Origin of the sequence: Aquimarina macrocephali JAMB N27, assembly GCF_000520995.1 — a bacterium.
Classification (GTDB): domain Bacteria; phylum Bacteroidota; class Bacteroidia; order Flavobacteriales; family Flavobacteriaceae; genus Aquimarina; species Aquimarina macrocephali.
Genome location: NZ_JACA01000047.1, coordinates 1 through 57,671, shown reverse-complemented (window position 1 = coordinate 57,671; position 57,671 = coordinate 1). Strand labels below are relative to the sequence as shown.

At 33.1% G+C, this 57,671-nt stretch carries 51 protein-coding genes (1 of these 51 running past the window's edge); 40 read left to right on the top strand and 11 right to left on the bottom strand.

Features of this window, described 5'->3' with window-relative positions; translation table 11 throughout:
- From Z054_RS0122265 to Z054_RS0122235, 8 genes are all read left to right on the top strand, one after another.
- Positions 1 to 1,421, top strand: partial view of a TonB-dependent receptor gene (locus Z054_RS0122265; protein WP_024772241.1) — the 3' portion only. The gene continues 1,006 nt to the left of window position 1, outside the view; the window shows 1,421 of its 2,427 coding nt (coding positions 1,007-2,427); the start codon falls outside the window, past its left edge; the stop codon is at positions 1,419 to 1,421.
- A gap of 62 nt (positions 1,422 to 1,483) precedes the next feature.
- Positions 1,484 to 1,813: a hypothetical protein gene (locus Z054_RS0122260; RefSeq protein ID WP_024772240.1), complete on the top strand. Its 330-nt coding sequence runs from the start codon at positions 1,484 to 1,486 to the stop codon at positions 1,811 to 1,813.
- A gap of 3 nt (positions 1,814 to 1,816) precedes the next feature.
- The gene (locus Z054_RS0122255; protein WP_024772239.1) at positions 1,817 to 2,119 is read left to right on the top strand and encodes a hypothetical protein; all 303 of its coding nucleotides are present in this window, start codon (positions 1,817 to 1,819) and stop codon (positions 2,117 to 2,119) included.
- Positions 2,119 to 4,212 carry a PepSY-associated TM helix domain-containing protein gene (locus tag Z054_RS0122250; protein WP_024772238.1) on the top strand — a complete coding sequence of 698 codons (2,094 nt, stop codon included), beginning with the start codon at positions 2,119 to 2,121 and terminating at the stop codon, positions 4,210 to 4,212. The genes Z054_RS0122255 and Z054_RS0122250 overlap by 1 nt, the downstream gene beginning before the upstream one ends.
- Before the next feature lie 118 nt (positions 4,213 to 4,330).
- Positions 4,331 to 4,624 carry a LytR/AlgR family response regulator transcription factor gene (locus Z054_RS32755; RefSeq protein WP_084050536.1) on the top strand — a complete coding sequence of 98 codons (294 nt, stop codon included), beginning with the start codon at positions 4,331 to 4,333 and terminating at the stop codon, positions 4,622 to 4,624.
- A gap of 109 nt (positions 4,625 to 4,733) precedes the next feature.
- On the top strand, positions 4,734 to 5,183 hold the full coding sequence (gene nrdG, locus Z054_RS0122245; protein ID WP_035093091.1) for an anaerobic ribonucleoside-triphosphate reductase activating protein: 450 nt from the start codon (positions 4,734 to 4,736) through the stop codon (positions 5,181 to 5,183).
- A gap of 6 nt (positions 5,184 to 5,189) precedes the next feature.
- Positions 5,190 to 7,046, top strand: a complete 1,857-nt coding sequence (gene nrdD / locus Z054_RS0122240; RefSeq protein ID WP_024772236.1) for an anaerobic ribonucleoside-triphosphate reductase — start codon at positions 5,190 to 5,192, stop codon at positions 7,044 to 7,046.
- A 163-nt stretch (positions 7,047 to 7,209) separates the two neighbouring features.
- On the top strand, positions 7,210 to 9,003 hold the full coding sequence (locus tag Z054_RS0122235; protein WP_024772235.1) for a hypothetical protein: 1,794 nt from the start codon (positions 7,210 to 7,212) through the stop codon (positions 9,001 to 9,003).
- 20 nt (positions 9,004 to 9,023) lie between these two features.
- Here Z054_RS0122235 and Z054_RS0122230 read toward each other — a convergent pair whose 3' ends face one another.
- Positions 9,024 to 9,473, bottom strand: a complete 450-nt coding sequence (locus Z054_RS0122230; protein WP_024772234.1) for an RrF2 family transcriptional regulator — start codon at positions 9,471 to 9,473, stop codon at positions 9,024 to 9,026.
- 101 nt (positions 9,474 to 9,574) lie between these two features.
- Between Z054_RS0122230 and Z054_RS30490 the strand changes: the two genes are divergently transcribed.
- The 6 genes from Z054_RS30490 to Z054_RS0122195 all read left to right on the top strand — a co-directional run bounded on the left by Z054_RS30490 (position 9,575) and on the right by Z054_RS0122195 (position 16,647).
- On the top strand, positions 9,575 to 9,949 hold the full coding sequence (locus Z054_RS30490; RefSeq protein WP_051473848.1) for a hypothetical protein: 375 nt from the start codon (positions 9,575 to 9,577) through the stop codon (positions 9,947 to 9,949).
- A gap of 256 nt (positions 9,950 to 10,205) precedes the next feature.
- Positions 10,206 to 12,272: a TonB-copper family protein gene (locus Z054_RS0122220; protein WP_152538644.1), complete on the top strand. Its 2,067-nt coding sequence runs from the start codon at positions 10,206 to 10,208 to the stop codon at positions 12,270 to 12,272.
- Positions 12,273 to 12,296: 24 nt separating this feature from the next.
- Positions 12,297 to 13,145, top strand: a complete 849-nt coding sequence (locus tag Z054_RS0122215) for a hypothetical protein (RefSeq protein WP_024772231.1) — start codon at positions 12,297 to 12,299, stop codon at positions 13,143 to 13,145.
- Positions 13,146 to 13,307: 162 nt separating this feature from the next.
- A complete protein-coding gene (nadA, locus tag Z054_RS0122210) occupies positions 13,308 to 14,252 on the top strand; it encodes a quinolinate synthase NadA (RefSeq protein WP_035093090.1) in 945 nt (314 codons plus the stop codon).
- A 7-nt stretch (positions 14,253 to 14,259) separates the two neighbouring features.
- Positions 14,260 to 15,849 carry an L-aspartate oxidase gene (gene nadB, locus Z054_RS0122205; RefSeq protein WP_024772229.1) on the top strand — a complete coding sequence of 530 codons (1,590 nt, stop codon included), beginning with the start codon at positions 14,260 to 14,262 and terminating at the stop codon, positions 15,847 to 15,849.
- A gap of 174 nt (positions 15,850 to 16,023) precedes the next feature.
- Positions 16,024 to 16,647: a thioredoxin family protein gene (locus Z054_RS0122195; RefSeq protein WP_035093089.1), complete on the top strand. Its 624-nt coding sequence runs from the start codon at positions 16,024 to 16,026 to the stop codon at positions 16,645 to 16,647.
- Between the two features lie 65 nt (positions 16,648 to 16,712).
- Here the strand turns inward: Z054_RS0122195 and ric are convergent, their stop codons facing one another.
- The 3 genes from ric to Z054_RS0122180 are packed head-to-tail and all read right to left on the bottom strand — an operon-like array spanning position 16,713 to position 20,210.
- Positions 16,713 to 17,462: an iron-sulfur cluster repair di-iron protein gene (gene ric, locus Z054_RS0122190; RefSeq protein ID WP_024772227.1), complete on the bottom strand. Its 750-nt coding sequence runs from the start codon at positions 17,460 to 17,462 to the stop codon at positions 16,713 to 16,715.
- 11 nt (positions 17,463 to 17,473) lie between these two features.
- Complete coding sequence (locus Z054_RS0122185) at positions 17,474 to 19,717, bottom strand: nitric-oxide reductase large subunit (protein WP_024772226.1); 2,244 nt, start codon at positions 19,715 to 19,717, stop codon at positions 17,474 to 17,476.
- Positions 19,718 to 19,775: 58 nt separating this feature from the next.
- Positions 19,776 to 20,210, bottom strand: a complete 435-nt coding sequence (locus Z054_RS0122180; protein ID WP_024772225.1) for an RrF2 family transcriptional regulator — start codon at positions 20,208 to 20,210, stop codon at positions 19,776 to 19,778.
- A gap of 218 nt (positions 20,211 to 20,428) precedes the next feature.
- Between Z054_RS0122180 and nirK the strand changes: the two genes are divergently transcribed.
- The 18 genes from nirK to Z054_RS0122090 all read left to right on the top strand — a co-directional run bounded on the left by nirK (position 20,429) and on the right by Z054_RS0122090 (position 37,195).
- On the top strand, positions 20,429 to 21,904 hold the full coding sequence (nirK, locus tag Z054_RS0122175; protein ID WP_024772224.1) for a copper-containing nitrite reductase: 1,476 nt from the start codon (positions 20,429 to 20,431) through the stop codon (positions 21,902 to 21,904).
- A gap of 13 nt (positions 21,905 to 21,917) precedes the next feature.
- Entirely contained in the window at positions 21,918 to 22,709 is a 792-nt protein-coding gene (locus Z054_RS0122170; protein WP_024772223.1) for a formylglycine-generating enzyme family protein, read from the top strand.
- A gap of 57 nt (positions 22,710 to 22,766) precedes the next feature.
- A complete protein-coding gene (locus tag Z054_RS0122165) occupies positions 22,767 to 23,387 on the top strand; it encodes an SCO family protein (protein ID WP_024772222.1) in 621 nt (206 codons plus the stop codon).
- Between the two features lie 221 nt (positions 23,388 to 23,608).
- Entirely contained in the window at positions 23,609 to 24,121 is a 513-nt protein-coding gene (locus tag Z054_RS0122160) for a c-type cytochrome (protein WP_024772221.1), read from the top strand.
- A 47-nt stretch (positions 24,122 to 24,168) separates the two neighbouring features.
- A complete protein-coding gene (locus tag Z054_RS0122155) occupies positions 24,169 to 24,672 on the top strand; it encodes a hypothetical protein (protein WP_024772220.1) in 504 nt (167 codons plus the stop codon).
- Positions 24,673 to 24,741: 69 nt separating this feature from the next.
- Positions 24,742 to 25,317 (top strand): fasciclin domain-containing protein, encoded by a 576-nt coding sequence (locus tag Z054_RS0122150; RefSeq protein ID WP_024772219.1) that lies wholly within the window; start codon positions 24,742 to 24,744, stop codon positions 25,315 to 25,317.
- 23 nt (positions 25,318 to 25,340) lie between these two features.
- Complete coding sequence (nosZ, locus tag Z054_RS0122145; protein WP_024772218.1) at positions 25,341 to 27,308, top strand: Sec-dependent nitrous-oxide reductase; 1,968 nt, start codon at positions 25,341 to 25,343, stop codon at positions 27,306 to 27,308.
- Between the two features lie 102 nt (positions 27,309 to 27,410).
- A complete protein-coding gene (locus Z054_RS0122140; RefSeq protein WP_024772217.1) occupies positions 27,411 to 28,010 on the top strand; it encodes a hypothetical protein in 600 nt (199 codons plus the stop codon).
- A gap of 2 nt (positions 28,011 to 28,012) precedes the next feature.
- Positions 28,013 to 28,459, top strand: coding sequence for a nitrous oxide reductase accessory protein NosL (locus Z054_RS0122135; RefSeq protein WP_024772216.1), 447 nt, complete (start codon positions 28,013 to 28,015; stop codon positions 28,457 to 28,459).
- A 137-nt stretch (positions 28,460 to 28,596) separates the two neighbouring features.
- The gene (locus Z054_RS0122130; protein WP_024772215.1) at positions 28,597 to 29,835 is read left to right on the top strand and encodes a nitrous oxide reductase family maturation protein NosD; all 1,239 of its coding nucleotides are present in this window, start codon (positions 28,597 to 28,599) and stop codon (positions 29,833 to 29,835) included.
- Positions 29,832 to 30,539, top strand: a complete 708-nt coding sequence (locus tag Z054_RS0122125; protein WP_024772214.1) for an ABC transporter ATP-binding protein — start codon at positions 29,832 to 29,834, stop codon at positions 30,537 to 30,539. Before Z054_RS0122130 ends, Z054_RS0122125 begins: the two co-directional genes overlap by 4 nt.
- Positions 30,532 to 31,314, top strand: coding sequence for an ABC transporter permease (locus Z054_RS0122120; RefSeq protein ID WP_024772213.1), 783 nt, complete (start codon positions 30,532 to 30,534; stop codon positions 31,312 to 31,314). Before Z054_RS0122125 ends, Z054_RS0122120 begins: the two co-directional genes overlap by 8 nt.
- Positions 31,315 to 31,346: 32 nt before the next feature.
- Entirely contained in the window at positions 31,347 to 32,555 is a 1,209-nt protein-coding gene (locus Z054_RS0122115) for a hypothetical protein (protein WP_024772212.1), read from the top strand.
- Positions 32,556 to 32,745: 190 nt separating this feature from the next.
- Positions 32,746 to 34,005: an outer membrane beta-barrel protein gene (locus Z054_RS0122110; RefSeq protein ID WP_035093092.1), complete on the top strand. Its 1,260-nt coding sequence runs from the start codon at positions 32,746 to 32,748 to the stop codon at positions 34,003 to 34,005.
- Positions 34,006 to 34,190: 185 nt separating this feature from the next.
- The gene (locus Z054_RS0122105; RefSeq protein ID WP_024772210.1) at positions 34,191 to 34,775 is read left to right on the top strand and encodes a HupE/UreJ family protein; all 585 of its coding nucleotides are present in this window, start codon (positions 34,191 to 34,193) and stop codon (positions 34,773 to 34,775) included.
- 85 nt (positions 34,776 to 34,860) lie between these two features.
- A complete protein-coding gene (locus Z054_RS0122100) occupies positions 34,861 to 35,292 on the top strand; it encodes a deoxycytidylate deaminase (RefSeq protein WP_024772209.1) in 432 nt (143 codons plus the stop codon).
- Entirely contained in the window at positions 35,292 to 36,875 is a 1,584-nt protein-coding gene (locus Z054_RS0122095) for a S41 family peptidase (RefSeq protein WP_024772208.1), read from the top strand. Before Z054_RS0122100 ends, Z054_RS0122095 begins: the two co-directional genes overlap by 1 nt.
- Positions 36,876 to 36,889: 14 nt before the next feature.
- Positions 36,890 to 37,195 (top strand): hypothetical protein, encoded by a 306-nt coding sequence (locus tag Z054_RS0122090; RefSeq protein WP_024772207.1) that lies wholly within the window; start codon positions 36,890 to 36,892, stop codon positions 37,193 to 37,195.
- A gap of 43 nt (positions 37,196 to 37,238) precedes the next feature.
- Here the strand turns inward: Z054_RS0122090 and Z054_RS31115 are convergent, their stop codons facing one another.
- Both Z054_RS31115 and Z054_RS0122080 read right to left on the bottom strand, forming a co-directional pair.
- Positions 37,239 to 37,439, bottom strand: a complete 201-nt coding sequence (locus tag Z054_RS31115; protein ID WP_084050534.1) for a hypothetical protein — start codon at positions 37,437 to 37,439, stop codon at positions 37,239 to 37,241.
- Positions 37,440 to 37,453: 14 nt separating this feature from the next.
- Positions 37,454 to 38,026, bottom strand: coding sequence for a MarC family protein (locus tag Z054_RS0122080; protein WP_024772206.1), 573 nt, complete (start codon positions 38,024 to 38,026; stop codon positions 37,454 to 37,456).
- Between the two features lie 115 nt (positions 38,027 to 38,141).
- Here Z054_RS0122080 and Z054_RS0122075 point away from each other — a divergent pair, with 115 nt between their 5' ends.
- From Z054_RS0122075 to dgt, 4 genes are all read left to right on the top strand, one after another.
- On the top strand, positions 38,142 to 38,711 hold the full coding sequence (locus Z054_RS0122075) for a DUF3109 family protein (protein ID WP_024772205.1): 570 nt from the start codon (positions 38,142 to 38,144) through the stop codon (positions 38,709 to 38,711).
- 387 nt (positions 38,712 to 39,098) lie between these two features.
- Positions 39,099 to 40,076, top strand: a complete 978-nt coding sequence (locus Z054_RS0122070; RefSeq protein WP_024772204.1) for a ribonucleotide-diphosphate reductase subunit beta — start codon at positions 39,099 to 39,101, stop codon at positions 40,074 to 40,076.
- 370 nt (positions 40,077 to 40,446) lie between these two features.
- On the top strand, positions 40,447 to 42,909 hold the full coding sequence (locus Z054_RS0122065; protein WP_024772203.1) for a ribonucleoside-diphosphate reductase subunit alpha: 2,463 nt from the start codon (positions 40,447 to 40,449) through the stop codon (positions 42,907 to 42,909).
- A gap of 81 nt (positions 42,910 to 42,990) precedes the next feature.
- Positions 42,991 to 44,334 carry a dGTP triphosphohydrolase gene (gene dgt, locus Z054_RS0122060; RefSeq protein ID WP_024772202.1) on the top strand — a complete coding sequence of 448 codons (1,344 nt, stop codon included), beginning with the start codon at positions 42,991 to 42,993 and terminating at the stop codon, positions 44,332 to 44,334.
- Positions 44,335 to 44,342: 8 nt separating this feature from the next.
- Here dgt and Z054_RS0122055 read toward each other — a convergent pair whose 3' ends face one another.
- Positions 44,343 to 46,109 carry a 1-deoxy-D-xylulose-5-phosphate synthase gene (locus tag Z054_RS0122055; RefSeq protein WP_024772201.1) on the bottom strand — a complete coding sequence of 589 codons (1,767 nt, stop codon included), beginning with the start codon at positions 46,107 to 46,109 and terminating at the stop codon, positions 44,343 to 44,345.
- 425 nt (positions 46,110 to 46,534) lie between these two features.
- Here Z054_RS0122055 and Z054_RS0122050 point away from each other — a divergent pair, with 425 nt between their 5' ends.
- A complete protein-coding gene (locus Z054_RS0122050; protein ID WP_024772200.1) occupies positions 46,535 to 47,857 on the top strand; it encodes a DUF1028 domain-containing protein in 1,323 nt (440 codons plus the stop codon).
- 291 nt (positions 47,858 to 48,148) lie between these two features.
- Positions 48,149 to 48,598 (top strand): nucleoside deaminase, encoded by a 450-nt coding sequence (locus tag Z054_RS0122045; RefSeq protein ID WP_024772199.1) that lies wholly within the window; start codon positions 48,149 to 48,151, stop codon positions 48,596 to 48,598.
- Positions 48,599 to 48,681: 83 nt separating this feature from the next.
- Here the strand turns inward: Z054_RS0122045 and Z054_RS0122040 are convergent, their stop codons facing one another.
- The 4 genes from Z054_RS0122040 to aspS all read right to left on the bottom strand — a co-directional run bounded on the left by Z054_RS0122040 (position 48,682) and on the right by aspS (position 52,930).
- The gene (locus tag Z054_RS0122040; RefSeq protein WP_024772198.1) at positions 48,682 to 48,879 is read right to left on the bottom strand and encodes a cold-shock protein; all 198 of its coding nucleotides are present in this window, start codon (positions 48,877 to 48,879) and stop codon (positions 48,682 to 48,684) included.
- Between the two features lie 88 nt (positions 48,880 to 48,967).
- Positions 48,968 to 49,222, bottom strand: coding sequence for a hypothetical protein (locus tag Z054_RS0122035; protein WP_024772197.1), 255 nt, complete (start codon positions 49,220 to 49,222; stop codon positions 48,968 to 48,970).
- Positions 49,223 to 49,333: 111 nt separating this feature from the next.
- Positions 49,334 to 51,121 (bottom strand): chloride channel protein, encoded by a 1,788-nt coding sequence (locus tag Z054_RS0122030; protein ID WP_024772196.1) that lies wholly within the window; start codon positions 51,119 to 51,121, stop codon positions 49,334 to 49,336.
- 60 nt (positions 51,122 to 51,181) lie between these two features.
- On the bottom strand, positions 51,182 to 52,930 hold the full coding sequence (gene aspS, locus Z054_RS0122025; RefSeq protein ID WP_024772195.1) for an aspartate--tRNA ligase: 1,749 nt from the start codon (positions 52,928 to 52,930) through the stop codon (positions 51,182 to 51,184).
- 341 nt (positions 52,931 to 53,271) lie between these two features.
- Here aspS and Z054_RS0122020 point away from each other — a divergent pair, with 341 nt between their 5' ends.
- Both Z054_RS0122020 and Z054_RS0122015 read left to right on the top strand, forming a co-directional pair.
- Positions 53,272 to 56,208, top strand: a complete 2,937-nt coding sequence (locus Z054_RS0122020; RefSeq protein WP_024772194.1) for a SusC/RagA family TonB-linked outer membrane protein — start codon at positions 53,272 to 53,274, stop codon at positions 56,206 to 56,208.
- Between the two features lie 12 nt (positions 56,209 to 56,220).
- Entirely contained in the window at positions 56,221 to 57,561 is a 1,341-nt protein-coding gene (locus Z054_RS0122015; protein ID WP_024772193.1) for a RagB/SusD family nutrient uptake outer membrane protein, read from the top strand.
- Positions 57,562 to 57,671 lie beyond the last annotated feature (110 nt).

Here is a 57,671-nt window from a genome sequence, read left to right as displayed (position 1 = left end):
TTTTGAATAGAAGTGCACCGACTCAAGCGAATAACTTAGAAGAACTAGGATATAATTATAAAATGTCATTCACTAGTAATGAATTGACCTTAGAAAACCCCACGCAAAATTATCGTGTAGAAATGGATTATAAGCTTTCTGATACATGGCAATCACAAACTGTATTATCAAAAAGTTCAACATCTACAAAAGGATATTATTCTTATTTGTTTGATTTTGGAGTTTTGGGCAATGATACTTTTTCTCGTTTTATTAGTAAACAAAATTCCAATACTCAAACAACAGATATTCAGCAAAACTTCACAGGAGATTTTAAGTTGGGATCAATTAGAAATAGAGTTGTTTTGGGTATAGATTACTTTAACTCAACACAAACCAATAATAGTAGCGGCTTTGCTTTTTATGGAAATATAACTCCTGAAGGAGGTTCTAATGGAGATAATCCTTTTACACCAGATGTAGAGACTGATACATTTACGTTATCAGCTGCTAGTGTAGATGCCGCTCTAGAATCCCAAGGTATATCTAATATAAAATCTAAATCACATATTTACAGTGCTTATATTTCTGATGTTGTTAATATCATCCCATCACTATCAGTAATGGTAGGCTTAAGGTTGGATGTGTTTGATAATGAAGGTGATTTAGCAAATCTTGATGATGATTTTAACCAAACAGCTTTTTCTCCAAAATTTGGTGTTTTATATCAACCTATAATGGATAAATTATCTGTATTTGCTAATTATCAAAATGGATTTACTAATGTAGAACCTGCTTTAGTAGGAGATCCGAATGCTGGTCCACAAACGTTACAGACTTTTGATCCTGAGCAGGCTAATCAATTAGAATTTGGTGTTAAGACTAATTTATTTAATAATAGATTAAATGCTTCAGTGAGTTATTATGATATTAAGGTAAAAGATCGTGTTATTACAGATCCAGCTTCACCTTTCAATAAAATACAAGGAGGAGAAGTAGAAAGTAGAGGTTTTGAAATTGAAGTAAATGCTAGTCCTATTGATGGTCTTAATATTAGAGCAGGCTTTAGCAATAATGATAGTGAAACTACAAAATCTGATAATGCAGAAATATTAAATCGTAGACCATTGGAAGCAGGCCCTGAGACGCTTTATAATTTTTGGACAAGTTATGAATTTCAAAATGGTAAACTAGATGGTTTTGGATTGGGATTAGGCTTCAATGGTGCGAGTGAACGTTTTGCAATCAACTATGCATCTACCGGAGAATTTATTCTTCCGAGTTATACTATTGCTAATGCTTCTATTTTTTATCAAGCGAAAAAATATAGAATCAGCCTAAAACTGAATAATGCATTTAATAAAGAATATTACAAAGGTTGGTCAACTATAACGCCTCAAACCCCAAGAGCTATATATGCGAATTTAATATATAAATTTTAAAATATTTTAATACAAACAACTCTAAATATCTTATTTAGAGTTGTTTGGTTTATAAAGATAGAATGATAACAATTAGTGTATTATTAATTTTTTTCGGAAGTTTTTTACTATACCATACCTCAAAGGAGGTACTGGTAAGCTATGATTTAACCATTGAAAAATGGATTCAATTAAACATGGTTGTTTCAAAGCTTATAGCGGTTGTACTTTTATTAGTTTCATTAGTCATTACCATTGTTTCTTTAGGAAGAACATCGGGGATTTTATTTTGGCTTTTTTTGATGATGATAATTTTAGGATTAATCATCATTATAGCTCCATTAAAAAAAGTAACGTACAAACAGATTTCAGTTTTATTTTTAGTGCTATTAATACTTGAATTAACATTATAAATTATGCCAGCAAACCCAAAATATTTAGATAAATCTCCCTGGCAACAATTTGCTAAAATTTCTGCAGGAATTTTAGGAGGTTATATCATTTCTGCATTATTACATATGTGTTTACCGCTTTGGTTGCCTAATCCACAAGAAATTTTAATTACCTCAATATTTACTTTGTTTATCGTTTGGTGTGCACTTTTAATTGTTCCTTTTTTGTTTAAAAATGGATGGAAAGCTTGGTTGCTATATATATTAATAGCTATAGTATTGTTTGGGATATATTATTTAGGAAATCAAAATAATCCTTTTGTATAATGAGTAAGAGAAATCATAATATATTCTTTAATACACATACTGTAAGTGGTATAGTAATTAGTGTTGCTTTATACATTATATTTTTTGCAGGAGCATTTGCTTTATTTAAAGAAGAAATTGCGATATGGGAAGAAGGAAAATCCATAGGTCATGTTGAAAGAAGTGATATTGATTATGACAGAATATTAAAAACGCTGGATGATCAATATCAATTAACTGGTAGAGATTTACAACTTAACTTTGGAGAAGATCGTGACCATATTTATGTTTTTATGGGAGCGAGCAAAGACTCGTTGGCATCAGAAAAAGGAAAACAGTCTAATTATTTCTATGTTGATATTAATTCTATCGATACCAAAACGTATCCAGAGCAATATAGTTTGGGAGAGTTTTTATATCGATTACATTTTTTTGCGCAACTACCCTCAATCGGTATATATCTAGCAGGTTTTATAGCACTATTTTTCTTATTTGCTATAGTTACCGGGGTTATTGTTCATTGGAAAAAAATCATCCCTAATTTTTATACGTTCAATCCAAAATCAGTTTTAAAACGTGTTTGGGTAGACGCTCACACTGCTCTTGGAGTCATAGGATTACCCTTTCAATTCATTTTTGCAGTTACCGGTGCCTATTTTTGCTTAAGTATTTTGGTATTGCTTCCAGCTAATACCTTATACAATAATAATCAGACCAAACTGATGGAGGATTTACGTCCCGAACGAAAAACGTACGAGTGGATTGCTAGAGCAGAAAAAGAAATTCCCAGTTTTAATGCCTTTTCGAAAAAAACGACAAGTGATCAGACCGATTTTCACCTAACAAGAGGTTTTATAAAAAACTATGGTGGCACCAATATGAAATATGTTTTAATTGGTGAATATGAAGATAATAAACGTTTTATTGGCACGGGTCGCACTGTTCTTGATGTCTTTTCGGGAAAAATAGAAGAACAGAAAAGCCCTGATAAAACGGTTTACTCTGAAGATTTTCAACGTACTATAAGTCGCTTACATTTTGGAGATTTTGGCGGCACTCCTATGAAAATAATCTATTTTATTTTAGCAATGATAACGTGCTTTGTTATCATTACGGGAGTTTTAATTTGGATTGAAGCTCGCAATAAAAAGAGCATGACAATTAGCCAAAGATTATATACTGCTAAGGTAGGTCATATTTACTTAGCTATTTGCCTATCAATGCTTCCTGTGACTGCGTTAGCATTTTTATTTGTAAAATTTTCGAATGGCTATTTTGAAGATAAGCAAACCGCGATCTATTACTTCTATTTTATTCTATGGTTGATCGCTATTTTCTTTTTTCGATTTAAGAGAGATAATTATGCAACCAATAAATATAGCTTATTACTTGGAGCCATTTTTGGATTTCTGATCCCAATTAGTAACGGGATTATATCAGGAAATTGGATATGGAACACTTTTAATCAACATCAATTTGAAATTTTATTGATCGATGTTCTGTGGATTATAATTGCTTCAATTTCACTTGTTTTTTATTTTAAGATACAACCACAAGTTAAAGCACAAAGTAGCTTTAATAAAAATCAGATAGATTATAAAAATATTTCAGCTTTAAAAGCTGAAGAAATTAAAAAAGCTAAAGCAAAACAAAATAATAGCAATAATATGGAAGCTAGTAAATTAGAAATAAAAAACGGAAATCATGACTCTATAACCATGAGAACAAAAATTATCATATTGTGGATATTCATTATCCTTGGATTTATATTTCACCACATTTATGGATTAGCTAATGTGTTTTTTAAAGAATCAGTGTTTATTGAAGGTTCAACAGGAGAAACACCTTTTTGGGCACATCAGTGGCGTATTTTAATGGAAGGTATAGCCTTCTTATTTGCAGTAATGACGGTACAGATATCAAAGAAGTGGTTTCGATGGATTTCATTTATTTGGGGAATTATTGTAACCTTATTTAATGTATATCATGTTATTGAAGCAACTATGCATGAAACAGCTAATTATTCTGAAATTTTTATATTACTCTTAATGGCGGTTGCAAGCATCTTTTTGGTTATAAATTTGAATAAGTGGAAAAATATTCAAATAGCATAAAATGGTTTCTCAATTTGCAGAAGTAGCAAATGTTAGTGATCAACAATAAAAAAACCTGGAATTTTTCCAGGTTTTTTTATTCCCGAATTCCTGAATGTAATATAGCCCAAACGGGAGTATTAGCATAGATGATATCATCTATTTTAAAAGTGATGGTAATTATGTGCAAATTATTACGAAAGATAAAACGTATCTGTACAGAATAACGATGAATGCTTTGTTTGATAGCCTGGATACATTCCAGTTTTTAAGAATTCATCGCTCTTTAATAGTAAATAAAGTATATATAAAGTCTTGTAGATATACTAGTAATAATGAATATCAATTAAGACTGAAAAACAATAAAGAACTTATTTCTTCAAGATCATACAAGTCTTCAATTTCTGATTACTTATCGACTTTAGAAACATAATTTTCTTCCTGTTAATAACATTTTTAATAACTCATTTTTATTAATTTAAAAGAAGGAGTTTCTATTCTTATTTTTATAAAAGATAAAAAGGTCTTTTAATAGTGTAATAATGAATTTTTATGATTTTCATATAGTGCTTCAGGAAGTACCAGGGGAAATAAGTATATGTTTTAGTATTTCTGGATGCCCTTTAAGGTGTAAAGGATGTCATTCGCCTTTTTTATGGAAAAAGGGGAGTGGGGAAAAATTAACTAAAAAAAAATACAAAGATATACTCGATAGGTATTCTGGATTTGCCACCTGTGTTGTTTTCATGGGTGGAGAATGGTATAAAAAAGAATTAATAAACCATCTAAAATATGCCAAAGAGAAAGGATATGAGACTTGTCTTTATACAGGTCTAGAGCAAGTGGATGATAAGATTTTAACTCAATTAACCTGGATTAAAACAGGAAGATGGAATCAATCTCTAGGAGGATTAAATAGCAAAACAACCAATCAACAATTTATAGAAGTAAAAACCAATAAGCGACTTAATTACTTATTTATTAAAAATTAAAAACTCATGATACGACTTTCAGATGATCAAATAGCAAATAAAATTGATTTTATAACCCATTATTTGGATTCTACAAATGCGGCAGATGGATCCAAAGTAGATGCTAATGCCAATGTGACTTCAAAAAACATTGCAACGATGGAGGCAGAGTTAAATAAAGACATTAATATACAAGTAAACAGAGCATTGGTAAAACAAAAAATAGCTGCTCTGTATGGCAATGATCTAGCTGAAGAATACACCAGGCAGATAGAATCACATGAAATATATGTACACGATGAGACTTCACTAAAACCATATTGCGTTTCTATAAGTATGTACCCATTTTTATTAGACGGACTCACAAAATTAGGAGGTGAAAGTAAAGCTCCAAAACATCTGGAGAGTTATTGTGGTGAGTTTGTTAACCTTGTCTTTGCAGTAAGTTCGCAGTTTGCCGGAGCATTAGCTACTGTAGAGTTTTTGATGTATTTTGATCATTTTGCAGTTAAAGATCTTGGAGAAGATTATTTACAAACTCATGAAAAACGTATCGCAAATCATTTACAACATGTAGTTTATGCGGTTAATCAACCCGCTGCCGCAAGAGGTTACCAATCCGTATTCTGGAATATTTCTCTATACGATGAAGCCTATTTTAATAGTATGTTTGGAGATTTTGTATTTCCCGATATGACCAAACCAAAATGGGAAAGCGTAAAAAAATTACAAAAATTCTTCATGAAATGGTTTAATAAGGAACGAAAAAGAGCCGTACTTACTTTTCCTGTAGTTACTGCTGCAATGCTTGTAAAAAATGATGCTCCTGTCGATAGAGAATTTACCGAAATGTGTGCACAAGAATTAAGTGAAGGAAATTCTTTTTTTATTTACCAATCCGAAAATGCAGATAGTTTAGCATCCTGTTGTCGTTTACGAAATGAAATTAGTGATAATACCTTTAGTTATTCTTTAGGTGCAGGAGGGGTAGCAACAGGATCTATAAATGTAATCACTCTTAACTTGAACCGGCTGATTCAAAAAAAGACTGATATTGTTGAAGAAGTACAAAAGATTCATAAATATCAGGTTGCTTACAGAAAACTTATAGACGAATATAATGAAGCGGGATTATTGCCTGTTTATCAAGCAGGTTTTATAGCATTAGACAAACAATTTTTAACAGTAGGGATTAATGGTATGGTAGAAGCTGCCGAGAGCCAGGGAATCGAAGCAAGCAATAACACTACATATAAGAATTTTGTGAATACCTATCTAAAAGCAATTTATCAAGAAAATAGAGCAGCAAAAGAAAAATATGGATATATGTTTAACACAGAATTTGTTCCTGCAGAAAATCTGGGGATAAAAAATGCAAAATGGGATAAAGAAGATGGATTATTTGTGCCCAGAGATTGCTATAACTCATATTTCTATGCCGTCGAAGATAATAAAGTAAATTCTCTGGATAAAATAATGCTGCATGGTAAAGAGATTATACAATATCTGGATGGCGGTTCTGCACTTCATCTTAACCTAGAAGAGACTCCTAACAAAGATGGATTTATAAAACTAATTCATGCAACAGCTGCAGCAGGATGTAACTATTTCTGTTTTAATATAAGAATTACAATATGTAATGAATGCTCACATATAGATAAGCGCACTTTGTTTGTATGCAATGACTGTGGTTCTCACAATGTAGATCATGCCACCCGGGTAATAGGATATTTAAAACGAGTATCTAATTTTAGTTCTGATCGACAGAGTGAACATCAATTAAGACATTATCATACGCAACATGCGAAACCTAATTTGGTAAATAAAAGAATTGAAGTTTTGACAGAAAAACAACCAGAATATGAAATTGATCGACATGCTTAAAACATAGAAGTTATTAAAACATGATAATTGTCATATTTAGTTCTGATTCCATTCGTGATTTTTGACAGATACATATGTATTAGATTTTAAAATATATATTGGCAATTTGATGCTATAGTTCTAATACATATTGATTAACCGATACAAAACTTAATTCATTATAATGAAACTACATTCATTTCATATTCCTGTAATGGGAATAGGCTTTACTATTGATACTCCATTAAAAGTTTCTCATCTGGGAATAGATTCTGTTATTTCATTGGTTGATGATATTCTATTAGAAAAACTAAGAAAGATGTATTGTGATACATTCGAAATGCCATATAATGAAATCACAGAAAGTATAGAAGATTTTAGAGCTAAGAGGATTACTTCTTATCTTAATTTGATGAATGATCTGGCAGAAAAAAAGTTTAATCAACTTAAAAATATTACAACAGAATGTAGTAATGAATTGAAACAATACTTCAATATTTTACCAGATACTTCACTACTAAAGCAGCGATTTAAAGGATTAGCATCCAATGATTTCAATTTTAAAGGAATCAAGGATTTAATAGAAGCCAATTTATCGATGGGCAGTATTGATGTAAATATCATGACCAAAGTAGATAAAGAAAATTATCAAAAAAAAGAGAAACTATCTTCTAAATATAATGATGCTCACGCAGCGCTTAGAGGATATGCTAATAGCGAATTATCTTCATCCGTAATACTTTCTGCCGGGATGAACCCCAGGCTGTATAGTTATATGGAAGAGTTTGAGGATTTTTATCCAAACCAGAACGGAGAAATTAAAAAGAAAATAGTTTTAAAAGTAAGTGATTATAGATCTGCCCTGATACAAGGAAAATTTTTAGCCAAAAAAGGATTATGGGTTTCAGAATATAGAATTGAATCCGGACTTAATTGCGGGGGTCATGCATTTGCAACAGATGGATATCTTATGGGGCCAATATTAGCTCAGTTTAGAGATCAGAAAGAAGAATTGATTTCTGAAATACATAAGATTATAGCAGAGGTATGGTCTCGTAAAAACCGACATGTTCCACAATCTCCTTTACCTGTTAAAATCACTGCCCAGGGCGGGGTGGGTACAGCAGAAGAACATCAGTTTTTATTAGAACATTACAAAGTAGATTCAGTAGGGTGGGGAACTCCGTTTCTTTTGGTACCAGAAGCAACAACAGTTGATAATAGTACATTAGATAAATTAGTAAAAGCCAAAGAAGATGATTTATACCTAAGTGATATCTCTCCTTTGGGAATACCATTTAATAGCCTAAAAGGAAATACAAAAGATCAGGAAAAGTTAACTTTATTAGAAAAAAACAGGCCTGGTAGCTCATGTCCTAAAAAATTTGTTGCTCTAAATAAAGAATTTACCGAAAAAGGGATATGTACAGCATCACGACAATATCAGCATATAAAAATTAAGGAGCTGGATAAAAAAGGTCTTTCTCAGGAAGATTATCAAAGAGAATTTGATCAAATCACAGAAAAATCATGTACCTGTGTTGGTCTGGGAACTTCTGCGTTACTGAAATATAACTTAGATACTAAAGTTGAAGGAGAAGGAGTTTCGATATGCCCTGGGCCAAATATGGCTTATTTCTCTAAGCTTATGAGTTTAAAAGAAATAACAAGCCATATTTATGGAGAATCTGATGAAGTTGTAAGAACAGATCGTCCTAACATGTTTATAAAAGAGCTAAACATTTATATTGATTTTTTAAAAGATAAGCTTGAAGAAACAAAGCATTCTATAAATGATAAGCAGAAAAAATATTTGTCAGTATTTGTAAAAAACCTAAAAGAAGGAGTTTCTTATTATGAAAACATTTTTGGAAGTATAAAAATAGCTTTTGAAAATTCTAAATCTCAAATTTTAAACGATTTGGATAATAGCAAAATGACTTTAAACCAAATAAACTCAGAAATTGATGATTTGTAAATGATATCTAGGTAAAGTTATTATTTTAGATCAAATCCTTTTAAGGAAATTACGGTTCCTTCTACTTCAATTTCTTCAACAAGTTTAGAAATCGTTTTATCTCTAAATTCATTTAATATTTTTTTCTTAAATGGAGATACGGTAGAATGTACAGGACATGGATTTTTATCGCTACATTTTGATAGTCCTAAAAAACATTTATCAAATTTATGAGTACCATCGATGCAACAAATAACATCCCAAACTGATTTCTCTTTATTTTTTTTATCCAGAAAAAAACCACCCCCAGGACCTTTAGTAGAGGAAACCAACTTATTAGAGGTTAATTGCCTTAATAATTTGGCCAAAAAAGGTTGAGGCGTCTCTAATTCTTCGGCAATTTTTTTTACTCCTATTTTATGAGTCTCATCAGAGTGTATTGCTAGATAAAGGATTGCTCTTATAGCATATTTACAAGCGTTAGATAGCATAATAGCTTTTTTTTAGATCAAATATAATAAAAAAGATCGTTTTGTCTTTTTTGTGACTTTTATCATATTTTTCTTCCTGTAATAGGAGCTATATTTGCCGCATGAAAAGTAAGGTAATTCTATTCGTTGCTCTCCTGATGCTTATCAAGCCTCTTTGGCCAGTAGGAGAGTATATCATGAATTATGATTACATCGTAAAAAACCTCTGTATAAATAAAGATAGGCCTAGATTAAAGTGTGATGGTAAATGCTATTTAAAAAAACAATTAGCCAAAGAATCCGACTCAGAAAATAATCCATTCAAAGACAAAAAATCTAAGAATGAGATTCAGCATATTGTTTTTTTTCAACTATTACTTGATTTCGATTTAAAAAATGAACCAGAAAATACAGTTGAGAACAATTATAAAACTACACAAGAAATAATTTCTAAATTACTTATTACAGATATTTCTCCACCTCCGGAGTTTGGATAATTCAATATGAACTCATTTGAATTTTTTGTTTTACACGAAAATTTAAGATTTTTTACCATAATGAATCCTTTTTTGAGGAGCATAGCTATAGCTACGTTACGAAAAAGTCAAAATTAGGGTGAATAAGAAAAATTTGCAGCAAAAAGTAAAAGCTTAAATGAGTTCTATCAGTGTATTTGTTTTGAAGGTATGATATACCTCAAATACATGTACATAAACTTATTTATATGTTGAATTATTTATAAAATATATTCTAATGAAAACTAGTATTGGTGTGACCTCTTTGTATAGGGTTTTGAGGGCACCGTTTAAAAGGGTAAATATGCTATGGTATATCCTGCTTTTTCAAATTACCCCCTGTTGGGTTAATGCCCAGGAAGAAATCCTAAACAAAGAGCCAGATACTATTATGCCAATCAATCTGGAAGAAGTTATTTTGATATCTGCCAGAAAAGAATTGGATTATCAAAAACAACCTAAACCATTATCATCGTTAGATGAATACCTGGAGCTTTCACAAAAAGTGGGTATGATAAAACGAGGAGCCTATGCTTGGGAACCTGCGTTAAATAATATGACATCAGAAAGACTTTCTGTTACTATTGATGGGATGCGAATCTTTGGTGCGTGTACAGATAAAATGGATCCTATTACCTCTTATGTAGATGTGTCCAACCTTGCTAAAGCCCATGTTGCATCGGGACAACAAGGGTCGGAATATGGAAACTGTATAGGAGGCGCAATAGATCTGAAGTTAGATAAAAGCAATTTTAGAGAAACAGGATTCAAAGCAAGTTTAGAAGATGGATTCGAAACCAATAACCAATTAGTGGTTCTGGGGGCAGAAGCCAATTATTCAAATTCTGATTTTTATGTAGATGGAGATATCATTTATCGCAAAGCGGAAAACTATACTGCAGGAAATGGAGAAGAAATCAATTTTTCTCAATATACAAAGTATAATGTCTCTGTAAACGGAGGATATAAGATTGATAAAAACAAGGCACTCACAGCAACTGCTATTTATGATGAAGCACGAGATGTAGGGTATCCTGCATTACCCATGGATGTTTCTTTGGCACGTGCAATTATTGCATCTATAGGTTTTGAACAAAATACTATAGGTGTATTTAGCGATTGGAAGTCTAAAGTGTACTTTAATAAAGTTACTCATGTGATGGATGATTCTCAAAGACCAGATGTACCTATTCGAATGGATATGCCGGGATGGAGTGATACGTATGGGTTTTTCTCTGAAGCGAATTTGAAAACCAAAAAACAACACTTTTTGATGAAATGGGACGGGTTTTATAATAAGTCTCTTGCAGAAATGACAATGTACCCCAATAATCCCAATGAGAACCCTATGTTTATGCTTACTTGGCCCGATGTACGAACTTGGAATACAGGTTTATATGCTGAAGATAAGATCAGCTTTAAAAAAAGTTCTTTAAAACTATCTGCGAGATTAGCTGTGCAAAACAATACTATAGCTGATGATTTTGGACTTAATAGTCTTAGAATCTTTTATCCAGATATGGAAGAATCCAAAACACGCTTTCTTAAAAGTGCTTCGCTGCAATATCATAAACATTTAGATCCTATTCACATCAATGCTGGACTGTCTTATGGAGAACGAGCACCATCAGTATCAGAAGGATATGGGTTTTATCTTTTTAACAGTTTTGATAATCACGATTATATTGGTGACCCTAACTTAAAAAATGAACAATCTATAGAGGGTAACGCTAAAATTTCGTTAGAAAAATCCAAATTAAAAATTGCTCTGGAAGGAAATATTTTTCGAATGCCTAATTACATTATTGGTGAGGTAAATGAATCACTTAGTACTATGACAATTGGTGCTGATGGAGTAAAAATATATGAAAATCTAGAGTATGCCGATTTGGTTAATGTGTCTTTGAGTACAGAATACAAAATCATACCAGAACTTGGATGGTCTGCTTCGGTATCCTACCATCAGGGAAAAGATGATACCAATCGCAATTTGCCTTTTATAAGTCCTATATCGTATCGATCCGGGATTCAGTATAATAAAAGGAGTTTTTCAGGAGAAGTTACCATGAAAGGTGCTGGAGATCAAATAAATTTTAATCCAGAATTTGGCGAAGATAAAACATCAGCCTACATCATTTTTTCTCTAACTCTGGGAAAAACCTTTTACCTGAATAACGATGTGGTATATGCCAAGGCAGGTGTAGAAAATATTTTTGATGAATACTATTCAACGTATACAGATTGGAAAAATGTTCCTCGAATGGGACGTAATTTCTTCATCACATTTTCATACAAAATCAATTAAAAAAACATAATTAAAAATAAACAAATGAAAACCATAAAATTAATTTTTACAGTAATCATACTTTCAACCATTTTTGTTTCATGTAGTTCTGATGATGACGAAATGATAGTAAATCCTATGGAAGGATTTAACCTGGTAACTTCTTTTGATGCTAACAATCATTCTATAGAATTGTATTCTAAGAAGAACGATTTTAGCATTGGATATAATGAAGTGTATATACGTATTAAAGATATGGCGACAAAAAACTATGTTTCTCAATCCGAAATTTCTTGGATGCCCATGATGCATATGACACAAATGGAACACTCTTGTCCAAAATCTACCTTGACTGTTACCGAAGACAAGACAGTTTCTAAGGGATTCTTGGTTTTTCAAATGCCAGGCAATGGCGATGAATATTGGGATCTTACCATTACCTATAAAATTAATGGAGAAGAATTCACAACAAAGAAAACCATAGATGTAATATCACCGGCAGATGGTAAACAAAAAGTAAGCACATTCATGGGTAGTGATGGTACTCGTTATATTTTGACTATGGCTGGACCTGTAGATCCAAAAGTTGCAGTAAATGATTTTAGTGCGATGCTTTTTAAAATGGAAAACATGATGACTTTTCCTGTAGTAGAAAACTATAAAATTACAGTAGACCCTCGAATGCCTAGTATGGGTAATCATAGCTCGCCAAATAATGAAGATTTGAGTTATGATAGTGCATCAAAAATGTACAATGGAAAATTATCACTAACCATGACAGGGTATTGGAAAATTAACTTGAAATTATTAAACGAATCTCAAGAAGTACTAAAAGGAGAAGACGTTACCACGGATAACCTCGAAAGCAGTTTATTTTTTGAAATTGAGTTTTAAATTTCTCTTTTATTTTAATGAAAGGCCACTCGAAAGAGAGGCCTTTTTTTATGATGTATAAATGAGTCGTATGGTGAAATAACATAAAAAAGACTTTTTTATCTTTAATTATGACTTTTGTCATAGTATTCACATTCAAAGACCTCTATTTTTCGCGATGTAATGAATAGTATTGTAAAAGTGGAGTTAAAAGAAAAAATAAACAAAATAAAGGAAGAAAAAAATGCTGTAATCCTTGCACATTATTATCAACGGCCAGAAATACAAGAGGTTGCTGATTATGTTGGAGATAGTTTAGGGCTATCCCAAAAAGCAGCAGAAATTGATGCAGATATTATTGTCTTTGCAGGTGTGCACTTTATGGCAGAGACTGCGAAAATCCTTAACCCTGCAAAAAAAGTAGTTTTACCAGATTTAACCGCCGGGTGCTCATTAGCAGATTCCTGCCCTCCCAATGCATTTGGTTCTTTTGTAGCATCACACCCGGATCATATTGTAATTACTTATATCAATTGTTCGGCAGAAATTAAAGCAATGAGTGATTTGGTTTGCACTTCTTCTAATGCTCTTAAAATTGTGGAGTCGATACCAAAGGATACACCTATAATTTTTGCTCCAGATAAGAACCTAGGTAAATACATCATAAAACAAACCGGTAGAGATATGTTACTTTGGGATGGCAGTTGTATAGTACATGAAGCTTTCTGTATTGACAAATTATTGGATTTATATAAAAATAATCCAGGGTCGGTAATTATAGCTCATCCAGAATCTGAAGAGCATATTTTAAAAACTGCAAAATATGTAGGATCTACTGCAGGGATGATAAATTATGTAAAAGAACATCCTAAAGAGAAGTTTATAGTAGCAACTGAAGCAGGTATTTTACACGAAATGAAAAAGAAGGTACCTAATACAATCTTGATTCCTGCTCCTGCCGAAGAGGATAATACTTGTGCTTGTAGTGAATGTGGTTATATGAAAGTAAACACACTTCAGAAATTATATGATTGTCTTCATAATGAAACCCCAGAAATAAATGTCATAGAGGATATAAGAAAAAAAGCATTAACTCCTATTGTACGAATGTTAGAACTTTCTAAATAAAAGGATGATGATATCAGTAGACTATTTAGTAATCGGTTCTGGTGCAGCTGGGTTAACTTTTGCGGTTAAAGTAGCAGAAAAATTTGAAGATAAAAGAGTTTGTATAATAACGAAGGCAGATGATGATGAATCTAATACGAAATATGCCCAAGGAGGGGTAGCGGTAGTATTAGATGCTAAAGAAGATTCTTTTCAAAAACATATACAAGATACTTTGATTGCAGGCGACGGTTTGTGCGATCCGCAAATTGTTAAAATGGTCGTTAAAGAAGGCCCCAAAAGACTTAATGATTTAATTCAATGGGGAGCTAATTTTGATTTAGATTATAACGGGAACTTAGATCTTGGTAAAGAAGGAGGGCATTCAGAATACCGTATTGTTCATCATAAAGATATTACAGGTCGCGAAATAGAAACAGCATTACTAACTCGTATTCATCAATTGCCTAACGTTAGTATATTAAGTCATCATTTTGCAATTGATCTGATTACAGAACATCAATTGCAAATACAAAGTCATGAAAATATTTCTTGTTATGGGGCTTACGCTCTGAATCAAAAAACTGGAGAAATAAAAACGATAAAAGCCGCAGTAACATTGTTAGCAACAGGAGGTATTGGTAAAGTATACGGTCATACTACTAACCCTGTTATAGCAACGGGTGATGGAATTGCAATGGCATACAGAGCAAAAGCAAGAATTAAAGATATGGAATTTGTTCAGTTTCATCCAACAGCATTATACGAGGATAAAGATGGGCAATCGTTCTTAATATCCGAAGCAGTAAGAGGTTTTGGAGCATATCTACGAAATAAGAATGGACATAGGTTTATGTTAGATTATGACTCAAGAGGAGAACTTGCTTCCCGAGATATAGTCTCAAAAAGTATAGATAACGAACTTAAAAAATCTGGGGATTCTTGTGTTTATTTAGACTGTACCCATCTTCAGGTAGAAGGTTTTAAAAAACATTTTCCCACAATTTATAAAAAATGCACAGCGAATCATGTTAACGTAGAAAAAGATTGGATTCCGGTAGTTCCTGCATCTCATTATTTATGTGGTGGTATTGAAGTTGACAAAAATGGAATGACATCTATTCAGAATTTATTTGCCTGTGGAGAATGTTCCAGAACAGGCTTGCATGGAGCAAACAGGTTAGCTTCAAACTCTTTGTTAGAAGCTTTAGTGTATGCGCATAACAGTTACAAATACTTATGTTCTAATACTGTGCAATCGGTTTCAATATCTATTCCTGATTGGGATGATCAGGGAACTCATGTCAATAAAGAACACATTATCATAAGGCATAATATCAGGCAATTACAGGCCTTGATGAGAGATTATGTAGGTATTGTACGTAGTAACCACCGTTTGATAAAAGCTAAAGAACATTTAGACTTAATGTATAGAGAAGTAGAAGAGCTTTATAGAGATTCGAAGGTAAATACGGCATTATGTGAATTACGAAACATGATTAATATTGCGCACTTGATTATAGGGCAATCCTTAGAAAGAAAAGAAAATAAAGGAGGGTATTTTAACATAGATAATAATAGTGCTTCTCTAGAAATTTTAGAAATGAACTCATCTTGAGTAATGGTTTTAAGCCGAAAAGTTTGGCTTTTGTACCATGGTGAAGGTGGTTTTTTTCAGCATAGCTACGGCTACGTTGAAAAAAATCAACAAAATCAGGGTGCAAAATGTAAATTTTGCAGGCAAAAGTAGTGCTCAAGATGAGTTCAATACAAACCCCTAATATATTATGATATGACGAATGAAATAATTAAAGAAGGTATAGCCAAAGGGATTTCCTATACAGCATATGTTGAACTAATAAATCGTCTTGTTGAAGAAGAAAGTACAACAGGAATAGAACAGGTTAAGCAACGTGTAGATTTTACCAAATTAAATGCAAGCAGAATGCGAAGACTCGATAAAACTCTTGCGATCCCAGAGCAAGCCAAACAAGTTTTTCGAGATATGAAAGAAAAGCAAACCTGGCTTGTTCTTATAGAAAGTTGGTGTGCTGATGGAGCGCAGACCATTCCTGTTTTAAATAAAATAGCAAAAGAAGTACCCGCTATTGACTTAAAAGTCTTGTTACGAGATGATAATCCTGAGTTTATGGATCTTTTTTTAACAAACGGAACACGCTCTATACCTAAACTGATAATAGCAGATAATGATGGTAATGTATTAAATATATGGGGTCCAAGATCACAAGTAGCTACTAATATGGTTCTGGCTTACAAAAAGGAAAACGGAAAAATAGATGACACTTTTAAAAAAGAATTACAAATCTGGTATAATAAAAATAAAGGAGAAGCTATTATTAATGACCTTGTGAATATAGTTGAAGACTCACTTACGTTAGAAAAAGATTTTGATTAAATAAATCTTGCTTATTTATAAAAAACTTCCGGAAAATCGATTTTCCGGAAGTTTTTTAAATGGTATTAATCTTCAACAGAAGACTTTGATCCTTCTACAATCTTCTTTTCCATTTCTATTGCTTTTGGGAACAAAATATTATTCTCTAGATGGATATGTAAATGTAAATCCTTTTCAAATTCTTCTAACATTGAAAAAGTAACATTATATGTATTACAAGCATCTTCGGGAGGAGTATAATTATTTGATAATCCTGAAATTTTACGAAATCGTACTCCTTCGTTATCGTGTTCCTGCATCATCATCGAAATAGGATTCTCTACAGTTCCAAAATGAGGAGGTTGCACGTTATGATTTTGTTCTAGGTTTTTTACCATTTTTCTAACAAAAGGAAACAGTATAATTTCCTCTTTTTTCATATGTTGTGCAAGTTCACCAGAGGCTTCACTAAATAGAGTATGAATTTCTAGCAACTCCGGATGGCGTCCTCCATGTACTTTGCAGAGTTTTTCTAAATATTGACGTAGTATCGGGATCCTTTCTTCTACATAACGATGATGTTTCTTTTCTATATAATCTGCTAATAGATCAAGTGGCCAGGATTGATAATCAATAGCAACATCATCTTTTTTGATTAAAACGTCGTTCAAACTTTCCAGAATGGTTTCAACTTCAATCCCATTTTTATTACAAACCTCTTCTAATGTTCTGTCTCCTCTACAGCAAAAATCAATTCCATATTTTGAAAAAACGGTAGCAGTTCGATAATCCTTTGCAACGAATTGCCCTACCTTGGTTTTTATTAATGTTTCCATAATTTATTTATTTAAAATTGTTTTATTTTATTTTTTAATGTTAAGTCAAACACGAACCAGCAAGTAGTTACTATACCAATTGCAAAAATAATATCACCAATAGATCGTAACCACTTTAAAATAACCATTGTAGGGTGTTGCATTAGTTCTGCAGAACGGGCATACCACATTCCATGATCCATACTTTCAAGTGCTTGCCATATACCTATTGGTAATAAGCTTAGCAGGGCCATTGCCAATAATCCTATATTTAAGGACCAAAAAGTAATTTTTAGTAATTTTTGATTCCAGAGTATGTCTCTGTATAGGCTTCTTAAAACAAAGAGCATTAAGCCTATTCCCAGCATACCATAAACTCCAAACATAGCTGTATGTGCATGAAGTGGGGTTGTATTAAGCCCTTGAACATAATACAAAGCAATGGGCGGATTGATAATAAAGCCAAAAATTCCTGCCCCAAGAAAATTCCAGAAAGCTACTGCTATCATAAAATAGATTGGCCACTTGTAATCCTCAAGCCAACGTGTTGCTTTAGATAGTTTATAATTATGATAAGCTTCATATCCAATAAGGGTAAGAGGTACAACTTCTAAAGCACTAAATGTAGCACCCAGAGCCATTATAGCGGTAGGAGTCCCAGAAAAATATAGGTGATGAAAAGTACCCAAAATACCACCAGACATAAATATAATAGTAGCAAATAGTACATTATGGATAGCGGTTTTAGTTTTTAATAATCCTAGTCTTACAAATAGGAAAGCGATTACTACAGTGGCAAAAACTTCAAAAAAACCTTCTACCCAAAGATGTACAACCCACCATCTCCAATATTCAGCAATCGCTAGATTTGTCTGTCTGCCCCACATTAATCCAGCACCATAGAACATGGCTATTGCAGTACAGGATATTAAAAACATGATGATGAGGTTTTTTTCTTCAGTTTTTTTCTTCAATACGGGTAGCAGTGGGCGAACCATTAAAGTCAGCCATAGAAATAATCCAATAAGTAGAAAGATTTGCCAGAATCTACCTAAGTCAACATATTCATATCCTTGATGTCCAAACCAGAAGTTCTCTATCAGGTCAAGCTTTTGCATAACTCCCATCCATTGACCAAACATTGAACCTACTACAATAATCAAAAGGGCAATAAATAGAAAATTAACACCAAATACTTGAAATTTCGGGTCCTTGCCAGACACTGCTGGCGCAATGTATAACCCTGTTGCTAACCAGGCCGTTGCAATCCAGAAGATGGCTAATTGAGTATGCCAGGTACGGGTAACAGAATATGGAAGGATTTCATCCAAAGGTATCCCGTAAAATCCATTTCCTTCTACACCATAATGAGCAGTAACAATACCTAATAACATCTGAACGACCATTAAAAGGCTTACAGCCCAAAAGTATTTTTTAACTAATCGCATAGAAGGTGTCATACCTTGTTTTAATAACGGATCCTCTGATGGAGGAGGAGCATCTTCGTCTTCACCAGATTTGACATGATAGAAGACCAGTACACCAATACATAAAATCAATAAAATAATACTCACTCCCGACCAGGTGTATAGGCTTGTAGTTGGGACGTTACCAACTAACTCATCTGCAGGCCAATTGTGGGTATATGAAATTACATCCTCGGGTCTTTCTGTAACGGTAGCCCAGGTAGCCCAAAAGAAAAAAGCATTCATTTTTTGCATTCGCTCTTCACTTTTAATAGTGTTTTTTGGGATTGCATAGTCTGATCGTAATTGATCAAACTTTGGATCATCGGTAAATAGATCTTTATAATAATTACTTAAATGATGTATAGCTTCAACTCTTTCTTTTGAAATAGAAATTGTATTGCTGGCCTTATCATAAGTGTTAGTTCTTAGATCCTTTTGCAATCGTATTTTTAAGGCAGCCTGTTGCTCTTCATTAATTTCATCATAACTTTTGTTGAAATCCGATTTTGCATATTTATTTAAGATAAACAGAGCTTCACGATGTAACCAATCTGCTGTCCAGTCAGGTGCAACATAGGCCCCATGCCCCCAGATCGAACCGACTTCTTGACCACCAATGCTTTGCCAAATATTTTGGCCTTCTTTAATCGCTTTACCGGTGAAAATAACTTTGTTATCAGATGAAATAATCTTATTGGGTATCGGAGGAGATTGTTGATAAATCTCATAACCATAATAACCCAATACGCCAAAAGAGAACAGTATCACTGCTGTAAACCCTAGCCATAGTTTTCGTTCTTTATTCATTTTTTAGATATTGAAAAATTAATTCGGACAATTTTGTCCTGTTTAAGAGTAATTTTTTTTAGGTTTTTAAATATGAAGCTCCAGACTTGATCCCAAGAGCTAATTCTTCAAGGTTGGTAGATTCTAACATTTTCTTTAATTCTTCTCTTACGGAAGCGAATTTATAATGAACAGGACATGGATGATCTTCTGAGCATTTATTGAGACCTAACCCACAACCAATATAAATACTATCACCATCTATTGCATCAACAATTTTTGCAAGTTGTATTGATGCTATTTTGTGTTTTTCTATTTCAAAACCGCCGGCAGCACCTTTTATAGAATCGACTATATTATTTTTAGCTAGTTTTTGGAGAATCTTTGCAGTAAATGCTTCTGGCGAATCAATTTTGGCAGCAATGTCTTTAAGACTTACTCGCTCTCCTTGGTATGATTTTAAGGCGATAAAGATAGCAGCTTTAATTCCGTATTCACAGGCTTTTGAAAACATTCTATTCAAAAATTAGTTATAGTGCAAAATTAGTAATTATTTAATTAGGATAAAAATATCCGAATTAAATAATTGCTAATTTTTATCCTTGTATTTTAATAAAAGACTAATTAGTCTTAAAATATGATATTTATCATATTTCATGTGCTGTAGTAATTCTTATTTTTACAAAATAAAAGATAAAAAAGTCTTTTATTAATAGTAAAAGTAGTAAGAATATGAAATCAAAAAAACCATTTGTATTGTTATCTAGTACAGGATTGTTTATAGGCGTTCTATTGATGATCCTATCTGCCTGCTCACAAAACAAAGAAGCAGAGGCAAAGAATTATCTGGGGCCAGAAGGCATTCCTGTAAGTCAAGAAATGATTGCCGAATTAACTTCACCTCCCAATGTTCCTGGACCTACAGGAAGAAGAAAAGCGAAGAAGCTTATCGTGAATATGGAGGTTCTAGAAGAAGAAGGAGAGATGACAGATGGAGTAAAGTATGTGTATTGGACGTTTGGAGGTTCGGTACCAGGAAGTTTTATAAGAACAAAAGTTGGGGATGAAGTAGAGTTTCACTTAAAAAATCACCCAGATAACAAATTACCCCATAATATAGATTTACATGCTGTAACAGGCCCAGGGGGTGGGGCAACATCTTCTTTTGTAGCTCCTGGACATGAAGCTCAGTTTTCTTTTAAAGTACTAAATCCAGGATTATATGTATATCACTGTGCGACAGCTCCGGTAGGGATGCATATTGCTAATGGAATGTATGGATTAATACTTGTTGAGCCAGAAGAAGGTCTTCCACCGGTAGATAAAGAATATTATGTAATGCAAGGGGATTTTTATACCAAAGGAGAGAATGGAGAAAGAGGATTGCAGCCCTTTGATATGAAAAAAGCTGTAGATGAAGATGCAGATTATGTGGTTTTTAATGGAAAAGTAGGTTCGTTAACCGGTGATAATGCCATTACAGCAAATGTTGGAGAAACGATAAGATTATATGTAGGTAATGGTGGGCCAAACCTTGTATCTTCTTTCCATGTTATCGGCGAAATTTTTGATGTCGTTAGGGTAGAAGGAGGTGACCTTATTAATACCAATGTGCAAACTACTCTGGTTCCTGCAGGAGGTGCAGCTATCGTAGAATTTAAAGTTGATGTTCCGGGAACCTTCATTTTGGTGGATCACTCTATTTTTAGAGCATTTAATAAAGGTGCCTTAGGAATGCTTAAGGTACAAGGAGAAGAGAACAAGAAAATCTATTCTGGTAAACAGGAAGAAGGAGTCTATCAACCAGAAGGAAGTGGAATCCAGGAAATGCCCGTTGATGAGAGTGTAGTAAAAACCGAAGAAACGGCAAAAACACTACAGGAAAAAATGGAATTTGGTAAAGCTACCTATATGAGAACTTGTTTTGCTTGTCACCAAGCCGAAGGTCAAGGAATTCCTAATGCTTTTCCGCCTCTGGCTAAATCAGATTATTTAAATGCTGATCTAAACCGTGCAATTGATATTATACTAAACGGTAAAACAGGAGAAATTACTGTAAACGGTGAAAAATACAATAGTGTGATGACTAAACAAGACCTAACAGATGAAGAAGTAGCCAATGTGCTTACTTATATATACAATAGTTGGGGAAATTCTAAAAAAGAAGTAACAGCATCCATGGTTGCAAGTAAAAGAAACGCACATTAAAATTATAGAATAAATGCTAACTCCTCCTTTAAAAATAGTTTTCTTTTTTGCTATATGTATAGGATATACATTAAATAGTGTTATAGCACAAACAGAAAATATGGTTACTGTTAAAGGAGGAGTTTATATTCCTCTATACGGAGTTGATTCTACAGCGGTAAAAGTCAATGATTTTTTAATGGATGTTTATCCTGTATCAAATAGTGAATTTTTAGCATTTGTTAAGAAATACCCACAATGGAAACGAAGCCATGTAAAGCAGTTATTTGCAGATAAAAACTATTTGGTACTTTGGAAAGATGATAATACTCTAAGTGATCAATTGAAACCTAATTCTCCTATAACAGGTATTTCTTGGTTTGCCGCCAAAAAATATTGTGAGTGTCAAGGAAAAAGATTACCAACTATTGATGAATGGGAATACGCTGCAATGGCAGATGATAAGACTATAGACGCAAGAAAAAAAGAAACCTATAATCAATATATTTTAGAATGGTACGAAACTCCTAAATCTTTTAATAACAGTATTGGATCTACTTTTAAAAATTATTGGGGCATATATGATTTACATGGATTAGTATGGGAATGGACATTGGATTTTAATTCTGTACTGATATCGGGAGAATCTAGAAAAGATGTAGATAAAGATAGTAATTTATTTTGCGGCAGTGCAGCTGTTGGAGCTTCAGATTTAATGAATTACGCTGCGTTTATGCGCTATGCTTTTAGAGGAAGTATGAAAGCAAATTATGCAGTCAAGAACTTGGGTTTTCGTTGTGTAAAAGATATTAATGTAACTCCTTAAGTCCACAAGATAAAACTCAAATACATAATGTGTGTTAAATCATCAAATATGATCAAAATGAATATCATAAAAATTTTACTATTAGGAGCAATCATTGTGTTAAGCTCTTGTAATAAAGAAAAAAAACAAGAAGAAGTAGCTGTGTCTGAATCTAAATCTAAATCCAAAGAACATAACACTTCTATTTCTGAACTTTCGATTTACAATTTGCCTTCTATTTGGACTACACAGGACAATAAAAAAATAGAACTCAAAGAATTAAAAGGAGATGTTCTTGTAATGGTAATGATCTATACCTCTTGTAAAGCAGCCTGCCCGAGATTGGTGGCTGATATGAGAGATATAGAAGCTCAAATTCCAGAATCTAAAAAAGAGAATATTAAACTCTTATTAGTAAGTATTGATCCAGAGACTGACACCCCCGAAAGGCTTAAAAAATTCTCTATTGAGAACGAAATGGAATCTGATCAATGGCTGTTTCTTAGAGGCACTAAATCAGATACAAGAGAATTTGCAGCTGTTCTTGCCGTGAATTACAAAAAAATATCACCAATGGATTTTTCACACTCTAACATCATAAGCGTTTTTGATCAGGGAGGAGAATTAGTCCATCAACAAGAAGGGTTAGGAGTAAACAATAAGGAAACCGTAAATAAAATTATTGAGTTGGCACATTAGTAAAGAGAAAATGTAGTCTTTTAGAACCCTAATTTATAGCCTTCGAGTTAAGAATTTTATGTTCAATTTTCTGAAAACCATAAAATAAAAGACTAATTTGTCCGAAATATGACTTTTGTCATATTTATCTCCCTATCCCATACCTAATTTTGTCTGATATAATCAAAATAATATTTCTCTTGAGAAATGAATTTTTGAACAATAATCTTAAATCTATTAAAATGATTAGACTAGACAAATTGATAATTTTATTCGCTGTTACTCTATTAATAAGTTGCGGAGGAAAAGAAGAAAAAAAGGAAGAACAAATTAAAATAGGAAAGAGTACAACAACTCAAAAAAAAGAAACCAAACCCGTTTCTACTGGCACTCCTGCATCAAAAAAAGTTGATCTCACAAATAAAGGAGTTGGGCCAATCAAAAATTTAGTATTAGATGCCACTATTGACGAAACAATGGCTGCTCAGGGAGCCGAACTCTTTAAGACAAAATGTACTGCTTGTCATAAAACCCATAAGAAGTTTATCGGGCCAGCTCCCGTTGGTATCTTAGAAAGACGAACTCCAGAATGGATTATGAATATGATTCTGGATCCTGAAAAAATGATTAAAGAAGATCCACTGGCTCAAGAGTTACTAAAAGAACATAATGGGTCTCCAATGGCAAATCAAAGTTTAAAAGAAGAAGAAGCTAGAGCCATTTTAGAATACTTCAGAACTTTGAAAAAGGGATAGTACAAAAGGCTTTATTGGAAATATTGTAACCTGTCTAAGGATAAAGAATGTTAAAGCAGATTGTTGAACCCACCATAATAAATTTAAAACAAGCAGAAGAAATATTTGCAGAATTACCACCTGCTATTTATTCCAGTACATCTGCAGCGCCTTATTACAGTAGTATAGGTGGGCATTTACGTCATATACTAGATATTTTTAAATGTATAGTTAATGGTATAGATTCTAGAATTATTGACTTAACCAAGAGAAAAAGGGGAACTATTGTAGAACAAAACCCAGTAGAAGGTCAGAGATATTTGAGAAAAATAATTTCTGATCTGGAATGTATTTCTGATTTAGATCCCAGTATTGCTATTATTATAAAAGATGATCTTGGGATGGGGATGGTTGAGATTCCGACAACCCTAGGAGGAGGGTTAAACCAAGCTCATAGTCATGCAATCCACCATTTTGCTTGTATTGGATACATATTACATATTCATGGAACCATTTTGCCAAATAAAGTTTTTGGATACAACCCTACAACACCTGAAAATCAGAGTATTTGATGTAGTAGGATTTATAGATTTTGTGCAGATCAATATAGACACAACAAAAAATAAACTAAACTAAATATTATGAAAACAACTAAAGCATTTTTTTTAATTCTAATGAGCTTTACCTTCTTGCTAAGTTGTAAAACAGAAACTAAGAAAGAGGAAACAAATTCAACACCAAAAAAAACAGTAACCGAAACCACCGAAAAACAAGGGCAAGCATTTATTCAAGATGATGAAGCGACCCCTAATGTACTTAATATAGCAATTGGTTCTAAAGATCATACTACATTGGTGGCAGCTGTTCAGGCTGCCGGTTTAGAAAATTCCTTGGTAAATGCAGGGCCTTTAATGGTATTTGCTCCAACTAATGAAGCGTTTGATGCATTACCCGAAGGAACTGTAGAGAATCTTTTGAAACCAGAAAATAAAGACGCATTAGCAAACATTCTAAAATACCATGTAACACCAGGTAATTACTCAAAAGATTTTCTGAAAAAATTTAAAAAACTGGGCCAGTCTAATGGTGTAAATGTGAAAGTAACCAAAGAAGGCGAAGATGTTTTTATTGGCGAAGCCAAAATTTTAGCAAGTATTCCTGCCGGAAACGGAATTGTACATGTTATTGATAAGGTATTATTACCACCATCAAATTAATAAACTAATAAAAAGATAAACCAATGAAACGTATATCTCAAATACTCTTTATTACAGCAGTACTTAGCTTGGTAATAACCGGCTGTGCAGATATTAATAAAGATAAAAAAATAACCGATGGAGCATTAGGATCTAATGCTGCAGAAAAAGTCTATGTAGCTCCTGGAGAGCATGATGAATTTTATGCATTTGTCTCAGGAGGGTTTAGTGGACAACTATCTGTATATGGACTTCCATCAGGACGATTATTTAAAGTAATCCCTGTTTTTTCTCAAGATGCAGAAAAAGCATGGGGATATAATGAAGAAACAAAACCAATGCTTAATACCTCTTATGGTTTTGTACCTTGGGATGACTCTCACCATCCAGATATATCACAGACCAATGGAGAAGTTGATGGGCGTTGGGTTTTTATTAACGGAAACAATACCCCAAGAATTGCAAGAATTGATCTAAGTACTTTTGAAACTACAGAAATAATTGAAGTTCCTAATAGTGCTGGTAATCATAGTTCATCTTTTGTAACAGAAAATACAGAATATGTAGTAGCAGGAACTCGTTTTTCTGTACCTGTACCACAAGAAGATATTGCTATCAAAGAATATAAAGGAAAATTTAAAGGAGCTGTATCCTTTATTAGTGTAGATCCTGATCATGGAAATATGGAAATGGCTTTTCAGATTTTACTACCAGGTTTTAATTATGATTTAGCTCACCCAGGTAGAGGAGCCTCACATGGTTGGTTCTTTTTTACTACATACAATACAGAAGAAGCAAATTCTTTATTAGAAGTAAATGCATCTCAAAATGATAAAGACTTCATCGCTGCAATCAATTGGAAAAAAGCAGAAGAATATATCAAACAAGGGAAGTTTAAAACAATGCCGGCTAATTATGCACATAATGTATATGATGAGAAAACACATACGGCAACTTCTACAATGAAGAAAGAAGTAAAAGTATTAGATCCTGCAGAATGCCCAGGTTTAGTATACTTTTTACCAACACCTAAATCACCACATGGTTGTGATGTAGACCCATCGGGAGAATATATTGTTGGGAACGGTAAACTTTCTGCCGATCTTACAGTACACTCGTTTAGTAAAATGATTAAGGCTATCGAAAATAAACAGTTTGATGGGGATGCTTATGGAATTCCGATTATCAAATTTGAAGATGCATTGGCAGGTGTTGTTTCTCAAGCCGGACTAGGACCATTACATACCGAGTTTGATGGTAAAGGAAATGGATATACCACGTTCTTTATTTCTTCTGAAGTAGTAAAATGGAAACTAGGAAGTTGGGAAGTAATAGATAGAAAACCTACATATTATTCTGTAGGCCACTTGATGATTCCGGGAGGAAACTCTAGAAAACCATTTGGTAAATATGTACTGGCGATGAACAAGATAACTAAAGATCGTTATCTGCCAACCGGACCAGAAGTTACCCAATCGGCACAGTTGTATGATATCACAGGTGAAAAAATGGAATTGCTATTAGATTTTCCAACTATTGGAGAACCACATTATGCCGCTGGGATACCAGCTGATCTCATAAAACCCCATTCTAAGAAAATCTATAAATTAGAAGAAAATGAACATAAGTATAGTATTAAAAATAATGAAAATGTAAGAGTAGAACGCGAAGGAAAAGAAGTACATGTATATATGACTATGATCCGAAGCCATTTTACACCAGATAATATAGAAGGAGTTAAAGTAGGGGATAAGGTCTATTTTCATGTTACAAATTTAGAACAAGATTATGATGTACCACATGGAGTGAGTATGATCGGAGCCAATACTTCTGAACTACTAATAATGCCTGGGCAAACAGAAACTTTTGTGTGGGAACCTAAACAAGTAGGAGTCTGGCCATTTTATTGTACTGATTTTTGCTCGGCATTACATCAAGAGATGCAAGGATATGTAAGAGTATCACCTGCATCATCTGATATAGAACTTTCCTGGTCTCTGGGAGAAGATTAATTTCAGATTCTACCAGGAAGGAGATAGATTAGTTATATTTCCAAAAAAGCGAGAGGATAAAATCCCCTCTCGCTTTTAAATCAACTTAAAAAAATTGTAGTCATGAAGAAGAAATCAAGAATATTAATGCTTGTAGGAGTACTGTTGCCTTTATTTCTGTTCGTATTTCCTCTTTGGAATATTACATTAGAAGCTCCTCAATATCCAACTCCGTTAGGAATGGATATCTACATAAATGATTTCGCAGACATGCATCCTCATGATATTAAGAATATCAATTTGATGAATCATTATGTAGGAATGAAATACATTCCCGAATCGATTCCAGAATTCAGGATTTTTCCTATTGTGATTATAGTAATGGCCTTTTTAGGAATTATATTAGCCTTTAAAGCAAACTATAAATGGTTTTTGGGATGGTTTATAGTAATGGCTATTTTAGCCTTGGCAGGAATTTATGATTTTTATCTGTGGGAGCATGACTATGGGCATGATTTGGACCCAAAAGCAATAATGAAATTTACCAATCCAGACGGGACTGTTATGGGGTTTCAACCTCCATTATTTGGAACTAAAGATATTTTAAATTTTAGAGCCCACTCATACCCTCAACTAGGGGCATATTTTTTGGCAATAGGAATGGCTCTGACCTTTATTTCTTATTTTGTAGGGAAACGCGAAAAAAACTTCAAAAATCAATAAAAATGGAAAGGAATAGTTTTAACACAATAGCATTTTTAATACTACTAATAATAACATGTTCCTCATGTAACATTCAACAGGAAAAAATTGCCTATGGAGAAGACAATTGTCATTATTGCAGTATGACCATTGTCGACAAAATTCATGCTGCCGAGATCGTTACAAAAAAAGGTAAGGTATTTAAGTTCGATGCAGTAGAATGTATGATAAATTATGTTGCAGAGATAGACAAAGAAGAGATCTCACTTTATCTTTCTAATCATTACGATTCTCCAGAAGAATTAATTGATGCAACACAAGCTACTTTTTTGATAAGTAAAAATATATCGAGCCCTATGGGAGCGTTTTTAACCTCATTTGAAAGTAAGGCGAGTGCAGAAAAAGTGAAATCTGAAAAAGGAGGGGATTTATTTACCTGGGAAGAACTTTTAGAACATCTAAAGCATTAAAATAGAAATATATCTATCCATCCAGTATAACTAATAGATAAAAATACTTATCCCGATGAAAACCGGGAACTATTCGAATTCTATGTTGATCCGTAGTGATTAAGATTTAACCTATAGAAAAAGCAAATAATAAATAAATGTTTCAAATCAGGAAAATACTATTTCTGGCAATCTTTCTTCTGCCAGTGTTACTTCTCGGCAAGACTATAAAGGTCTGTAATTCCTGTGAAATAAAAACAATAAAAAAAGGTATAGTTATAGCCACGGCACTTGATACAGTACTTGTGAAAAAAGGAAAGTATAATGAATTTAATATTGTGATTGATAAACCTTTGACATTATTGGGAGAAAACTACCCCATAATTGATGGGGAGTTAAAAGGAGGAATTATAAAAGTGATTTCTGATAATGTTACGGTAGATGGATTATTCATTATTAATGTAGGTACTAGTTATACAGAGGATTATGCGGCTGTACGGGTAGTAAAAAGCAAAAACTTTTTGATACAAAATTTAGTGCTAGAAAAGTTATTCTTTGGGATATATCTAGAGAAATCAAGAGATGGCAGAGTTTTTCATAATAAGATTATAGGTGACGCAGTAGAAGAATATAATTCGGGTAACGGTATACAACTATGGTATTCTCAAAATATAGACATAGAAAATAATATCATTACACATGTAAGAGATGGTATCTACCTTGAGTTTGCTAATGATTGTAGAATAAAAAATAATATAAGTTCTAATAATTTACGATATGGGTTGCATTTTATGTTTTCTAACAATGACCTGTATGAGAATAATACGTTTGAGAATAATGGAGCAGGTGTCGCTGTAATGTTCTCCAAGAAGATAAAAATGTTGAGCAATACATTTAAAGAAAACTGGGGAGCAGCATCCTATGGTCTTTTGTTGAAAGAGATCAATGATGCAGAAATAACAGGAAACATTTTTAAAGAGAATACAATAGGGATTAATATCGAAGGCTCTAATCGAATTAAGTATACTAAAAACAGTTTTGTGAAAAACGGTTGGGCCATCAAAGTACGTGGTGCATGTTATGCAAATATATTTAGTAACAATAACTTTATGTATAATTCATTTGATGTCTCCTATAACAGTAAACTTAATGACAACAAATTTGATAAGAATTATTGGAGTGGGTATACAGGATATGATTTAGATAAAAATGGTGTTGGAGATGTACCTTACAGGCCGGTAAAATTATTTTCATATATCGTAAACAGGACCCCAGAAACGATTATCTTAATGAGGAGCTTGTTTATTGATATGATTGATTTTTCTGAAAAAGTATCGCCTGTATTTACCCCTGATGATTTACTTGATAAGTATCCGTTAATGAAAAAACAAGGATGATTAAAATTGATAATTTACATAAGGATTTTGGAAAGAATCAGGTTTTAAAAGGAGTCGATCTAAGTATTGCTGAAGGCGGGATATTTGCAATACTAGGGCCAAATGGATCTGGTAAAACGACATTGATCAAATCTATTCTTGGGATGGTTATCCCAAATAAAGGTGATATTTTTATTGATAATACTCCAATTAAGAAAAGTTGGAAATATCGTGAGCAAATAGACTATTTACCGCAAATAGCTAATTTCCCTGCAAATCTTACAGTGCAAGAATTGATTAGAATGATCAAAGATTTACGAAATAAATCTGGAGATGATACTGCGCTGATATCCTCTTTTCAATTGAACCCTTTTCTGGATAAAAAACTAAGTAACCTATCTGGAGGAACAAAACAAAAAGTAAATTTAGTATTAACATTAATGTTTGATAGCCCATTAATTATTCTAGATGAACCTACTACAGGGCTTGATCCTATTGCCTTGTTAGAGCTTAAAAAAATAATACAAATAGAAAAAGAAAAAGGAAAAACAGTTTTGATCACTTCTCATATTATGAGTTTTGTTGAAGAGATTGCCGATGAAATCGTTTTTCTTCTCGAGGGTAAGGTATATTTCAAAGGAAATATAAGCACCCTAAAAGAAAAAACGAAAGAAAACGACTTTGAACATGCGATTGCTAATTTGCTAAAAGAAAATAATGCTTAAGATTTTAAAATATAGTTTTTACGACCTTATCCGTAGCCGATGGAGTTATGTATACCTGCTTTTTTATTTGGCATTAGGATTTGTATTATTATTCCTGAATAATGATTTGTCAAAAGCTGTAATTACTTTGATGAATGTGATTATTATTCTTGTTCCTCTTATCGGAACTATTTTTGGAGTTATGTATTATTATAATTCTAAGGAGTTTACCGAATTACTTTTGGCGCAACCCATTAAGAGATCGTCTATTTTTCTTGGGCAATATTTAGGAGTAGCGCTTTCATTATCTATGAGTTTGGTAATAGGATTAGGATTACCGTTTGCCATGTACGGCCTTTTTCAATCGAGTGCGATTTGGGAATTTTCCTTACTCCTCATTACGGGTACATTTTTGACATTAATTTTTACGGCGTTGGCATTTAATATTGCTCTCTATAATGAAAACAAAATAAAAGGGTTTAGCTACGCTATTTTGCTTTGGTTATTTATGGCGGTGATTTACGATGGTCTTTTTTTAATGTCATTAATCATGTTTGAATCCTACCCATTAGATAAATTTTCAATAGGAGTAACTTTATTTAACCCTATTGATTTATCTAGGATCTTGATATTATTAAAACTTGATATTTCTGCTTTATTAGGGTATACCGGTGCAGTTTTTCAGAAATTTTTTGGTACTAATTTAGGAGTAATTTTATCTTGTATCGCACTTTCTATTTGGGTATTTTTACCTACATTCAACATCTATAGAAAATCTAAGAAAAAGGATTTCTAAAGCTATATTTGTTGTACTGAAGAAACTGCTGCATGATAAAATCAAAACAAAATGCCTTGATATCACTTGCCTTTTTTTTATTGGCAGCTGCACTTGGTGTTTTTTTAAGATTTTTATACGTTTTTGACATATCTGTTGATTATAGATATATTGTACATACACACTCCCATATAGCATTACTAGGATGGGTATATATTGGTTTAACAACCCTACTTTACAAATTGTATTTAGGTAAGTGTAATGTTGATAAACGATATAGAATCATTTTCTGGTTTACCCAATTTACCTTATTAGGAATGTTGTTTAGTTTCCCTTTTCAGGGATATGCATTATTCTCGATAACTTTTTCTACACTATTCCTTTTTGCTTCGTATTGGTTTACCTGGTTTTTTATTAAAAATATACCAGAGAAGTTTAAGAATGCAAAATCTTACAAATGTATAAAGATTGCTTTGTGGTATATGGTTATTTCTAGTATTGGTCCTTGGGCATTAGGAGCAATAATGAGTACGCTAGGAACAGATTCTATCTGGTATAGACTGGCTATTTATTTTTATTTGCATTTTCAGTATAACGGATGGATGATACTAGCTTTATTTGGATTGTTGATTTTTATTCTTGAGCACCAAGAGGTACGTATCTCTAATAGAGATTTTAGTAACTTTTCTAGGGCAATTAACCTTGGGATTGTTTTAAGCTTTTTTCTTTCGGTATTATGGACTAGACCGGCAGGTATTTATTATATTTTGGGAGGAGTAGGTGGCTTGCTTCAGTGTATAGCATTTTTGATGTTTATTAGGCTATTAATAACATCAAGAACGGTATTAAACAACATATTCTCTGGTTTTCAAAAAAAACTATTAAAAACAATAGGTATTCTTATCCTGATTAAATTTTTACTACAATTGATCTCGGCTTTTCCATATTTTGCAAACCTGGCTACTACTATTATAGATTTTACTATAGGTTATTTACATTGGACTTTTTTGGGAGTAGTAAGCATTAGTTTATTTTTATTCTTGGAATATTTTAAACTTATTAAAATTCCTGAAAAAGGATATTACATCTATCTTTTAGGATTTGCTCTCACAGAAGTATTGATTTTTTATAAAGGGGCCGTCATTTGGCTTGATTTTATTTTTTTTGAACACTATTTTATTACTCTTTCAATAGCAAGTGTTGTGGTCTTGATTGGTATTAGTTTTATTTTTATAACTAATTTAAGGTCAATCAAAATATGATCTCAAAAGAGTAGAAATATTTTGCAAGTATACTACAACTATTCATTTTCAGACCATTTAATTCTACCTAATAATTTTTACTAAAAACATTTTTATGTCAGTTCCGAAAAATGAAACTGAGACTTGCTATTATTGCAATGTGAAAATTGAATGTAGAAACCATATAAATACACAAAAACTAAACATTGAAATGAAAAAACAATCACTTTTACTTCTGTTAATGATCTTAAGTATTACCGGTTATGCCCAAATCAAATTTGAGCAGGGATATTTTATTGATAATAATGGAATAAAAACAGAATGCCTTATTAAAAATGTAGATTGGCATGATAATCCGAGCCAGATTGAATATAAAATAAGTGAAGATGATGAGGCCAAGATAGACTATATAAGAAACATTAAAGAATTTGCAGTCTCTGATCTAAAATACGTAAAAGCAACTGTAAATATTGATATGTCAAGCGAGGAATTAAATCATTTAAGTGCTAACAAAAACCCCGAGTTTAAAGAAGCAACTTTATTTCTGAAACATGTAGTGCAAGGTGAAGCAAACCTATATCAATATGAGGAGGGAAACTTAATTAGATACTTTTATCAGGTAGGTGATAAGGATATAGAGCAGTTAATCTATAAAACGTATAGAGTTACACAAGAAATAGTAAACGGGGTAGCAAAAGAAAGAACGAATAAAATTGATAAGAATAATCGATATAAACAGCAGCTTTGGACAGATGTTAAATGTGATAACATGAAAGAAAGTGATGCAGTAAAAACGAACTATAAGAAAAATAGTTTAATAAAGTATTTTGTAAAATATAATGCGTGTAAGGATCCAAACTTTGTGAACACTCGTAAACAAGAAGATAGAGATTTATTTAACCTTACGATCAGACCAGGGATTAATTTTTCTTCTCTTAAATCCAATGTAGACTTATCTAATTTTGTTATAAATAATAATAGTAGAGATATTAGTAATTTTGAAGATCAATCAGGTCTTAGATTTGGGATTGAAGCAGAGTTTATTTTACCCTTTAATAAAAACAAATGGGGGATATTTATAGAACCCACTTATCAGTCTTATAAATCAGAATTAGTAATAGAATACATAAATTTTCTTGGTACAAATACCAGAACTTATACTGTTGATTATAAATCCATAGAATTACCTATAGGTTTAAGGCATTATATGTTTCTAAGTGATAAGTCAAAATTGTTTGTTAATGCTGCTTATGTATTAGACTTCGAGTTTGATTCTACATTTGTATTGAGAAATAATAGTTCTACCCCAATCGTTAATAAGTTAAAAAGTAAAACGAATATAGCAGTAGGTTTTGGATATAAGTATAATGATCGATATAGTATTGAAGCACGTTATGCAACAAGCCGTGAAATAGGTGGTATATTTGATTATAGTTCTTTCTCTGTGATTTTAGGGTATTCGTTATTTTGAAAATACTTTTCGAAAGAAAAATTTTATAAATAAAAGAAAAACCCAGGAATATACTCCTGGGTTTTTTTGATTCTGGTAGTTGGTTTTGTTTCAGAATTTCTTAAACTTTTGATAAGAATTTTTCATGTATTTCTTCGTTCTTGTATTTAGTTGTACATTAGTCCCACACCTCAAAACCTAAAATTATGTCAGAGTTTTGGCTTTATATAAAGCTGGGTTTTGGTCACGTGCTGGATTGGCATGCTTATGACCATATTTTATTTTTAATTGCGCTAACAGTAGGATATACTTTTGATAACTGGAAACGTATTTTGTTGTTAGTTACCTTGTTTACAATTGGGCATACATTGTCTTTATTTTTGGCAACATATGATGTGGTATCAGTAAATTCGAGATTGATAGAATTTCTGATTCCTTTGACCATATTGATTGCAGGTTTGTTTAATGTATTTACTGTAAAGAATACTTCAAAAAACAGTAAAATAGGAATCTTATATGGAGTAACTATTTTTTTTGGACTAATTCATGGATTGGGATTTTCTAGTTATTTTAGAGCAATTAGCAGTAATGTGAACTCTAAAATTTTGCCTTTAATTGAATTTGCATTGGGTGTTGAAGCTGCACAGATTATTATTGTTTTAATTGTTCTTATAGTTAGTTTTATATTTCAGACCTTTTTTCGATTTTCAAAACGAGATTGGATACTTGTTGTTTCTTCTATTGTGATAGGAATGGTAATCCCCATGCTTATCGCAAATAAAATTTGGTGAATAAGTGTGATTAGGGTTGTATTTGCCACATCGTAATAATATATTCGTACTTTGATTGTTATCAATACACTAGTCATTCTATTTTATGTCAAAAAAAAAACAACTGAAGTACGATAAAGCCTATCTGAGAATTGCAAGAGAATGGGGGAAATTATCTCATTGTGAAAGAAAAAAAGTTGGTGCGGTTATTGTAAAGGATAGAATGATTATTTCAGATGGATTTAACGGGACTCCAACAGGTTTTGAAAACCCATGTGAAGACGAAGAAGGATATACAAAGTGGTATGTATTGCATGCAGAAGCAAATGCGATTTCTAAAGTAGCTTCATCTACTCAGTCATGTAGAGGAGCAACATTATATATTACATTATCACCATGTAAGGAATGTAGTAAATTGATTCATCAGGCAGGTATAAAACGCATAGTGTATCAAATGGGTTATAAAGATGACTCTGGTTTGCAATTTCTTGCTAAGGCTGGAGTAGAAATAGAACAGATTACGGATTTAGAAGAATAATGGGATATTCAAAAAAATACTTGCCTTTGTTTTTGGGTTTGGCTGTAGGAGCCGGAGTATTTTTGGGTAGTAAACTTGATTTTAGCAACCCTTCGGCAAAGCTATTTTCATATAACCCCAAAAAAGAGAAACTAAATAGGCTTATTGATTATATAGACTATGAGTATGTAGATGAAATCAATACCGATAGTATCGTCGAGGTTACGGTAAACAGAATATTAGAAAACCTGGACCCTCATTCGATATATATACCCTCAGAAGAACTTGAAGAGATTACAGAGAACATGCAAGGAGATTTTATTGGTATTGGAGTAAGTTATTACCCCTATAGAGATACAATATCAGTGATTAATACCATAAAAGGAGGGCCAAGTGAAAAATCTGGAATTAAGGCAGGAGATAGGATATTAATGGCAGATAGCGACACCTTATTTGGAGAACGACTTATAAGAGATGGATTAGCAAATAGGCTAAAAGGAGAGCTAAACAGCCAGGTACAACTTAGAGTATATAGAAAAGGTAAAGGCACATTTGATGTTGTGGTAAAAAGAGGACGCGTACCTATACAAAGTGTAGATGCGTCTTATATGTTAGATGATAAATTAGGGTACGTAAAAGTAAACCGTTTTGCAGAGACTACTTATAAAGAATTTAAAACGGCAATGGATGAGCTAATTGATAAAGGTGCCGAAAATGTGGTGATTGATCTTCGTGATAATGGAGGAGGATTTATTGCTCCGGCTTTAAAAATGGCGGATGAATTTTTGAAAGATGATGTGCTGATTATGTTTACCAAAAATAAAAAAGGAGCCATCGAAAATAATTTTGCTACTAATAAAGGAAGTTTTGAACAAGGAAAAGTATATGTGCTAATCAATGAAAACTCTGCCTCTGCCAGTGAAATTTTTGCAGGAGCAATTCAAGATAATGATAGAGGTGCTATCGTTGGCAGACGTTCTTACGGAAAAGGTCTTGTGCAAAGAGAAATGGCATTAGGTGACGGTAGTGCAATACGATTAACAATTTCAAGATACTATACACCAACCGGGAGATCAATACAAAAGCCTTATACTAATGGAAATAAAGAGTATTTTAATGAGTATATGGAGCGATATAAAAATGGAGAATTACAGAGTGCAGATAGTATTCAGGTAGCAGACTCTCTAAAATTTAAAACTCCAGGCGGCAAAATTGTTTATGGGGGCGGGGGTATTATACCAGATATATTTGTTAGTAAAGATACTACACGTGTTGGTGAAACATTAGATTATATGTTACGTTCTGGTCGTATGGGAGGGTATGTATTCGAAGAACTTGATAAAAACAGGTCGTATTATAATGATTTATCTGAAAATGAGTTTAATGAAAAAATCAATATAGATGACGCTTTTGCTGAAGATTTTTTAAAATATTCAAGACAAAGAGGGATAGAAATTGAGTTGAAAAACTATGAAGATCAATTAAAAAAATATTTGAAAGCGACAATGGCGCAACAATTATTTGGAACTGGAGCTTTTGAAAGAATTATAAATAAAGATGATGCGATGATTAATAAAGTATTATCACTTTCTAAAGAAGAATAACTTATATCCGATATATGTCAGAATTTGAAGAATATCTAGTAGCTATTGCAATATGCTCTCCGCTTTTTTTCTTTATTATAGCAGTTGCTTTTAGGTTGTTGGATAATAGTGCTTCTATTTTTTTAAAGCATGATATATTAGTTGATACCTCTTATGTTTCTGGTGATATAATAAGAGAGCACATCCATAGTTCTGAAGATATAAAGCTTAAAAAATCCTTAATGCGAGCATTATTATTTAGAAAGCTGCATAACTTTTTTATGATTCTAATGGTAATTTCTATTCCACCCGTGATTATCGCTTGCTTCTTTGTGTTTTAAAAAGTGTTTTGCTGTTAAAACAAAGCTGATAAAGCTTCAGGAATTAATTTCCTCTTTTCTTCTTTTGGATGTTTTTAGAAACCAACAAGATTGACATTAACAGAACTACGCAAGCAGAAGAAAAAATGCCAATAAGAGCCGTTTTACTATCACCAGCAAATAAATCATCAAAATCTAGATAGGTTATATTGTAAATGATTAAACCCGTTGCAATAGCAATTAGTAAGTATATAAAATATTTCATGCGTTTAATTTTCTTTAAAAAAGACCTTTGATATTTGTAGCAAATAATTTAACTGCAATAGCAAGTAGAATTACCCCAAAAATCTTTCGAATCACATTAATTCCTTGCTTACCTATTATTTTTTCTATCTTTTTTGATGATTTTAAAACAATATAAACAAAAATAATATTGATTAGTATAGCAATTACTATGTTAATTGGGTGGTATTCTGCTCGTAAAGAAAGGATAGAGGTCATTGTACCAGCTCCGGCAATCAAAGGAAAGGCTAATGGAACTACTGCAGCCGTTTCTGGCTCATCATCTTTGTATAATTGGATACCTAATATCATTTCTAAGGCTAGAAAGAAAATAATAAAAGCACCAGCTACGGCAAAAGAATTAACGTCGATCCCGATAAGGTTTAGAATTTCTTTCCCTACAAAAAGAAAAACAACCATTAATATAGCAGCAACAATCGAAGCTTTTTCACTTTGGATATGTCCTACTTTTTTACGTAAATCAATAATAATAGGTATACTTCCTATGATATCTATTACCGCAAATAAAATCATACTTGCAGTAAATATTTCTTTAAGATCAAAGTTCATAGTAAAAATGGTTTCAAAATTTTGAGCAAATATAAATAGACTTTATTAAATAAAGGTATTATAAAAAGGTGAATAAATTGTAAAAAATCTCTTGTATAAGAATTATCTTAGCGGCATGTTTCAATTAGGAAAAACCATAGTTTCTGAGGATATTATAGAGAAAGACTTTGTGTGTAATCTTTCTGCATGCAAAGGAGCCTGCTGCATTGATGGTGAGGCGGGAGCGCCCTTAGAAGAGTCAGAAGTTCATAAGCTTAAAGAGATATACCCTATCGTCAAATCTTATTTGAGAAAAGAAGGTGTCGAGGCTATCGAGCATTACGGAACCCATGTTAAAACTGCTAATGGAGAATTAGAAACACCTCTAATTGATGGAGCAGATTGTGCATATGTGATTTTTGATGAAAAAGGAACAGCTATGTGTGCTATCGAAGAAGCTTATAACCAAGGTGAAGTTGACTGGAAAAAACCGGTATCTTGTCATTTATACCCAGTTAGAGTGCAAGAGTATACCGAGTTTTCTGCTGTAAATTATCACAAATGGGAAATTTGTGATGATGCCTGTACATTGGGTAAAGCATTTCAAGTACCGATCTATAAATTTGTTAAAGAAGCCTTAATCCGAAAATTTGGAGAAGACTGGTATATAGAACTTGAAAACGTGGCAGCAAAATTGAAAAAATAAACCCCTTCTTTATATTTTTAGATATAAATAACTCTCTTTTTTTTGTTAAAAAAAGAGTTTTTTTGGCTTACGGGTTTACCGTAAACAGGTGCATTTTCTCTTCTTTGTTTTTCTGTTGAAAAACCTCGGCTAGCAAGTGAAAAATAAGAGATTTTTGAAGATGATGTTCACATTATCTGTATTTTCTAAAAAACACTTAATATTTTGATTAACAAAGTGTTATGTGTGTTTTGTGAAAGATCATTTTTGTTGCAAATTCACTTCGTGTTGAAAACTTTGTTGAAAACGTTTGTTAACTTTCCGTAGAACTTTTAACCTATTTTTTGATCTTTGTAATACCCTTAGGAAATAAGAAATTCTCAAAAAAAAACAGCTAAAAAAAAAAGAATGAGCGCCGTAGAACCTATTTTGCAAGAAAACAAAGATCGATTCGTAATTTTTCCTATCCAACACCACGATATTTGGGAATGGTATAAGAAGTCCGAAGCTAGTTTTTGGACAGCAGAAGAGATCGATTTGCATCAGGATATTACGGATTGGGCAACCAAACTTACTGAGGATGAACAATATTTTATCAAACATATTTTAGCGTTTTTTGCTGCATCTGACGGTATTGTTAATGAAAATCTTGCAGAAAATTTTATAAACGAAGTACAGTATAGTGAGGCGAAATTTTTCTATGGTTTTCAGATCATGATGGAAAACATTCATTCAGAAACATACTCCTTATTGATCGATACTTATGTAAAGGATGAGAAAGAAAAGGATATACTATTTAATGCATTAGAGAATTTTCCGGCAATTAAGAAAAAAGCAGACTGGGCATTACAATGGATAGAATCTGATTCTTTTGCAGAACGTTTAATTGCCTTTGCGGCGGTAGAAGGGATCTTCTTTTCAGGAGCGTTCTGTTCTATATTCTGGTTGAAAAAACGTGGATTAATGCCAGGACTTACATTTTCTAATGAGCTAATTTCAAGAGATGAAGGAGTACATTGCGATTTTGCAGTTCATCTTCATAACAAACATTTGATAAATAAAGTACCAAAAGATAGAATTAGAAAAATCCTGATAGACGCATTAGATATAGAGAGAGAATTTATAACAGAATCTCTTCCGGTAAGTTTGATAGGTATGAATTCTAAGTTAATGACTCAATATTTAGAATTTGTTACCGATAGATTACTGGTAGAATTAGGATGCGAAAAAGAATATGAAACATCAAATCCATTTGATTTTATGGACATGATCTCTTTGCAAGGTAAAACCAATTTCTTTGAGAAAAGAGTTTCAGAATACCAAAAAGCAGGGGTGCTTAATAAAGACACGGAAGACAATAAGATAAGTTTTGATGCAGATTTTTAATCGAAAAGAACATTAATAGTGTAACGTTAATTTCTTAAGATTATCATTCCAACGAAAGTTGGATCCAAAATACTTAAAAATAAAGATATATTCATTCTGAGCTAATCAAAAACATTTCTTCTGTTTAATTCAGATTAGCTCAGTTTGATAAGGCTTTATGAAAAGCTACACAAAAAAACAAAAGGGACGAAAGTCATATTATTATTTTTTATCTATAGAATTACTCTAATTTTTGGATGTAGAGATTTCTTCTTAGTATCCAATTTCAAGGAGATGAAATATAATTTTTGACCTTCAAATTATAAAATTAGTAACACGAATTATCATCAACTTCTTCGTTAAGAAGAAAATTTAAAAACCAAAAAGAAATATGTATGTAGTAAAAAGAGATGGGCGTAAAGAACCAATTATGTTCGACAAGATTACCGCAAGGGTAAGAAAATTATGTTATGGACTTAATCCACTAGTTGATCCTGTAAAGGTAGCAATGAGAGTGATAGAAGGGTTGTATGATGGAGTAACGACTAGTGAGTTGGATAATTTGGCTGCAGAAATAGCAGCAACAATGACTATAACACACCCTGATTATGCGAAGCTTGCAGCTCGTATCTCTGTTTCTAATCTACATAAAAATACAAAGAAAACTTTTTCTGAAGTCATTACAGACCTATATGAGTATGTAAATCCAAGAAACGGTAAAAAAGGACCACTGATAGCCGATGATGTATATGAGGTAATTATGGCTAATAAGGAAAAGTTGGATTCTACTATTATATACAATAGAGATTTTGGCTATGACTATTTTGGTTTTAAAACATTAGAACGTTCTTATCTATTAAAAATCAATGGCACAATTGCTGAACGTCCGCAGCATATGCTTATGAGAGTTTCTATCGGTATCCATCTTAATGATCTTGATGCTGCTATAGAGACTTATGAATTAATGTCTAAAAAATACTTTACACACGCTACACCAACATTATTTAATTCGGGAACACCAAAACCGCAAATGTCATCTTGTTTCCTTTTGGCGATGAAAGATGATAGTATTGATGGTATTTATGATACACTTAAACAAACAGCAAAAATTTCTCAATCTGCTGGAGGAATAGGATTATCTATACATAATGTACGTGCTACAGGTTCTTATATTGCTGGTACTAATGGAACATCTAACGGTATTGTACCCATGCTACAAGTATATAATGATACAGCTCGTTATGTAGATCAGGGTGGAGGAAAGCGTAAAGGATCTTTTGCAATATATGTAGAACCATGGCATGCTGATATCTTTGATTTCTTAGATCTGAAAAAGAATCATGGTAAAGAAGAAATGCGTGCACGTGATTTATTCTATGCAATGTGGGTACCGGATTTATTTATGAAACGTGTACAAGAAGATGCAGAATGGACCTTAATGTGTCCTAATGAGTGCCCTGGTTTATTTGATATACATAGTGATGAGTTTGAAGAAGCTTACCTTCGTTTTGAATCAGAAGGAAAAGGACGAAGAACAATCAAAGCACGTGAACTTTGGGAAAAAATCTTAGAATCTCAGATCGAAACGGGTACACCTTATATGTTGTATAAAGATGCTGCAAATCGCAAATCTAATCAACAAAATCTGGGAACTATAAGATCATCTAATTTATGTACAGAGATATTAGAATATACTAGCCCAGATGAAGTAGCAGTATGTAACCTGGCATCTATTGCATTGCCAATGTTTGTGAAAAACGGAGAGTTTGATCATAAAGAGCTTTTTAAGATTACAAAACGGGTAACTAAGAATTTGAACAGAGTAATTGATCGTAATTACTATCCGGTAAAAGAAGCAGAAAATTCTAATATGCGTCATCGCCCTATTGGATTAGGCGTACAAGGATTGGCTGATGCATTTATCCAATTGCGTTTGCCATTTACCAGTGATGAGGCTAAGAAATTAAACCAAGAGATTTTTGAAACTCTATATTTTGCTGCAGTAACAGCATCTATGGAAGAGGCAAAAGCTGATGGGCCATATCAAACTTATGAAGGTTCTCCAATATCTAAAGGAGATTTTCAATACAACCTATGGGGAATAAAAGATGAAGAATTAAGCGGTCGTTGGGATTGGGCAAAACTTCGTAAGCAAGTGCTTAAAAACGGAGTACGTAACTCATTATTAGTTGCACCAATGCCTACAGCATCTACTTCTCAGATTTTAGGAAACAATGAAGCATTCGAACCGTACACAAGTAACATTTATACCAGACGTGTACTCTCTGGAGAGTTTATCGTAGTAAATAAACACTTATTAGAAGATTTAGTGAAATTAGGATTATGGAATGATAACCTTAAGGATGCTATTATGCGTGCTAATGGTTCAGTACAAAATATAGATATCATTCCGCAAGATCTAAAAGAACTGTACAAAACTGTTTGGGAAATGAGTATGAAAGATATTATCGATATGTCTCGTCATAGAGGATATTTTATCGATCAGTCTCAGTCTTTAAACTTGTTCTTAGAAGGTGCTACTATGGCCAAATTAACTTCGATGCATTTTTACGCATGGAAGAGTGGATTAAAAACAGGTATGTATTACCTGAGAACGAAATCTGCGGTAGATGCAATTAAGTTTACGCTTAAAAAGGAAACTAAAGAGGAGCCTAAACCAGAACAAGTAGCCGTAGCTGCTGCACAAGTAATGGAAGCGCAAGCAACCAAAGAAGAACCAAAACAAGAAGCTGTTGCACCAGAAGGAACAGCTCTTACTCCAGAAGAACTTCGTGCAATCATTGCACAATCTAAAGAAGGCGAAGGAGACGATTGTTTAATGTGTGGGTCTTAGACCTAGATTTATATAGGGCAAAAGGGAAGTTTTCTTAGGATGCTTCCCTTTTTTGTATATTCGAATTTTCTTAGAAATATGATGAATTGGGAGCAACTCCTGTCCTTAAAACGACAAGGAGATAGAAATAAAAGATTACGTAAAGAGCAAGACGAAACCCGATTAGGTTTTGAAGTCGATTATGATCGCATTATCTTCTCTTCGGCCTTTAGGAGTTTACAGGATAAAACACAGGTTATTCCGTTGTCCAAAACCAGCTTTGTGCATACACGATTAACACATAGTCTCGAAGTATCTGTAGTAGGGCGTTCTTTGGGTAGAGTAGTAGGTAAGAAAATTTTAGAAAAACATCCACATCTTGTTGCTGTTCATGGATATCAGTTTAATGATTTTGGTGCTATTGTTGCAGCTGCTGCATTAGCACATGATATTGGTAATCCACCCTTTGGGCATTCTGGAGAGAAGGCTATAGGAGAATACTTCAAAACAGGAAGCGGTAACCGATATAAAGATAAACTCACTCCTAAGCAGTATCAGGATTTGATTGATTTTGAAGGGAATGCCAATGGGTTTAAAATTCTTACAGAATCCCGAGAAGGGATAGAAGGAGGTCTTAGATTATCGTATGCGACACTTGGAGCGTTTATGAAATACCCTAAAGAGTCATTACCTAAAAAACCAACAACACATATTGCTCATAAAAAATTTGGGTACTTTCAGAACGATACTTCTTTTTTTAAAGAGGTAGCAGAAGAAGTGGGGTTATTGCAATACCAGATAGGTGATGAGGTTACTTATAGTCGTCACCCATTAACTTTTTTGGTAGAGGCAGCAGACGATATTTGTTATACTATTATCGATTTTGAAGATGGTATTAACCTGGGATTGATAGAAGAAGAATATGCTTTAGAATACTTAATCAAATTGGTAAAAGATACTATCAATACTTCAAAATATAATAAGCTTATTACTACAGCAGATCGATTAAGTTATCTTAGAGCACTAGCTATTAATACCTTAATAGGAGAAGCAGCAAGTATTTTTATCGAGCATGAAGAAGCTATATTATCGGGAACCTTTGATATGGCATTAATAGACAAGAGTAAATACGAAGCTCAAATCGCTGACATCATTAAAATTAGCGTTGCTAAGATTTATCAAAGTCAGGAAGTAACCGAAAAAGAAATCGCGGGATATGAGATTCTTGCTACTCTTTTAGATCGCTATTGTGTGGCAACAGATAACTTTAACAAGGGAGAGAGTTCTAACTATGACAAGCTTATTTTGAGAGCCGAAGGCATTAATTTTGACTATACAAATGTAGATCTCTATACCCGTCTTATCGGGATAAGTAACTATGTGGCGAGTTTAACTGATGGTAATGCGTTATTAAAATTTCAAAAGATTAAAGGATTGCAGATATAAAAAAATGCTTAGAGGTATGTCTTGATTGTGTTAAGGATTTTTTCAGGAGAAATCCCGCAAATATTATGTAGCTGATCTACTGTGCCATGATGAATAAATTGATCAGGAATACCTAAAGTGATAATATTGTTTTTAAAATCATTCTGATTAGCAAAATCGAGTATTGAACTCCCAAAACCACCTTTGATAACGCCATCTTCAACAGTAATAATGGTGTCATAGTTCTGTACTATTTGTTTCAGTAGATCAATATCTAAAGGTTTTATAAAGCAAAAATGATAGTGGCTAATTGGTTTTTCTATAGCTTCTATGGCTTTGGTTACATTATGTGCAATAGTACCTGTAGAAACTAGAGAGATTTTGGAACCTTTTTTTAGGTTGATAGCTTTACCAATTTCTAGTTTTTGCATGGGGACTTCCCAGTCGATAATATGCCCTCTGCCTCTGGGGTAGCGTATCGTTATAGGGTGATCTAGTCTCAAAGAAGCAGTATAAAGTAAATGTCTTAGCTCAATTTCATTGGCTGGTGCTGCAACAATCATATTAGGGACGCATGTAAGATAGGCAATGTCATAAACACCATGGTGTGTTGCACCATCTGCGCCAACAATACCGGCACGATCAACACAAAAAATTACAGGCAAATTTTGTAAAGCTACATCGTGGATTACTTGATCATAGGCACGTTGTAAAAAAGTAGAATAGATTGTGCAAAAAGGAATTAGTCCTTGTGTCGCCATTCCGGCAGCAAGGGTGACTGCATGTTGCTCAGCAATGCCAACATCAAAAGCCCGATCTGGCATTTCTTCCATCATATATTTTAGAGAACTCCCAGTAGGCATTGCAGGTGTAATACCTATAATCTTTTTATTTTTTCTTGCAAGTTCGAGAATAGTAAACCCAAAAACATCCTGAAACTTAGGTGGTAATCCTGTATTGTCTTTTGAAATTAAATCCCCAGTCGAAGCATCAAATTTACCCGGAGCATGGTATTTTACCTGGTCTTCTTCAGCTTGTTTTAAACCTTTTCCTTTGGTGGTAATAATATGTAAAAGTTTTGGGCCTTTTGTAGCCTTTAGTTTTTCTAAAGTTTTGAGAAGCATAGGTAGGTCATGCCCGTCAATAGGGCCAAAATAATTAAAATTTAATGCCTCTATAATATTATTTTTTCTAGGTCTAACCCCGATTTTGGCTTTAGTAAGGTATTCTTTCAGAGCACCTACACTAGGATCGATACCGATAGCATTATCATTAAGGATAACCAGCATATTGGTGTCGGTTACTCCGGCATGATTAAGTCCTTCAAAAGCCATTCCACTAGCAATAGAAGCATCACCAATTATTGCGACATGCTGTTTTGTGATATCTCCTTTTAATTTAGATGCAATTGCCATACCTAATACAGCCGAAATAGAAGTAGAAGAGTGCCCAACTCCAAAAGTATCATAATCACTTTCAGTACGTTTAGGGAACCCACTTATACCACCCAATTGCCTATTGGTATGAAATATATCTTTTCTTCCGGTAAGGATTTTATGAGGATAAGCCTGATGCCCCACATCCCAAACAAGAAGATCATTGGGGGTGTCAAAAATATAATGTAGAGCAATAGTAAGCTCTATCACTCCTAAACTTGCTCCGAGATGACCTTCTTTAGCTGCAACAATATTGATCACAAAATCCCGAAGCTCTCTGGCTAGTTTGGGTAACTGATCAGTAGATAATTTTCTTAGATCAGATGGATATTTGATATTAGATAGAAATGATTGTTGCATAGCACAAAAGTACTATTTTGTAATGGTTCTTTATATATTTTTTATTAGCGAGAGCATGTTTTAAATCCCTATTTTCTATAAATTAATATTTTAAGAACCATGACCTTCCTTCAAATAATTCCAATATTTCGATATTGTTATGATTTTAGGTATACTCAGAACCTCAAACTATTGATTTTCTGTTCATATTTCTTTAAACATGTTTGAAGGTGTTGAGAATAACTACACAAGATTTTTAACATTATATTTAGTTTTTTTAACAAAAAAAAGACTGGTTAATTAGTATTTTTAGGGTCCTTTGTTGTAAATATATACTGAGGTAATTTAGAATTTTTTGCAATTCGTTATAAAAATTACTATTCTTCATTAGGATCGAAAATCCTTAAACCACTTCAGTATTAATTTCTTAAAACCACAACCAAATTATGAAACCTATACTAAGATTATTATTCCTTTTTTGTATTACCTTATTTATAAATATAAAGCTGCATGCACAACACACCTTTTCGATCGTTGCTGTTGATCCTGTCACTGGAGAAATTGGAAGTGCTGGGGCAACTTGTATAAAAGCAGAAGATGGTGCTAGAGATGTAAGTGTCATTGTTTTGGGTGTTGGGGCTATCAACACACAAGCGTTTTGGCTTCCTGTGAATCAGAAACGTGCTACTGCGCGTATGGAAGCTGGTGATTCTCCAAAACAAATAACCAAATGGCTTTCTGAAAATGGAGATTACCCTGATTATACCCAATATGCCATTGTAGATTTAAACAATGGGCAGCCTAGAAGTGCTGCTTTTTCAGGAAAAAATATGTATGAAAAATGGATGCACATTACAGGAACTAATTATGCAATAGCAGGAAATACTCTAATCTCTCAAGACGTTATTAAAGACATGGAAAAAGCTTTTTTAAGAACTAGAGGTAGCCTAGCAGATAAATTAATGGCTGCTTTACAAGGAGCAAAAAGACCAGGGGCTGATTCTCGTTGTTTAAGTGATGGAATCAGCTCTGGATCTGCCTACCTGAGGGTTGCTGATTCTGCCGATACAGATAATTCTTATGGGAAACTATCCTTAGACCTTAATGTTTGGATCACAACTGATATTTTTGAGCCTATAGATGCATTACAAGAAGCTTATGATAATGGCAAAAATTGTAAAGAAGTGCAATTAGTCATAAAAACTGACCAATACCCAGAAGAAACTCGTTGGCAAATTAAGGATCAGGACAATAAGATTGTGGCTTCTGGAGGGCCTTATAATAGATCTGTAGAGATTACAGAATGTCTTAAAGAAGGAAGGTATACATTTACTATTAAAGATAGCCATGGTGATGGGATTTGTTGTCAGTATGGTAGAGGCCATTACAAGCTAAGTGCTGGAGGTGAGATTTTAGCCTCTGGAGGTAACTTTAATCATATAGAAGCTACTACCTTTATCATAGGGAACACCACAAAAAATGACAATTTATCCTTGCAAATGCCTGAGTTAAAACCCCAAACTCCTATTGTTAAAATTTATCCTAATCCTGCAATGGATGTTGTAACGATTAAAACTCATAATACCACCATTACGTCTTATGAAATACAAGATATTTTTGGAAAAAGAATTACTAAAAGAGGATCGTCTTCTTTTTCTCCAAATAATATCATCTATCTAGATGTTATTGATTACGTACCTGGTGTCTATTTTATTACAACGTTTAATGGTATGGAAAAGTTGGGAACACAAAGGCTGATTGTCAACTAACTCTATTTGTTTTTAGGTGAAATGGATTAAAAGAAGCTAAGTGTATTCAAAACTAATGTTTTTGAACATGTTTTTACGGATATTCTTAATGCAATAGATATTCAAAAAGGAGTCTGTTCTATAAACTTGTTTATGGATCACTTGGATACAAAAAATGGTTTTACTTTAAAAACTTAAGGGTTCATAAATAAGAAATAAACTTTTTTCAGTTGAATGCTCTGAGGATTATTTACTATGAATCGGATTTCTTACCAATTTGTTTAAATTTGTGTATAATCCTAAGTTATTGAGATGTTAGACCCATTGGATGATTCTTACTATATGAAGAAAGCGCTTCAGGAAGCAGAATTGGCGTATGAAAAAAATGAAGTTCCAATAGGAGCGGTTATAGTAGTTGAAGATCGTATTATAGCCAGAGCTCATAACCTTACAGAATTACTAAATGACGTTACTGCTCATGCCGAAATGCAGGCAATAACAGCAGCAGCAAATTTTTTGGGAGGGAAGTACCTTAAAGAATGCACATTATATGTAACCCTTGAGCCTTGCCAGATGTGTGCCGGAGCGTTATATTGGAGTCAGATCAAAAAAATAGTATTTGGTGCAGTTGATGAACGAAGAGGATGTGCTGCAATGGGAACAAAACTTCACCCAAAGACTGAAATTATAGGTGGTATTTTAGAAAAAGAATGTGGAGAACTACTTACCCGCTTTTTTATTGAAAAACGAAACCTTAACTGAAGTTAATTTTTTGTATCAAGAGTTAATTAAAAATAAAAAAACACTACGATCAGTAGTGCTTTTGAAACTTAGGAGTATGCGTTCTATCCGTGAATTATACGCACATTAGCTGCAGTAAGCCCTTTTTTTCCTTCTTCTTCATTATACTCCACTTTGTCACCTTCATTTAATGCCTCGCCATCAATTCCTGAAGCATGAACAAAAATGTCTTTTCCTGTTTCGTCGTTTGTAATAAATCCGTAACCTTTTGATTCATTAAAAAATTTTACTGTTCCTTCCATTGTAATAAGATAATAAGTATTTGAATAATAAAGGTAGTTTTAAATTTTTTATGAATTGTTATCAAAGTATGAATATTTTAAAAATTTATCAGCTATTATTTTCCCTATTTGCCTCATAATCCCTCATTTTCTTTAGGTTTTCTTCGGTAAGCATATAATCTTTAACTTTTTTATTTTTCCATCTGTGATAGATAAAAATTGGCATTAGAATAAAAGAAGAAGCTAGTATACCAATCCCAACTAATTTATCACCGGTACCATGATCTCCTGAATTTTTGAAATAATATCCAACACATATCAATATGATAATAGCTATAAAAAGTATTCTAATAATATATTTCATGCGTTTAGGTATTTTTTAGGTATTGTAAAAATAAATTCATTAAAAATTGAGATCTCCTCCAGATAATAGTAATACTTGTTTTTATAACAATGTTATGATGGATTAGGAGTTTTATCGTGTAAAATTAATCAACTTTCTACGATATGCAGTAAGAAGTTTTGATTTTGAAATAAAACCAAAATACTTACCGTTTTTAATCACAGGTAGATTCCAGGCTCCGGTATCCTGAAACTTTTTCATTACCGTTTTTGCATTGTCATGCTCATAAATTATAGCAACCGAGGTTTGAGCCATCAAGGTATCTACTGTTATTTTGTGATATAAGGTAATGTCAAACATAATATCTCTAATGTCATCTAGTGAAACCATTCCTATGAGGTGATCAGATTCATCAGTAACAGGAAATAGGTTTCTATTTGATTTTGCGACGGCTTCACTTAAAAGTTGCTTTAAGGTATAGTTTGGCTTTACCGGGATAAAATTAGTTTCTATACAATCTTCGAGATTCATTAGAGTCAAAACAGTTTGATCCTTGTCATGGGTTAATAAATGACCTTGTTTTGCGAGTTCTCTGGTGTAGATATTATGTTCTATTTTGTTTTTTGAAATTATAAATGATATTGAAGTAGTAATCATTAACGGAACAAATAACTCATAACTAGAAGTGATTTCTGCAATAAGAAATATTGAAGTTAGTGGAGCATGTAATACCCCGGCAATAAGCCCAGCCATCCCTAGTAGTGTGAAATTGGCTTCAGAAACATGAAGCCCCATTCCTAGATTATTAATTACTTTAGATACTACATTACCTAATGCACTGCCCATGACCATTGTTGGGATGAATATCCCTCCAGAGCCTCCTGCAGCAAAAGTAGCGGTCATGGCAACAGCCTTAAAAATGGTAATACCAGTTAATAAAGCTATGACAATCCATATGTTACTAGTCATAGCGTCAAATGGAGTTTTGCCAATAGCAGTTAGATGATCACCGTGTAATAAACCATTTATAAAACCAAGACCTTCGCCATAGAGTGGGGGGATAAAATATAACATGACTCCGATAGCAAGTCCACCAATTAATAACCGATGAATCTTTTTAGAAAACCGATCAAAAAAATGTAGAATTCCAAAATACATCTTAGTAAAATATATAGAAGCAAATGCGGTTCCGATTCCTAAAATAATGTAAAATGGAGTATCATAGATATCAAATTTTTCTAAAACATTAAATCTAAATAAAACTTCATCACCTAAAAAAAAGTAGGAGGTAATTATTGATGATACTGAAGCAAAAAGTAAGGGTAACAAGGAAGTCAATGTGAGGTCTAAACTAAATACTTCTACAGCAAATACTAGCCCCGCCAAAGGAGATTTGAATACGGCAGAAATAGCACCTGCAGAAGCACAACCGATAAGTAATACTCTTGTTTTTCGATTAACATGAAATAAGGTGCTAAAACTAGAGCTTAATGCTGATCCAGAACTAATTGCTGGACCCAAAAGCCCTACCGAACCACCAAAACCTACTGTGATTGGCGCTAGAATGAGAGGTAAATATCCATGAATAGGTCTTATGACTCCATTTTTTTTTGAAAGCGAATGTAAAATAAGAGGGATCGCTGATTTTACATCTCTTTTAAATACATATTTTGTGAATATATAAACGATTAGTAAACCTATTATAGGAATGATAAAGTAAAAAGAAGCTTGCCAGGAGATGATATCACTTTCTAAAACGACCTGGATTGAATGAGTAATATTTTTTAATAGTAAGGAAACAAGCCCTGCTGTAAACCCAACAAGAATGCTTAGAATAAGAATAAAGGTTTTGTCAGAAATATGGCGATATCTCCATTTAAGTACTTTATAGAGTAGTGTCTTTTTTTTTTGGGGAGACATATTTACCTGACTTAACTAGTTTAAAGGTAGTAAAAATCCCGCTCGTGGCGGGATTTTATATTATAAATCAAGTTTTATATTTAATTCTTTGAGCTGTTCGCTATCGATATTAGATGGTGCATCAATCATAATATCCCTTCCACTATTATTTTTTGGAAAAGCTATAAAATCCCGGATTGTCTCCTGGCCGCCAAGAATAGCAACTAATCTATCAAACCCAAAAGCAATACCACCATGAGGAGGAGCCCCATATTGGAAAGCATCCATTAAAAATCCAAACTGTGCCTTTGCTTCTTCTGGAGTGAATCCCAAATGATCAAACATTAATGCCTGCGTTTCTTTATCATGAATACGGATAGAACCGCCGCCAATTTCATTTCCGTTTAAAACAAGATCATATGCATTAGCACGAACATCTCCTGGTTTAGTATCTAATAAAGCAATATCTTCTGGTTTTGGAGAAGTAAAAGGATGATGCATAGCATGATAGCGTTCTGTTTCTTCGTCCCATTCTAATAATGGAAAATCTACTACCCATAGAGGAGCAAATTCTTCTGGATTTCTTAATCCTAGTCGTTCAGCAAGTTCCATTCTAAGAGCACTTAGTTGTGCTCTTACTTTGTTTGTTTGACCAGAAAGGACACAGATTAAATCTCCAGCTTTTGCTCCGGTTCTCTTTGCCCATTTGGCCAGATCATCTTGATCGTAAAATTTGTCTACAGAGGATTTATATGTACCATCTTCATTGCATTTTACATATACCATTCCGAGTGCTCCAACTTGAGGGCGTCTTACCCAATCAATAAGTTTGTCAATCTCTTTTCTGGTATATGAAGCTCCACCAGGAACTGCGATCCCAACGACTAACTCTGCAGTATTAAATACATTAAATTCTTTGTGTTGAGCAATATCATTAAGCTCACCAAACTTCATTTCAAACCTTATATCGGGTTTGTCATTACCATAAGTTCGCATGGCCTCATCATAGGTCATTCTAGGGAAATCACCAATATTGACTCCTTTTATTTCTGATAGTAAATATCGGGTAAGTCCTTCAAATATGTTTAAAATATCTTCTTGCTCGACAAATGCCATTTCACAATCTATCTGTGTGAATTCGGGTTGTCTGTCGGCTCTTAAATCTTCATCTCTAAAACATTTTACGATCTGAAAATATTTATCCATTCCACCAACCATAAGTAGTTGCTTAAAAGTTTGTGGTGATTGTGGTAATGCGTAGAATTGTCCTTCGTTCATTCTGGATGGAACAACAAAATCACGAGCTCCTTCGGGGGTGGATTTAATTAAATACGGAGTTTCAACTTCGATAAACCCTTCATTCGAAAGATAATTTCTTACTTGCATTCCTACTTGATGTCTAAACATCAAGCTATTTTTCACAGGATTACGACGTATATCCAGATACCTATATTTCATTCTAATATCTTCTCCTCCATCCGTTTGATCTTCTATAGTAAAAGGAGGGACGATAGATTCATTAAGAATCGTTAATTCATTCACCAGAATTTCAATTTCCCCTGTAGGGATATTTTGATTTTTAGACTCACGTTCAATTACGGTTCCTTTTATCTGGATAACAAACTCTCTTCCGAGAGTTTTAGCTTTTTCGACAATTAATGCTGGAGTACGTTCTTCATCAAATATTAATTGAGTGATGCCGTAACGATCTCTAAGATCAACCCATATCATAAATCCTTTATCACGAGTCTTTTGCACCCATCCTGATAAGGTGACTTCTTTTTTGATATCTGAGAGGCGTAGTTCACCGCACGAATGACTTCTATACATATGTTATATATTAAGGCTGCAAAAATAAGAAGATTTATGGATTAGTTGATGGTAGATGGTTGATAGTTTTTATGAGAATATAATTGGGATAGATTGTTTTAATGCTTCTCCAGAAACTTAAAGAGACAAAAGTTTCAATATTTTACTAAATACTAGTTAGAAAGTGTAGATAAAATTATCAAATTGGAAAGCTGAAAAATTCAGAAATTTTAAGTCTTTTTTTAGTTTTTCAATACACAATAGGTAGTGTTTTGGCTGTTTTTATGCGAACAATTGTTAGTTTTAACATTGTTTTATCAATATCTTTTAATAGATTTAACCAAACATTTAAACAAATCATTATGAAAAAACACAATCATTTTTGCAAAATGAAGATTTTGCTATTACTAATTTTTGTTCCGACTTTGTTGTTGGCTCAGGAGACCATTACGGGAAAAGTGGTCGTTGAGAGTACTGGTGAAGGAGCTCCTTTTATGAATGTTATTGAAGAAGGAACAAATAATGGTACCTCTAGTGACATTGATGGTAACTTTAGTATTACTGTAAACAGTTTACCAGTAAATCTAAAAGTATTTGCATTAGGATTTGCAGAAAAAACTGTATCTGTAGCAACTGCAGGAAATATCACGATTCAAGTAGCTGAGTCGACAGAATCATTAGAAGAAGTGGTAGTAACAGGACTAGGTTCATCCATAAAGAGAGCGAATTTAGCTAATGCCGTTTCAACGGTTTCTGCCGAAGAATTAGTCGGAAATACTGGACAAACTACTGTAGATGGAGCTTTATATGGTAAAGTTACAGGAGTAAACATTACTTCATCCTCAGGTGCACCTGGAGGAGGATTTGCATTGAGATTAAGAGGAGTTTCTTCTATAAATGGTAATAATCAGCCTTTGGTTATTGTAGATGGAGTATATATAAATAATGTAGAAATTCCATCTGGATTACGATTTGCTTCAGGAGGAAACAGAGGGAATGAAGAAAATTCAGGGAATAGATTAGCGGATTTGGATCCTAATGATATTGAAAATATTGAGGTGTTAAAAGGATCTTCTGCAGCTGCTATTTATGGACAACGTGGTAATGCCGGTGTTGTTATCATTACTACCAAAAGAGGAAAAGGTGGTAAAACAAAAATAAGCTTTAGCCAGGATACAGGAATTAATGTTATTCAAAATAGATTGGGATTAAGACCTTGGACTGCAGCATCTGTAGAATCTACTTTTAATGCTGCAGAACGAGATAAATATAATGCTACTATAGCTTCCAATGGAGGTCTTTATGATTATGAAGATGAGATCTATGGTAATACTGGTTTTATAACCGATACTAGAATAAATGCTACCGGAGGTAATGAGAAGACAAAATTTTATGTAGGAGGATCATATAGAGATGAAGAAGGGATTATCAAAAATACAGGATTTGATAGATTATCATTAAGGACTAATATAGATCATCGTATTTCTAATGTATTTGATTTTAGCTCTACTACAAACTATGTAAGAAGTAATTCTAGCAGAAGTTTTACAGGAAACGAAAATGAAGGAGGATTAAGTTATGGGTATACATTAGCATTTACCCGTCCGTGGAATAATTTATATCCTGATGCTGATGGTAACTACCCAAATAATCCTAATTATCCTGGGAATCCAATTTTTGTAAGAGATCAAGCAAAAAATGAAGATTCAAATAATAGAATTATACAAGGATTCAAATTGAATACTAAACTGTTTACCAGAGAGAATAATAGAATTCGACTTATCCTTAATGGAGGAGTTGATTATTTGGCAAATGAAACCTATGTATATGTACCAGAAACACACCAAGCTCAAGTTGGAAATCAAGAAGGGTTTGTTGCACAAGGAAAAAACAATTTTACACAGTTCAATGCTCAAGCAATAGCTGTTTGGAACAATACCTCACTTAATGGTGATTTGGATTTGACTACACAATTTGGTATTACTTATTTAGATCAGGAATCTAATTTGGTAAATAGTCGTGGTTCTGATTTAACTGGGGGACAAACCAATGTAGATCAATCGGTAAACCAGGTAATAGACCAGTTCTTCTCAACTGAAAAAGATTTTGGTTATTTTGCTCAGGTAGAAGGAAATTATAAAGATCAGTTTATAGCAACCTTGGGATATAGATTTGATAAATCTTCAAGAAATGGAGATCCTAATAAGCTATATGGATTCCCAAAAGCTTCTTTGGCAGTAAATATTGCAAATTTAGATTTTTGGAGTGTAGAGGTTATTAACCAATTTAAAGTTAGAGCTGCGTATGGAGAAACTGGAAACCCGGCTTCTTTTGGAGCGACATTTACGAGTTTAGGTTCTTCAAATACTGGAGGTAATGGAGGAACATCTGTTGCTGGTTTAAAAGGGGATCCAAATGTAGAGCCAGAAACAGCTTCAGAATTCGAGGTTGGTCTTGATATTGGATTGCTTAATAGCAGAGTTTCTTTAGAAGCCACATACTATAATAAAAAAGTAAGTGATTTAATTCTATCTAGATCACTGCCTGCTTCCTCAGGTTTTACTACAGAAACTACAAATTTAGCGGATCTTAAAAATGAAGGTGTAGAATTAGCTGTGAGAGCAGATGTATTGGATAGCGATAATTTTCGTTGGAATACAGGAGTACAGTTTTATTTAAATAGATCAGAAGTTACTCGATTAGATGTTCCTGCATTTGCACAACCAGGAGCTGGTTTTGGTACAGGTTTAGGTACTTTTTATATTGAAGAGGGAAAACCAGTAACACAGTTAGTAGGAAATATTAATGGAACGTTAACCCAAGTAGGGAACGTAGAACCTGATTTTCAGATGTCATTTAATAATCAATTAACGATATTAAAGCAATGGGATGTTTCATTTCTATTACAATGGAAAAAGGGGGGTGAAAACCTGAATTTATCAAGATTCTTAACAGATTTAGGAGGAACGTCGCCAGATTTAGAAACTGCAGAAGGACAGGCACGTTTGGCATCAACTGCTGATGCTTTGCGATTTGTTGAGCCAGCTGGCTATCTAAGATTAAGAGAAGCTGCAATATACTATAGACTTCCTTCAAAAACGGTTACTAATTGGTTAGGAGATGCTGTTGAAGGTATAAAATTAGGAGTATCTGCTAGAAATGTATTTACTATTACAGATTATAGTAGTTATGACCCTGAAGTTTCAGTAAATGGAGGAGCAGGACTATCAAGCGGAATTGAGGTAACTCCATTCCCTAGTTCACAGCAATTTTACTTTCATTTAAATGTTAATTTTTAATACAAGCACATAATGAAAAATATATTTAAAATTAAAATGAAGTATACTATTATCGGAGCACTTTTTGCTTTATTAGGAACTTCATGTACTATAGATGAAGTTGTAGATCCAAATGGGCCAAGTGTCGTAGGAGTCCTTAATGGTGCATCAAAAAAACAATTAAATGAACTTGCAACAGGAGTAGAATCTACTTCAAGAAATGGATTAGGTGTAGAAGTTACAGCGAGTGGAACTATGGCACGCGAACTTTATTTATTTGATGCTGATCCTAGAAATACAGGAAATCTATTAGGAAAAGATGGAGTGGCCTTAGATAATAATTCATTTTATAGTACAGCACAATGGAATGGAAGCTACAGATGTGTCAAAAATGCTAGTCTTTTGATAGAGGCTGTAGCCAATACTAATGTAGTTTCGGAAGAAGAAAAATCTGGATATTTAGGATATGCAAAAACAATGAAGGCTTATGAATTAGTTCAGATCTTAAAATCTTATGGAACCGCTAGAGTAGATATTTCTGATCCAGATAATTTAGGTCCGGTTTTAGGATTTGATGCAGCATTAGCTGCAGTGAGAAGTTTATTAGATGAAGCGAATACAAATTTAAGTAACGCTGGAAGTACTTTTGCATTTACTTTAAGTAGTGGATTTGCTGGTTTTGATACACCAAGTACATTTGCTTTATTTAATAGAGCGGTAGCTGCAGTAGCTGCTGTTTATGCCGGAGATGGAGGCAGTTCTTTAACATCATTATCGAGTTCATTTTTTAGTCTTACCGCTGGTTTGACTACTGGGCCAAAGTATGTCTTTGGATTAGGAGGAGGAAATGATCGAGCTAACCCAGTATTTAGAGTAGCATCGGTATCTGCAACAGAACCAAACAATGGAGATCAAATCATAGTACATGATAGCTGGATTAATGATGCAGAAGCAGGAGATACAAGAGTTACTACAAAAACTGCTGTTAGACCTGATCCTAGTGTTCAAGATGGTCTTACAGGGACTCATGAGACTAGATTATATGCTACTAATGTTACTCCAATAGATATTATTAGAAATGAAGAATTAATTTTGGTATATGCAGAAGCAAGCATATTAGCTAATAATCTTACGGATGCAGTAACTGCACTAGATGTTATTAGGAATGCTGCAGGTTTACCAAATTACTCAGGAGCAGTAACCGCAGATGCTCTAAATACAGAAATGTTGAATCAGAGAAGATATTCTTTATGGGCAGAAAATCATAGAATGTTTGATTTAAGAAGAAATAACTTATCAAGCACATTACCTATTGATAGAACCGGAGATCAAGTATTTAATATACTTCCTATTCCATTATCAGAAAATGAATAAATAATCTTTTAAGAGATAGTAAACGCCGCAAAAATTTGCGGCGTTTTTTTATGAGTTTCTCTTAGAATAGATACCATCTATCATTACTTCACAATCACTTTTCTGATATT

What these genes read in the sequence shown, in the direction of transcription:
- Z054_RS0122260 (WP_024772240.1), top strand. Translation starts at nt 1,484, where the DNA reads ATGATAACAATTAGTGTATTATTAATTTTTTTCGGAAGTTTTTTACTA.
- Z054_RS0122255 (WP_024772239.1), top strand. Translation starts at nt 1,817, where the DNA reads ATGCCAGCAAACCCAAAATATTTAGATAAATCTCCCTGGCAACAATTT.
- Z054_RS0122250 (WP_024772238.1), top strand. Translation starts at nt 2,119, where the DNA reads ATGAGTAAGAGAAATCATAATATATTCTTTAATACACATACTGTAAGT.
- nrdG (WP_035093091.1), top strand. Translation starts at nt 4,734, where the DNA reads ATGAATTTTTATGATTTTCATATAGTGCTTCAGGAAGTACCAGGGGAA.
- nrdD (WP_024772236.1), top strand. Translation starts at nt 5,190, where the DNA reads ATGATACGACTTTCAGATGATCAAATAGCAAATAAAATTGATTTTATA.
- Z054_RS0122235 (WP_024772235.1), top strand. Translation starts at nt 7,210, where the DNA reads ATGAAACTACATTCATTTCATATTCCTGTAATGGGAATAGGCTTTACT.
- Z054_RS0122230 (WP_024772234.1), bottom strand. Translation starts at nt 9,473, where the DNA reads ATGCTATCTAACGCTTGTAAATATGCTATAAGAGCAATCCTTTATCTA.
- Z054_RS30490 (WP_051473848.1), top strand. Translation starts at nt 9,575, where the DNA reads ATGAAAAGTAAGGTAATTCTATTCGTTGCTCTCCTGATGCTTATCAAG.
- Z054_RS0122220 (WP_152538644.1), top strand. Translation starts at nt 10,206, where the DNA reads ATGAAAACTAGTATTGGTGTGACCTCTTTGTATAGGGTTTTGAGGGCA.
- Z054_RS0122215 (WP_024772231.1), top strand. Translation starts at nt 12,297, where the DNA reads ATGAAAACCATAAAATTAATTTTTACAGTAATCATACTTTCAACCATT.
- nadA (WP_035093090.1), top strand. Translation starts at nt 13,308, where the DNA reads ATGAATAGTATTGTAAAAGTGGAGTTAAAAGAAAAAATAAACAAAATA.
- nadB (WP_024772229.1), top strand. Translation starts at nt 14,260, where the DNA reads ATGATATCAGTAGACTATTTAGTAATCGGTTCTGGTGCAGCTGGGTTA.
- Z054_RS0122195 (WP_035093089.1), top strand. Translation starts at nt 16,024, where the DNA reads ATGACGAATGAAATAATTAAAGAAGGTATAGCCAAAGGGATTTCCTAT.
- ric (WP_024772227.1), bottom strand. Translation starts at nt 17,462, where the DNA reads ATGGAAACATTAATAAAAACCAAGGTAGGGCAATTCGTTGCAAAGGAT.
- Z054_RS0122185 (WP_024772226.1), bottom strand. Translation starts at nt 19,717, where the DNA reads ATGAATAAAGAACGAAAACTATGGCTAGGGTTTACAGCAGTGATACTG.
- Z054_RS0122180 (WP_024772225.1), bottom strand. Translation starts at nt 20,210, where the DNA reads ATGTTTTCAAAAGCCTGTGAATACGGAATTAAAGCTGCTATCTTTATC.
- nirK (WP_024772224.1), top strand. Translation starts at nt 20,429, where the DNA reads ATGAAATCAAAAAAACCATTTGTATTGTTATCTAGTACAGGATTGTTT.
- Z054_RS0122170 (WP_024772223.1), top strand. Translation starts at nt 21,918, where the DNA reads ATGCTAACTCCTCCTTTAAAAATAGTTTTCTTTTTTGCTATATGTATA.
- Z054_RS0122165 (WP_024772222.1), top strand. Translation starts at nt 22,767, where the DNA reads ATGAATATCATAAAAATTTTACTATTAGGAGCAATCATTGTGTTAAGC.
- Z054_RS0122160 (WP_024772221.1), top strand. Translation starts at nt 23,609, where the DNA reads ATGATTAGACTAGACAAATTGATAATTTTATTCGCTGTTACTCTATTA.
- Z054_RS0122155 (WP_024772220.1), top strand. Translation starts at nt 24,169, where the DNA reads ATGTTAAAGCAGATTGTTGAACCCACCATAATAAATTTAAAACAAGCA.
- Z054_RS0122150 (WP_024772219.1), top strand. Translation starts at nt 24,742, where the DNA reads ATGAAAACAACTAAAGCATTTTTTTTAATTCTAATGAGCTTTACCTTC.
- nosZ (WP_024772218.1), top strand. Translation starts at nt 25,341, where the DNA reads ATGAAACGTATATCTCAAATACTCTTTATTACAGCAGTACTTAGCTTG.
- Z054_RS0122140 (WP_024772217.1), top strand. Translation starts at nt 27,411, where the DNA reads ATGAAGAAGAAATCAAGAATATTAATGCTTGTAGGAGTACTGTTGCCT.
- Z054_RS0122135 (WP_024772216.1), top strand. Translation starts at nt 28,013, where the DNA reads ATGGAAAGGAATAGTTTTAACACAATAGCATTTTTAATACTACTAATA.
- Z054_RS0122130 (WP_024772215.1), top strand. Translation starts at nt 28,597, where the DNA reads ATGTTTCAAATCAGGAAAATACTATTTCTGGCAATCTTTCTTCTGCCA.
- Z054_RS0122125 (WP_024772214.1), top strand. Translation starts at nt 29,832, where the DNA reads ATGATTAAAATTGATAATTTACATAAGGATTTTGGAAAGAATCAGGTT.
- Z054_RS0122120 (WP_024772213.1), top strand. Translation starts at nt 30,532, where the DNA reads ATGCTTAAGATTTTAAAATATAGTTTTTACGACCTTATCCGTAGCCGA.
- Z054_RS0122115 (WP_024772212.1), top strand. Translation starts at nt 31,347, where the DNA reads ATGATAAAATCAAAACAAAATGCCTTGATATCACTTGCCTTTTTTTTA.
- Z054_RS0122110 (WP_035093092.1), top strand. Translation starts at nt 32,746, where the DNA reads ATGAAAAAACAATCACTTTTACTTCTGTTAATGATCTTAAGTATTACC.
- Z054_RS0122105 (WP_024772210.1), top strand. Translation starts at nt 34,191, where the DNA reads ATGTCAGAGTTTTGGCTTTATATAAAGCTGGGTTTTGGTCACGTGCTG.
- Z054_RS0122100 (WP_024772209.1), top strand. Translation starts at nt 34,861, where the DNA reads ATGTCAAAAAAAAAACAACTGAAGTACGATAAAGCCTATCTGAGAATT.
- Z054_RS0122095 (WP_024772208.1), top strand. Translation starts at nt 35,292, where the DNA reads ATGGGATATTCAAAAAAATACTTGCCTTTGTTTTTGGGTTTGGCTGTA.
- Z054_RS0122090 (WP_024772207.1), top strand. Translation starts at nt 36,890, where the DNA reads ATGTCAGAATTTGAAGAATATCTAGTAGCTATTGCAATATGCTCTCCG.
- Z054_RS31115 (WP_084050534.1), bottom strand. Translation starts at nt 37,439, where the DNA reads ATGAAATATTTTATATACTTACTAATTGCTATTGCAACGGGTTTAATC.
- Z054_RS0122080 (WP_024772206.1), bottom strand. Translation starts at nt 38,026, where the DNA reads ATGAACTTTGATCTTAAAGAAATATTTACTGCAAGTATGATTTTATTT.
- Z054_RS0122075 (WP_024772205.1), top strand. Translation starts at nt 38,142, where the DNA reads ATGTTTCAATTAGGAAAAACCATAGTTTCTGAGGATATTATAGAGAAA.
- Z054_RS0122070 (WP_024772204.1), top strand. Translation starts at nt 39,099, where the DNA reads ATGAGCGCCGTAGAACCTATTTTGCAAGAAAACAAAGATCGATTCGTA.
- Z054_RS0122065 (WP_024772203.1), top strand. Translation starts at nt 40,447, where the DNA reads ATGTATGTAGTAAAAAGAGATGGGCGTAAAGAACCAATTATGTTCGAC.
- dgt (WP_024772202.1), top strand. Translation starts at nt 42,991, where the DNA reads ATGAATTGGGAGCAACTCCTGTCCTTAAAACGACAAGGAGATAGAAAT.
- Z054_RS0122055 (WP_024772201.1), bottom strand. Translation starts at nt 46,109, where the DNA reads ATGCAACAATCATTTCTATCTAATATCAAATATCCATCTGATCTAAGA.
- Z054_RS0122050 (WP_024772200.1), top strand. Translation starts at nt 46,535, where the DNA reads ATGAAACCTATACTAAGATTATTATTCCTTTTTTGTATTACCTTATTT.
- Z054_RS0122045 (WP_024772199.1), top strand. Translation starts at nt 48,149, where the DNA reads ATGTTAGACCCATTGGATGATTCTTACTATATGAAGAAAGCGCTTCAG.
- Z054_RS0122040 (WP_024772198.1), bottom strand. Translation starts at nt 48,879, where the DNA reads ATGGAAGGAACAGTAAAATTTTTTAATGAATCAAAAGGTTACGGATTT.
- Z054_RS0122035 (WP_024772197.1), bottom strand. Translation starts at nt 49,222, where the DNA reads ATGAAATATATTATTAGAATACTTTTTATAGCTATTATCATATTGATA.
- Z054_RS0122030 (WP_024772196.1), bottom strand. Translation starts at nt 51,121, where the DNA reads ATGTCTCCCCAAAAAAAAAAGACACTACTCTATAAAGTACTTAAATGG.
- aspS (WP_024772195.1), bottom strand. Translation starts at nt 52,930, where the DNA reads ATGTATAGAAGTCATTCGTGCGGTGAACTACGCCTCTCAGATATCAAA.
- Z054_RS0122020 (WP_024772194.1), top strand. Translation starts at nt 53,272, where the DNA reads ATGAAAAAACACAATCATTTTTGCAAAATGAAGATTTTGCTATTACTA.
- Z054_RS0122015 (WP_024772193.1), top strand. Translation starts at nt 56,221, where the DNA reads ATGAAAAATATATTTAAAATTAAAATGAAGTATACTATTATCGGAGCA.